We start from the raw sequence: 54,538 nt of genomic DNA, 5'->3' as shown, positions 1-54,538 counted from the left end.
CGACTGGCTCGACGGGCCGGAGATCGCCGCGCTGATCGAGGAGGAGCATCCTCAGGTCGCTGCCCTCATCATCGCAAACCTGGACCCCGGCGTCGCCGCGCAGGTGCTCGAAATCCTGCCCGAGGCGATCCAGCCCGACATCCTCCATCGCATCGCCAAGCTTGGTCCGATCACGCCCGAAGCGGTCGAGACGCTGAACGCCATGCTGTCGGCCCGCGCCGGCAAGGGCGGCGGCACCAGCACGGCTGCGGTTCAGCTGGGCGGGACGAAGGAAGCGGCCAAGATCATGCAGTCGGCGCGCAAGGCGACCGAAGCGCGCGTGATGCCCAAGCTGCACAAGATCGACAAGGACGTGGCCAAGGCGATCGAAGAGGCGATGTTCGTCTTCGACAATCTGCTCGACCTCGACGAGAAGAGTCTGGGCACCCTCATCCGCAACGTCGATTCGGATACGCTGGTCCGCAGCCTCAAGGGCGTCGACGATGCGGTCCGCAACCGTTTCCTCGGTTGCATGTCGAGCCGTGCCGCCGACGGCATCCGCGACGAGATGGAATCGCGCGGGCCGATGCGGCTCAGCGAAGTGCTCGACGCGCAGAAGGCGGTCATCGCCATCGCCCGCGGCCTCGCCAAGGACGGCACGATCGTCATGGGCGCCGGCGACGACGATTATGTCTGATGCCATGCGCCGCCGCATTATGCTCAACGCTTCGTTAAGGCCTCGAAACGATAGTCGCGGCGAAACTCTCGCCAGAGGATATGCGGCATGACCGATTTTCAGGCCGGCTTCGTCAGCCGCCACGATGCCGCTGCCGCCGCCCTCAGCGCCGCCTTCGCGGTGCCCGGCGGGTTCGAGCCGCGTGATCTGGCCGGCACCCATTCGCGCGGACGCCCCAGGAGCTTTTCGCCGCAGGGCGAAGGCGGGCCACGCCACTTCACGCCGTTCGACCCCGACAACCGTTCCACCGATGGGTGGGACATGTTGAACCCGGACGACACCAACGGCTTTTCCGATCCGGTCGCCGCCGCTCGTGATGCGGCGCACGCCGAAGGCTTCGCCGCCGGCCTGGCGCACGCAGCCGCCGAGGCAGGGCGCGACCGGGCACTGGCCGATGCGCTGGGCGCGGCGCTTGGCGCCGGCGTCGCCTTCGACCGCGATCGCCTCGCCCTCCAGTTGCGCCAGACCGTGTTACTGCTCGTCAGCCGCGTCGTCGGCGACGTCGGTGTCTCCGCCGATTTGCTCACGCAACGGATCGAGACCGCGGTCGAGGCACTGGCCGATTCGGCCGAAAGCGCGCTGCTGCGCCTGAACCCGTCCGACGTCGGTCTTGTCGAGGGCCGCCTGCCCGCGACGCTGTTCGCCGTCGGCGACCCGCATGTCACACGCGGTAGCTTCGTCCTCGAAAGCGCCTCGACCATCGTCGAGGACGGCCCCGACCGCTGGCTCGAGCAGCTGACCGCGGCGATCGACAAGGTGGCTACGCCGTCGTGCTGAACGATTTCGCCGGCCGTTATCTCGCCGATCTGGGCGCAAGCGACTTCACGCCGCGCCCGTCGATCTCCGGGCGGCTCGCCTCGTACGACGGCCTGCTGATGGAAGCGGTCGGCCTGGCGTTGCCGGTCGGCACCGTCTGCATGATCGGCGGCGGCGAGCATGGCGCGGTCGAGGCCGAAGTCATCGGCTTCCGCTCGGGCCGCACCATCCTGATGAATCTCGGCGGTCCCGCCGCCCTGTTGCCCAACGCCCCCGTCCGGCCGATCGGCCCGCCGGGCGAGGCGGAGGTCGGCGCCGCCCTGCTCGGCCGCGTGGTCGACGGGTCGGGCAAGCCGATCGACGGCAAGGGACCGATCCGCGGTGCCCAACGCTGGCCGCTGGCCGGCCGGCTCCAGTCCCCGCTCGATCGCGGGCGCGTGCTCCAGCCGATGGACGTCGGCGTCCGCGCGATCAACGGCCTGCTCACCATCGGCCAGGGTCAGCGCGTCGGCATCATGGCCGGATCGGGGGTCGGCAAGTCGGTGCTGCTCGGCATGATGGTCCGGGCGGCCAAGGCCGATGTCGTCGTCGTCGGCCTGATCGGCGAGCGCAGCCGCGAAGTCGCCGACTTCCTGGAAACCAAGGTTCACGGCGAAGCCCGCGCGCGCTCGGTCGTCGTCGCCGTGCCCGCCAACCATTCTCCCGTGCTCCGCATCCGCGGCGCCCTGCGCGCCACCGCGATCGCCGAAGCGTTCCGCGCCGAGGGCAAGCGCGTCCTGCTCATCATGGATTCGCTCACCCGCGTCGCGCACGCCGGTCGCGAGATCGGGCTGGCACTCGGCGAACCGGCATCGGCGCGCGGCTATCCGCCCTCGGCCATCGCGATGCTGCCCAACCTGATCGAGCGCGCCGGCACCTGCGCGCTGACCGGCGGGTCGATCACCGCTATCTACACGGTGCTGGCGGACGGCGATGACGGCAATGATCCGGTCGTCGATTCGGCGCGATCGATCCTCGATGGCCATATCGTGCTCAACCGCGCGCTCGCCGAACGCGGCGTCTATCCCGCGATCGACGTCGGTCCTTCGGTCAGCCGCGTGATGACCGACATCACGTCGAAACCGCATCAGCATGCCGCACGCGTGCTGCGCCGGCACCTCGCGACCTATGAAGAGAACCGCGACCTCGTACTGATGGGCGCATATCGTGCCGGTGCCGATCCGCAGATCGACGCCGCCATCGCCTATCATCCCGCCGTCATGGACTATGTCCGTCAGGATTCGGACGCCGTCGTGCCGCTGGACGAAGCGATCGCCGAACTGACCGGCGTCTTCGGCGATGGCTGACAAGCACAAGCAGAAGCTCGACCGCCTGCTGCGCGTCCGCACGCTCCAGCTGAACCTGGTCCGCGCGGGCGAGGCGGCGGCAAACGCGAAGCTCGACAGCGAGACCGCGCTTCAGACGCGCATCCGCAAGCTGGCGGACAACGTCGCGCCGCGGGTGAATGACGATGGCTATGCCTCGAACATGGCGGCTGCCGCCTATTACCGCGACCGGCTCCACGCTTCCGCTGTCGCCGCCGACGCGCGACGCGCGATGGCGGAAGCGGGGGTCGAGCGCGCGCGCGCCGCGACGCAGGAGGCGCGCCGCGACCAGTCCGCGATCGAGAAGCTGATCGTTCGTGCCGAGGCTCAGATCGCGCTGAAGGAACTGCGCGCGATGGAGGATGCGCCATCGTTCAAGAGAAAACGGCACGATCCTTGCTGATCTGGTGACGACATCTCGTCACAGGACCTGATCCGACCCATGATCGAACTGACCGCCCTGCCGCTGTCGCCTGCGCTTTCCCCCTCGCGGCCGGCCGGGCTCGCCCTGTCCACCACCAGCGACTTCGCGCTTGCGCTCGCCGATCTGGCGGGCGGTGGCGCATCGCCGATGCTGTCGGATGCAGGGATCATGAAGACATCGATCGCGGTGGCGGCGGGGCAAACCGCTGCCGCACCCGGCAACATCTTGCCGATCGCGACGCCCACCACCCTGCCCGCGCCCGCAAGACCAGCCGTCACCGTAGCTACGTCAGAGGCCGTCGCCACCGAGGCCTCGACACCCAAGTCTTCGTCGGGCGAGACGGTGTTGCCCCCCGATCCGGCGACGACGAAGCTCGCAAGGGCGCGCGCCCGTCGCGTGCTCGCAGCGGTACCGGACCCAAGGATTGCCGCCGCCAGCGCCGGTCGATCGGCCGATCCGGCGGACATCGCCCATGTCGACCGGCCAAGCGACGACGACACGGCCACATCCGGACAGAAGGACGGCTCCGCCCAGAACCTTCCACAGCCCGAAGCGCTTGCCGCGACACCCCCGCCCCCTGCCCCGATCATTGTCGATTCGCCGGCACCATTGCCCGCGACCGCGAAAATTCGTGCTGCGACACCGATCACAGTCGCGGATGTGCCTGTCGCGCCGGGCGTAGCGCGGGGGACCTCGGCTGGCGCTCCAAACCCGCAGGTCATGCCCGCCCAGACCGCTGTAGCTGATGCCGGAGTCCGATCGTCTCCGGCGGTCGCAGCCGCCGCACCGGGTGTCGACGCCCCGACGGACCGCGCGACGGTTCGCCTCGCAGCTGCAATCGTCGCTGCGCCGGGTGTCGCCGCATCGCAGCCCCGGCCGGTCGAGGCATCTGCGCACGGTCCCAGTACCGGCGCTGCCGCCTCGATGACATTGCCGCCCGATCGTTCGCAGGCCCTGAGATTTACCACGTCCGCCCCCACCGCATCCGATCAACTGTCACGCCTTGGCGCCGACACGGTGCGACCGGCGACGGTTGCAGTGGAACGGCCGGCTCCGGCTGTCCCAATCGCGTCCGCTACATCGCCGATCGTGCAGGCCGTCGATCCGGCGTCGCAGCCTCAAGCCGGGTCACAGAGCGAGATAGCTATCGCGGCTCCCGCAACCGGCACGCGCGCCGAATCGCACCACCGGACGGCGACGCCCGAACAGCCCGCCCCGGCTATCCAGATGCCGGCGATCGCGCCGCGCGATATCCAGCCGGCCGCGCGGATGTTCGCGCAGGCGATGTTCGCCGCCGCGCCGCCGGTCGATCGCGACGAGCCGTCGAGCGAAGCGCTGCCGATCGCACTGCTGGGCGGAACCGCGCCGACACAGCTCGCCACGACCCCGCTCGCCGTCCACGCGAGCGCCGCCGCCGACCAGGCCGCGCTCGACATGAGCCGTGCCGACTGGATGACGTCGATGATCGACCGGATCGAAACGATCCGCGACGAATCGGGCGGTGTCGCCGAGACGCGGATGAAGCTCTCACCCGATGCACTGGGGAACATCGACGTCGCGCTGCGGCGTGACGACGCCGGCCAGATCCGCGTCGATATCACCGCCGATACGACGCAGGCCCGCACCATCCTGAACGACGCCGCGCCGCGGCTGGCCGACATGGCGGAGGCACGCGGGCTGAAGCTCGGCGGCGCGACCGTCGATACCGGTGGCAGCTTCGCCGATTCGGGCCGCCGCGACGCGCAGCAGGCACCGACCGCGACTCCGCGCCGTCCCGCTTCCGCCGCGACCGACACGTCCGCCGCGACATCCGACTCAACCGAAACACGACTTGCCTGACACGAAAGGACTGACACATGAGCGACAAGGCGGAGGCTCCCGAAGGCGGGGCCAAGAAGAAGAAGGGCAAGCTCGGCAAGCTGCTGGTGGTCGGCGTCGGCCTGATTGCGCTGGTCGGCGGCGGCGTGGGTGCCGGCCTTTATGCGGCCAACAGCGGCCTGATCGGCGGCGGTGGCCATGCCGAGAAGGAAGAGGACAAGAACACCCCCCACCTCGTCCCCAAGTCCGAGGAAAAGCGCGCATCGGCCGCCGGCGGCGAGGGTGGTGAGGGCGGCCACGGCGGTGGCGGCGAAGGCGAATCGGAGGGCGGCAGCGAAAAGGCCGAGGGCCTGCCGACTCCGGCCGGCGAAGGCGGCGACAAATATGCCTCCAACTACTTCACGTTGGAAAAGGAGTTCACCTCCAACCTGAAGGAAAGCGTGCACTTCATCCAGGTCGGCATCGCGGTCTCCACGCCCTACGACGACCGGGTCATCGACAATCTGAAAACTCACGAGATCGCGGTGCGCTCCGCCATCCTGATGACGCTGAGCAACACCGACGAGGAATCGGTCTTTACCCAGGAAGGCAAGGAGCAGCTGCAGCGCAAACTGACCCAGGCGATCAACGGCGTCCTCAAACAAAAAGAGGGATTCGGCGGCATTGGTAACGTCTACTTTACCAATTTCGTTGTTCAGTGAACGTGCATGGTTAACAGCGCGGCAACGGACACGAACGAGCGACGCGGACGGTCGAGGGGAACGGCGGATCACGCCGCCTCCCTGGGCGTCGCGAATCTCAATCCGTTCGGGGACCTCCACACGCTGCAACATCTCTCCGCGCGTCTCGCCCGGAGTTTTCGCGGCGTGTTCGAGCCCGTGCTGCGCCGGAACATCCGGACCTGGGCCGAGCCGCTGGTCGTCCAGCGCTTCGCCGACTATTCGGCCGAGCGTGACGGCCTGCTGACCGCCTGGCTGCCGCTGGCTATGACGCCGGGCGACATGCGTGCCTTCGTCATGTTCGACGGCGGCTTCGTCATGGAGACGCTCGACCTGTTCTTCGGCGGTCCCGGCGACCGCCCGCGCAATCTGCCGAGCGAATTCACGCCCGCGGGAGAGGCGATGATCGGCCGGTTGGGCCGAATGATCGTCGCGCCGCTCAGCAACGCCTGGACGCCGCTCGCCCGCATCGAATTCGACTGCGGCAATCCGGAAGGTTCGCCCGCGCTGCTCCAGGGCTTCGACGGCGACGATGCGATGATCGTCACCCGTTTCGGCCTGTCGGGCACGGATACCGATCCGATCTTCATCGACATCGTCTACCCGGTCGCCGCGCTGAAGCCGTTCGCGCCGACGCTGACCGGCAAGGTGCTGGGTCGCTCCGCGCCCGAGCCCAAGTGGCGCAGCGGCCTGACCCGCGCGGCGATGAACGTCCGCTTCCCGGTCCGCTCGGTCCTGGCCGAACCCACCATCTCGCTCGCGCAGCTGATGGAGCTGAAGGTGGGCGACGTCGTCCCCGTCAGCTTCGGTGCCGAAGTGCCCGTCATGGTCGGTCGCGACCGGCTGGGCCAGGGCATCGTCGGCACGTCGAACGGCAAGGCCGCGATCCGCATCACCAAGCTCGATCGCGAAGGCGACGAAGACATCAACGCACACGACGCTTACGAAGAGGACGATCGATGAACGACATGGCCGGCGGATTTCCGCCAGTGTCCTCCCTTGGCGACGCATCGGTCGCGGCCAATTTCCGGCTGCTTCAGGATGTCGACGTCAAGCTGACGGTCGAGATCGGCTCGACCAGCCTGACGCTGCGCGAACTGCTCGCGCTGGGCGAGGCAAGCGTGATCGAGCTCGATCGCCATGCCAACGAACTGCTCGATGTTTTTGTCAACGGCACCCTCATCGGCCGCGGCGAAGTCGTGACCGTCGGCGAGAAGTTCGGCGTGCGGATGACCGAGCTGGTCAGCCCCGACAAGCGCGATCGCTGAGGAAGGTCTGACGTCATGATGTGGTCCTACATCCTGAAGCTGGTCGTGCTGCTGCCTTTGGTCTGCGGCCTGCTGGTCGGCTGCCTCTATCTGTGGCGGCGCCTGGAGGCCCGCCTGCCCCGCAACCAGGGCGAGCGGATGCTGAAGGTCAAGGAGACGATGATGATCTCCCCCGGCCTGCGCCTGGCGGTGCTCGATTTCGAAGGACGCCGGCTGCTGATCTCGGTCGGCCGCGGCGGTGTGACCCTGATCGACAAGGCGGGCATCGGGAGGGACGGTCAGTGACCCTCGCACAAGCCTTCCTGCCCGACATGCGCAGTAATTCCGGCCGGACGTTCCGCGGCCTGATCATCGTGTTCGCGATGATGACGGCGTTGCTGGTCGCCTTCCCGGCCTTCGCACAGACCGTGCCGCCGGTGCCTGCGCCTGCCGCGCCCGGTGTCGGCGATGCCGTCGACCGTGCGCTCGGCCAGCTGGGCGGCGGTCAGGCGCCGCTGTCGCTGTCGCTGCAAGTCCTCATCATCATGGGGCTGCTCACGGTCCTGCCGGGCATCCTGCTGATGATGACCAGCTTCACGCGGATCGTCATCGTGCTGGCGATCCTGCGCCAGGCGCTGGGCCTCCAGAACTCGCCGCCCAACCAGGTCATCATCGGCCTGTCGTTGTTCCTGTCGTTCTTCGTGATGGCGCCGGTCGTCTCTCAGGTGAACGAGAACGGCCTGAAGCCCTATGCCGCCGGCCAGATCAATGCGACCCAGTTGATCGAACGCGGCGGCGACAGCTTCCACGCCTTCATGCTGAAGCAGACGCGGGTGAAGGACGTCACCATGTTCGCCGGCATCGCCAAGGTCGGGCCGATCGCGAGCCCCAAGGACACACCCTTCTCGATCCTGCTGCCGGCCTTCGTCACGTCGGAACTGAAGACCGCGTTCCAGATCGGTTTTCTGATCTTCCTGCCCTTCATTGTCATCGATCTGGTGGTGGCGACCGTCCTCATGTCGCTGGGCATGATGATGCTCAGTCCACAGATCATCTCGCTGCCGTTCAAGCTGCTGCTGTTCGTCCTCGTCGACGGCTGGGCGCTGACGATGGGCAGCCTCGCCAACAGTTTCGTGAGTTAGGCCTTTGGCTGTCATCAGAACACCGTTCGCACTGAGCTTGTCGAAGTGCTGCCCTTTCTTCGGGCGGCAAGCGAACCGGCACGAAGACAAAGGGCAGGGCTTCGACAAGCTCAGCCCGAACGGACTGGTTTGAGATCATGGACGCCGACTACTTCCTGACCGTCGCGCGCGAAGCGATGTGGGTGCTCGCGCTCGCGTCCGCCCCGATCCTGATCCCCGCGCTCGTCTCCGGCCTCATCCTCGGCATGATCCAGGCTGCGACCTCGATCAACGAGCAGACCTTGTCGTTCGTGCCGAAGCTGATCGTCGTGGCGGTGAGCATCGTCGTGTTCGGGGCGATGATCCTCGGGCTGCTGGGCGACTTCACGACCAGCATCTTCGAGCGCATTCCGGAGCTCGTCAGGTGACCAATACCCCTCTCCCTGTGGGAGAGGGAGGGGCCTGCTCGGCGCAGCCGAGTGGGAGGGTGAGGGCAGCCGTAAGCGCCCTCGCCTGCCCTCACCCTTCCGCCGGCTTCGCCAGCTCCCTCCCTCTCCCGATGGGAGAGGGATAAGCGTGCTCGGCTTTGGTCTAAGCATAGAACCCCAGCTCTGGGCGCTCCTCTTCACGATGGTGCGCGTTGGAGCGGCATTCGTGGCGGCACCCGTCTTCGGCGCGGTCGCGGTGCCGCTGCCTGTGCGCATCACGCTGTCGGGCGCGATCGGCATCCTGGTCCTCAACAGCCAGAGCTACGCCGTCCCAACCGAAGTCTTCGCCCTCACCACCTTCGTCTCGATCGCCGCCGAGATCCTCGTCGGCCTGACGATCGGCTTCATCCTCCAGATCGCCTTTGCAGCGCCTTTGGTGGCGAGTGAATTGATCGGTACGTCGATGGGGATCGGCTTCGCACAAGCAGTCGATCCGCTGAACGGCACGTCGTCACCGGCGCTCGGCCAGTTCCTGTCGATCCTGCTGACCCTCCTGTTCCTGTCGGTCGACGGGCATCTGATCCTGGTCGACCTGATCGTGCGCTCCTATCAGGCGCTGCCGCCGGGCGCCGCCTGGATCGCGCCGGAGCGGTTGCGCAACATCGCCTTCTTCGGCGGTTATGCCTTCCTCGCCGGACTGCTCCTCGCGCTGCCGGTCGGCTTCCTGCTGCTCTGCCTCAACCTCGTTGTCGGGATGCTGTCGCGCTCGGCGCCGGCGATGAACCTGTTCGCGGTCGGCCTGCCCGCCAGCCTTGCGGTCGGCGTCGTAGCGCTGATGATCGCCCTGCCCGCGATGGGCGACTATATGCTCGTCATCGTCCATGAGACGATCGAGATGACCAGCACATTGGTGCTTGGCGGATGAGCGGAGGCGGCGAAAAGACAGAAGCCCCAACAGCCAGGCGCCGCCAAAAGGCGCTTGATGACGGGCAGATGCTGCGCAGCAAGGAGTTCGCCTCCGCGCTGGGCGTCCTCATCGGTTGCGCGTGGCTGGCGATGCTCGGCCCCGCGATGCTGTCCGCGCTGAAGGGCGTGATGGCCGCCGGCTTCACCTTCGGCCGCGCCGATATCGAGCATTTCGAACCCTTCCGCCCGTTGGCCCAGGCGGGTGCGAAGCTGATGCCCTCGCTGCTGATCCTCTTCGCCATCTCGATCGTCGGCGCGATCATCAGCCAGGCGGGGCTCGGCGCGTTGCATTTCAATCCCAAGCTGATGGCGCCCAAACCGTCGAAGCTGAACCCCGCCTCCGGCCTGAAGCGCATCTTCGGGATGAACGGCTGGGTCGAGCTCGCCAAGTCGCTGTTGAAGGTCGCGCTGCTCGGGTCGATCGGCGCCTATATGCTGTGGTCGATGCGCGCGCGGATGATCGGGCTCGCCACGTCCGACTTCCACCGCGCGATCGACCAGTTGGGCGGCACGTTCATGACGCTCTTGTTCGTCATGTCGGGCGGACTCGTGCTGATCGCGCTGATCGACGTGCCGATCCAGGCCATCCGCCTGCTCAACCAGCTGAAGATGACCAAGGACGAGGTCAAGGACGAGCATAAGGAGGCCGAGGGCAATCCGGAGAACAAGGCCAATCTGCGCGCCCGCCAGCGCGAGATCCTGAAGGGCGGTTTCCGCAAGGCGATGTCGGGCGCGCATGTCGTGCTGACCAACCCGACCCATTTCTCGGTCGTGCTGCGCTACGATCAGGGGCAGGATCAGGTGCCCGTCGTCGTCGCCAAGGGCCGCGGCGCGACCGCGCTCGCCATCCGCGAACTCGCCGCCGAGATGCGCCTGCCGGTGCTCGAATATCCGACGCTGGCCCGCGGTATCTACTACACCAGCAAGGAGGGCCAAGAGATCCGCGACGACCTGTATCTCGCGGTCGCGACCGTCCTCGCCTTCGTCTTCGGCGTCAATCAGGCGGCCGGCGGCCTGCAGCCGTTGGTTACCGTTCCGGCAACCGCAAGATTTGACGAAAACGGCGTCAAACAGGGCTAAATCTTATGCTCGTTCGGTCGATCTAACAGGCGAAGGGAACGCACGTGGTCGATTCGATTGCAAAGACGCTCGGCGTGGGATCGGGCATCGACATCGGGGCGCTGGTAACCGGTCTCGTGTCGGCCCAGTTCGACGTGAAGGGCAAGCAGCTCGACGCGCGGACCGAGACGCTCACCTCGCAGATCTCGTCGATCGGCGAATTGAAGAGCGGGATGACCACCTTCGCCTCGGCGCTGTCGACCCTGGTCAAGGGCGGCACGCTGGCGACGCAGGCGACCAGCAGCAACACGGCCATCGTCAAGGCGAGCGTGAAGAGCGGCAGCCAGGTCTCCACACTGTCCAACACCGTCGAGGTTCGTCAGCTCGCCGCTGCACAGGTCGCCGCTTCCGCGACCATCCCCTCGGGCACGCAGCTCGGCACCGGCAGCATCAAGATCCAGTTCGGCACCTACGACGAGAACGGCGCCTTCCAGCCCGACGCGACCGACATTCCCGCCATCGACATCGACGATGCCGCCAATTCAACCCCCAGCGCGATCGCGGCGAAGATCAACGCCGCCGCCAGCGGGCTGACCGCGTCGGTCATCACCGACGGCACCGGCGAGCGCCTGTTGCTCAAGAGCGAGAGCGGTGCCGCCCGCGCCTTCACCATCGCCACGACCGGCGGCTCGGCGGACTTCGTGAGCGCGCTCGACGTGACGGCCAATGATGCGAAGATCGCGACCCGCGCCGCGGATGCCAAGATCGCGGTCGACGGGGTCGAGGTTTCGCGCACGACCAACAGCATCACCGACCTGATCCCCGGCATCCGCCTGGACCTGCAATCGGCGGTTCCCGGTACGAAAGTCAGCTTGGGCGTGACGCCGGCCACCTCCGCGCTCAGCCAGGCGGTCAACGACGTCGTCACGACGTTCAACGAACTCTACAAACTGCTTCAGGCCGCGACCGACCCGATCAACGGCAAACTCGCCCGCGATCCGGCCGCGCAGCAGATGAAGCGCGAACTGCGGTCGCTGACGCTGACCAACCTGACCGGCGCGACCGACGGCAGCCCGACTTCGCTGGCCGAGATCGGCGTCGCCACCAACAAGGACGGCACGCTGAGCATCGACGCGCGCCGCCTCTCCGCATCGATCGCCGCCAATCCCCAGGCGGTCGAGGCGATGTTCACCGATCGCGGCGTCCGTTCGTCGCGCGATGGCCTGTCGGCGGCACTGAACGCGGTGTCGGCGACAGTCACCAGCGCGACCTTCGGCCTCGGCGCGTCGCAGACCAGCTACACCAAGGCCCAGGCGAAGATCACCAGCCAGAAGGCCGAGCTGGCCACCGCCCAGGAAAAGGCCAAGACCCGCCTGACCCAGCAATATGCGACGATGGATTCGCGGGTGGCCGCGTACAAGGCGACGCAGAGCTTCCTCACCAACCAGATCGCAGCGTGGAATTCGAACTGATGGCCCGTTATTCCACCGCCTTCGCCAGTCCCGAAGCGACCTACCGCTCGGTCGACATGGCGAGCCGCGTCGGCAGCGAGGATGCCGCCGGTCTCGTCGCGCTGCTCTACGCGGAATGTTCGCGTGCGCTGCGTTCGGCGGCGTGGGCGGCCGAAAATCATCGCTACGACGTGAAGAGCGAGCGGGTCACCCGCGCCATTGCGATCCTGTTCGCGCTGGAGGCAGGGCTCGACTTCGATGCCGGCGGCGACCTGTCCTACACGCTGGCCCGCATGTACCAGGGCGCGCGCAAGCAAGTTACCGACGCCAGCCTGGGGCTCGATCCCAAACCCTTCCTGATGGTCGCCGAGACACTCGACGAAATCGCCGGAGCCTGGAACAGCGTACGCCGCGCGTGACGGCGACGCATCGAGCCGCTAATCGGCGGACGATGATACAGTCGCAGACCGCCGCTCCGCATATCGTCGCCCTGGGTGGAACCGGTCGCGCGCAATCCTCGACCGGTGCGGCGCTGGCCCGTGCGCTCGCCATCGCCGAGAGCCGCGGTGCGCGCACGACCCTGCTGACCGGCGACGCGATCGCCTTTCCGAATTTCGAGCCCGGTCAGACCGCCACCGACCCGACGCTGGCCGCCTTCCTGGCGGCGTTGCGCTCGGCCGACGGGATCATCATCGGCTCGCCCGGTTATCACGGCACCTTTTCTGGCCTGGTCAAGAATGCGCTCGACCATGTCGAACTGATGTCGGGCGACGAGCGCCCCTATTTCCACGGCCTGCCCGTCGGCCATATCGCCACCGCCGCAGGATGGCAGGCCGCCGTCGCCACGCTGATCGGCCTGCGCAGCATCACCCACGCCCTGCGCGGCTGGCCGACACCGCTGGGCGTCGCGATCAACACCGCCGAGGGGCCAGACGCGATCGACCGCGCCGAATCACAACTGACGATCATGGTCGACCAGATGTTTGATTTCCTGCGACGTTAGCGCTGCCCGTTAGTCGGCAGGCGAACCTGGGACGGACGACATTCAAATTTCCTCCCCTGCAAGGGGAGGGGGACCGCGCGCGCAGCGCGTGGTGGAGGGGTGTCCCGCTATCGAAAGCGCGACACCCCTCCGTCAACGCTCCGCACTGCCACCTCCCCTTGCAGGGGAGGATCGATGTAAATGTCGATCCGGCCTACCGCGTCCAGTGTCGCCAGCTGAACCACCCGGTAATCGCCGCTGCGATCGCGGCGCACAGCCCCAGGATCGCATCGAACGCCCAGGGCTCCTTGGCATAGGGCAAGCCTTCGACGTTCATCCCGTATAGCCCGGTCAGGAACGTCAGCGGCAGGAAGATCATCGCCGCGATCGCGATCACGAGGCTGCGCTGGTCGATCAGTTCGCCGCGCAGGTCGGTCAGCGTCTCGTGCATCAGCCCGGCGCGTTCGCGGATCGCCTCCACTTCTTCCGCCATGCGCGCGGCGCGGTCGGCGGCGGAGGACAAATGGACGCGATCGTCGTCGTGCATCCAGTCGACCGGCAGCGCAGCCAGCTTTTCCAGCGCGGCCCGCTGGGGGGCCAGGAAGCGACGATAGCCGATCGCCTCAATCCGCACCCGGTTGACGCGCTGGCGCAGACGAAAGGCGCGGATCGCTTCGATCTGCGTCTCACAGACGTCCAGCCGGTCGCCAAGATCGGCGACGACCGGATCGAGCTCTTCGGTGATCGCTGACGAAAATTCCGCGATCAGGTCGCCTGGGTCGCCGATCCGCCCCGCGATCACGCCCTGCTTGACGGTCTCCAGCGCCTTCAGTTGCCGGCGCATGACGGTATAGACATGGCCCGCGCTGGCATAGATCCGCACCGAAGCGAGTAGGTCGGTGCCCATGTCCGCTTCGGTCATGCCGCGCAGGTTGACCAGTGCGCCGTCGTCCATCGGCGTGCAGCGCGGTCGCGTCTCGGCCGCGACCAGTCCCTCGATCACGTAATCCGGCAGCTTCGCCTCTTCGCTCAGCCATGCCCGTGCGCGGTCGTCCGACACGCACAGATGCACCCAGATCAGATCGCCCGTCGCCGCCGGGGCGGTCTTCAGGTCGATCTCCTCGGCGCGGCCGTCGCGGATGGCATAGGCGAAACCGCTCATCGTCGCCTCTCTACCCACAAGGTCAGGCCGGGTTCCGTCGTGGCCGGCAACGCTCGCGCGATCCGCACCGCATCGGCCCGGGCGCGATCGAGGATGGCCGTAGCCACGTCCGGCGCATGATGGATGCGATCGGCAAGCGCGAGCAGTCGCGCCGCGCGAAGGGTCAAGTCATCGGGATCGTCGGTCACGATCAGGGTTTCGGTGCGCGACGGAACGACAGCTGCGGACGCGAGCCAAGCATCGACCGTCATCGGATGACCCAGCGGATCAAGTGCTCCACCGGGTGCCAGCGCCGCGCCGATCGCGCGCCGCCGGTCGCCGCCATCGGGCCACCGCATCCGCATCGCGCCACGGGCCGCCTGCAATCCCTTCGCCAAGGCGCCCAGGCCGGCCGGCAACAAGGCCTCCAGCCGCTGACGTAGCGCCGCCGCCAGTCCGGCCGACACGCCGCCTGTTCCGACCGCGACGATCACATCACCACGTTCGACGATTGCCGGCACGGTGAAATCGCACAGGTCGGGCCGGTCGACGACGTTGACCAGCAGCCCTCGCGCCTTCAGTCGCGCAACCGCGGCGTCATCGTCGACCACGATCGCCAGGGCGGCGTCGGTCGCATTCTCGCCGACGATCCGCGCGCCGGCGCGTTCGAGCAACCTGCGCTTGGCCTCGGCCGCTTCGCCGTTCCCGACGAGGATGACCGCACGATCCGTCAACCGAACGAAGACGGGGAGACTATGCACCTGATTTCGTCATCCCCGCGAAGGAGGGGATACATTGTGGCTGACGTCGAAGGTAGAGCCGCAAGGTCAGCCAGAATTGACCCCCGCCTTCGCGGGGATGACGAGGGGAACCGAGCAGGGTCACAACCAATCCGGCACCCGCTCCGCGCCCATCACCGTCTCCGCCGCGATCCGGTCGGCGACCACCGCATAGCGATCGCCATCGACCAGCACTTCGGGCACCAGCGCGCGGCTGTTGTAGGTCGACGCCATCGTCGCGCCATAGGCGCCGGCGGTGCGGAAGATGGCGAGATCGCCGCTCTCCACCACGTCGATCTCGCGGTTCTTGGCAAAGGTATCGCCGCTCTCGCACACCGGGCCGGCGATGTTCGCCACCATCCGCTCCCCGGTCTGCTCGACCGCCACGAAGTCGTGGAAGGCGTCATACAGCGCCGGTCGAGCGAGATCGTTCATCGCAGCATCGACGATCACCCAGGGATCGCCGACCGCCGGCTTCACCCAGATCACCTTGGTCAGCAGCACGCCAGCATTGCCCGCGATGACACGGCCAGGCTCAAACATCAGCGTGACTCCCCAGTCCTTCGTCACGCGTGCGACCATCGCGCCGAGTTCCGCCGGTGAGGGGAACACATCGTCGGGGCGATAGGGCACGCCCAGGCCGCCGCCGAGATCGACATGGGTGATCCTATGTCCCCGCGCGCGCAGCTCGGCAACCAGCTCGCCGATACGGACATAGGCCTGCTCCAGCGGCGCCAGGCTCTGCAACTGGCTGCCGATGTGTATGGCGACGCCGCGCAGGTCCAACCCGTCGAGGGGGGCGAGACGATCGAAGATCGCCACCGCATCGCTGATCGCAACGCCGAACTTGTTTTCCGCCTTGCCGGTCGAGATCTTGGCATGGGTGCCCGCATCGACGTCCGGATTGACTCGCAGCACGGCCGGCGCGCGCTGTCCCCGCTTCGCGGCGAGGGCGGCGAGGACACTGCCCTCCTCCTCCAGCTCCAGGTTGAACTGGCCGATCCCGGCGTCGAGCCCGGCCTCCAGCTCCATGACCGTCTTGCCGACGCCGGAGAAGACGATGTCCGCGGGCTTCATCCCTGCCGCCAGCGCACGACGCATTTCGCCGACCGAGACGACGTCGGCGCCATAGCCCATGTTGGCCATGATGCGCAGAACCGCCAGATTGGGGTTTGCCTTGATCGCGTAGGCCAAATGGATTTTGCCGGCCTGTTCCATCCCCTCGCGAAAGGCGCGGGCGTGGCGCTCGAACGTGCGGCGCGAATAGACGTAGACGGGGGTGCCGACCTCTTCCGCAATGCGGGTCAGGGGCACGTCTTCGGCGTGGAGCACGCCGTTCTTGGGAGCAAAATCGTCCATCGTCTCACTTCGGCGGAAGGTCGAATTCATCGCGTTCGCGCCGTTCGCTCGAACGCTGAAGGTCGTCGCTGCGGCTCGGGCGCGCCTGCACCGATGGCTGCATCAGCGCATTAGCGTCGGGCGTCGCGACGGCGCCATAAGGTTTGACCGGCAGCGATTTACCCGCGGTCGGTTGCAGTTCGCCGCGCGATCCGCATGCGGCGAGGGCCACCAACCCCAGCGCGACAAGATACCTCATGCCTCCGCCTCCCGTGCGGCCCGCGCCGCCGCGATCGCCCCACGCACTCGGTCCGGCGCGGTACCGCCGAAGCTCCGGCGGCTCGCGACCGAGGCATCGACCGTCAGCACGCCGTAGACGCGCGCATCGATCCGCGCGTCGATCGCGGTCAGTTCTTCGATCGGCAAGGCATCGAGTTTCACGTGAAGCGCTTCCGCCCGAGCAACCGCCCGTCCGGTGACATGATGGGCCTCACGGAACGGCAGCCCTGCTTCGCGGACCAGCCAGTCGGCGAGGTCGGTCGCCGTCGCAAATCCTGCCTCGGCCACGCCGCGCATCCGATCGGTGCGGAAGGTCGCGCTTTCGACCATGCCGGTCATCGCCGCGATCGACAGGGCGAGCAGGCCGTGACACTCGAACACAGGCGGCTTGTCGTCCTGCATGTCCTTCGAATAGGCGAGCGGCAGGCCCTTCATCGTGATCATCAGGCCGGTCATCAACCCGACGATCCGCCCGCTATGACCCCGTACGAGCTCGGCGGCGTCGGGGTTGCGCTTCTGCGGCATGATCGAGCTGCCGGTCGACCATTGGTCGGACAGCGAGACGAAGCCGAACGGCTGCGACGCCCACAGCACGAATTCCTCGGCCAGCCGGCTCAGGTGCAGCGCACACTGGCTGGCGCTGGTCAGATATTCGATCGCGAAGTCGCGGTCGCTGACCGAATCGAGGCTGTTGGTCGTCGGCCCGTCGAAGCCCAGCGCCGCTGCGGTCATCTCGCGGTCGATCGGAAAGCCCGTACCCGCCAGCGCCGCTGCGCCCAGCGGACAGCGGTTGAGCCGCGCACGCGCATCGGCGAACCGCGAACGATCGCGCGCGACCATGTCGTGATAGGCCATCAGGTGATGGCCCAGCGTCACCGGCTGCGCACTCTGCAAATGGGTGAAGCCGGGCATCACCGCATCGGCATGCTCCTCGGCGCGGGCGATCAGCGCATCGAGCAGCGCGCCCAGCGCAACATTGGCCTCGTCGATCGCATCACGCACCCACAGGCGGAAGTCGGTCGCGACCTGGTCGTTGCGGCTGCGCGCGGTATGCAGGCGGCCGGCGGGCGTACCGATCGCCTCGGCCAGCCGCGCCTCGGTCAGCATATGGATGTCTTCGAGCGCCAGATCCTCCGACACGCCGTTCGCCGCATAATCGTCGGCGACCTTTTCGAGGCCCGCGGTAATCGCATCGGCGTCCTCGCGTGCGACGATGCCGGTTTCCGCCAGCATCGCAACATGCGCCTTGGAGCCGGCAATATCCTGCCGCCACATTTGCTTGTCGAACGGGATCGAGGCATTGATCGCGCGCATGACCGCGGAGGGCCCTTCGGCGAACCTGCCGCCCCACATGCTGTTGGAGGAACTCATGCGCGTATCGCTCTACCCTGTGATCCTGGCCGCCGTGCTGACCGCCGGCTGCGATAGGCAATCGAACGCCCCCGCACAAGAAAACGTCGCTAGCGTATCGCCAAGCCCCGACGAGGTCAGCCCGGACGAGGTCGCACCCGCCGCCGCTCCAAAGGCCGCCGCCGCGCGCGAGATCGATCGCAGCCACAAGGGCGAAGTCGCGCCAGCCAACTCTTTCGCACGGTTGGACGGCAAGCTCGGTTCGATGGCGGAGTTCAAGGGCAAGCCCGTGCTGGTGAACCTGTGGGCGACCTGGTGCGCGCCGTGCGTGAAGGAACTGCCGACACTGGAGGCGCTGGCGAAGCGCGAGGCTGGCAAGCTGGCGATCGTCGCGCTCAGTCAGGACATGGACGCCGCCAAGGTCGCGCCGTTCGTCAGCGCCAAGGGCCTGAGCGCGCTCGATGTGCGGACCGATGGCAAGATGGCGTGGATTCCGAAGGTTACGCCGACACTGCCGACGACGATTCTCTACGGCTCCGACGGGCGCGAGATCTGGCGGATGGTCGGCGATTACGACTGGACGGGTGCCGAAACGGCGAAGCTTCTGGCGGAGGCCCGCTAACTCCCCTCCCCGGCAAGGGAGGGGCGATTTAAGGGGCCACCCGGCGCACGGTCAGCACCTTGACCGGCGGCTCGAGCATCTCGCCCTTCATCACCCCCTCGCCTTTGGTCGGCGAGCGTGGCGAATTCCAAATCGTCTTCACCACATCCATCCCCTCGACCACGCGGCCGAACACCGCGAAACCAGGGTCGTCGGCCTTGGCATCCAGCCCGGTCATATCGCCGACGACGATAGAGAAATCCGCCGTCGCCGTCCCTGGCGCCAGCCGCGCCATCGAGATCGCGCCATCGGTGTGGGTCAGCCCGGTCTTCGACGTCGGCTCATGCGCGATCCCCGGATAACGCTTGGCCATGTCACGCTGCCCGGCCTGGATCAGCCCGGCGTTCCACGGCAGCTTCATCGATCGGTAGAAGGTGATGTTGTCCAGCCGCTTGGCGTCGACATATCGCAGGAAATTGGCGGTCGTGACCGGCGCGCGATCCTTTTCGAGCGCGATCGTGATCGGGCCAGCGGTGGTGGTCATGACGACCTTGACCGTCGCGGGGGTCGGGGCCGGGGGTAGCGTTGCTGCGGGAGCAGCAGGCGTCGCCTGCAAAAGGGCGGCGATCAAGCAAGCGAACATCGTCATCCTTTCAGTCAGCAAGCACGCAAACTGCCATAGTTCGTCATTCCGGCGAAAGCCGGAATCCAGGGTTACCTCGCACACGCCATGCTTCATGGCCCCGGATCCTGACTTTCGTCAGGATGACGTTGGCTAGATAAGCGCCAGATCGCTCAGCTTTCCGATCAACGCCGCCGGCATCACCGCCAGTCCCTCCACCCCGCCGCCCAGATCGGCCGGCGCGTCCGCATCCTCCAGATAGCGCCAGCCCTGATGCGCGCGCTTGCCCCGCGGCTGGACCGGGATCAGTTCCGTCCCCAACAGGATCGCGATCCGCCCGCCGTCCGCTTCGCCGAAACCGACGATCGGCGAGCGTGCGACCAGCTGATGCTTGATGATCCAGTAAAGCGATCCCTGCCCGACGATCTCCTCATGCCGCTTGGGCAGGTAGCGCGTCGTCAGCAGCAGGCCGGTGCCTTCCGCCGCACGCAAGCGCGCGCGCTCTTCCAGCGACGGCAGGGAATCATGTCCGAAGGCGACCTTGGTCAGATGGAGCGGCATGCCGCCCCGATGTGGGTCAGCCCCCCAGCCCCCACAAGGCGGCAAGGCCGAGGAAGGTGAAGAAGCCCAGCGAATCGGTACAGGTCGTCACGAACACCGATGAGGCGACCGCGGGGTCGACGTCCATCCGGTCGAGCGTCACCGGCACCAGCACGCCCGCCAACCCGGCGACGATGTTGTTGATGAACAGCGCGAGGCCAAAGACGATCGCGAGACTGGAATTCCCGAACCAGACATAGGCCCCCGCTCCCACCAGCAACCCCAGCGCCGTCCCGTTGCTCGCGGCGATGCGCAATTCGCGGAAGATCATGCGGGCCGTGTTGGAGCTGGTCAGCTGATTGGTCGCGATCGCGCGGACAACGACGGCCAGCGTCTGCGTCCCGGCGTTGCCCCCCATGCCGCTGACGATGCCCATCAGCTGGGCGAGCACCGCGAACTTCGCGATCCGCTCGTCGAACAGCCCGACGATGGTCGCCGCGATCATCGCGGTCGGCAGGTTGATGAGCAGCCACGTCAGGCGCGTGCGGACCGTCGAGCGGATCGGCTCGTTGATGTCGCCGTCGCCTGCGCCCGACAGCAATAGCGCGTCCTCGCCCGCCTCGGCCTGGACGATGTGGACGATGTCGTCGACGGTAATCATGCCGACCAGCCGCCCGCTGGTGTCCACTACTGCGGCGGAGATCAGCGCATATTTCTGGAAGCGCAGCGCGACCTCTTCCTGATCCATGTCGACCGGGATCAGCGTCTGTTCGCGCTTCATGACGTCGGCGATGGCGATGCCGCGCGGGGTGCGCAGCAGCCATGACAGCTGCAGCGTGCCGATCGGCTTGTGCCGCTGGTCGACGACGAAGATTTCCCAAAAGTCGGTCGTCAGGTCGTCGTTGCGCCGCAGATAGTCGATCGCGTCGCCGACCGTCCAATGCTCGGGAACCGCGATCAGCTCGCGCTGCATCAGGCGGCCGGCGGATTCCTCCGGATAGCTCAACGCCTCCTCGATCGCGGCGCGATCGTCGGGCTCCATCGCGCGGAGCACTTCGCGCTGGTCGTCGGCGTCGAGATCCTCGATGATCGCGACCGCGTCGTCGGTGTCCAGCTCGGCCGCCAGTTCGGCGACCTCCTGCGGCTCCAGCGCGTCGATCAGGTCCTCGCGGACGTAATCGTTCATCTCCGCAAACACGTCGGCGTCGACGAGATCGTGGAGCGCATGGGCCAGGCGCGGGCGGTTCTCGTGCCCGGTCAGCTCGAACAGGTCGGCGATGTCGGCCGGGTGCAGCGGCTCGACGAGTTCGCGCGCGCGCTCGACGTCGCCAACCTCAACCGCGTCGAGCACCGCGCGGACGAATTCGGGCTTCAGCCGGTCGTCCTCGTCCAGCTCCCCGGCATCTTCGGCCGTCATCTGGTCAAGTTCGGTGTCGCTCATCCCGCCCTCCTGACCGACGCAATCCTGGATCAGCGTGCGCTTACCCTTGCCGGACGGCGTTTGTCAGCGGAAATCGCCCGGACCGGACCGTCTCCGCGTTTGCCACCGACCGGCGAGACGCCTAGGAAAGCCCCAAATCCACCATTTTGGGAGTTCCCCGTGGCCGATACCCTGACGATGACGCTCGATACCGGCGAAGTGAAGATCCGCCTGCGCCCTGATCTGGCTCCCGGCCATGTCGAGCGGATCACCCAGCTTGCCAACGACGGCTTCTATGACGGCGTGGTCTTCCACCGCGTCATCGATGGCTTCATGGCTCAGGGCGGCGACCCGACCGGCCGCGGCACCGGCGGCTCGAAGCTGCCCGATCTGAAGGCGGAATTCAGCCGCGAACCGCACGTCCGCGGCGTCTGTTCGATGGCGCGCACCATGGACCCGAACAGCGCTAATTCGCAGTTCTTCATCTGCCTGGACGATGCGACCTTCCTCGACGGTCAGTACACTGTGTGGGGCGAAGTGGTCGACGGCATGGACGCGGTCGATGCGCTGCCCAAGGGCGAGCCGCCAGCGAAGCCGGGCAAGATCGTGTCGGCACGGGTTGCAGGCGAGTAACGCAGTTGATCGCCGGCTCGGCATCCCGTGCCGGCCGGCGTGCGTAGCAACGGCCGACGACGGCGTGGCTTTGCCACGCCGTTTTTCGTGGGGGCGGAGAAGTGCCGCGGTGCTGGGCGCGACGGCGATTAGCAGCGCTAGAGTCGGTTTCGATCGGCTTTGTTCCACCGTTCGTGCTGAGCGACGTCGAAGCACCTTGTGGAAGGCTGCCCTTCGACTTCGCTCAGGGCGAACGGGGCTGAACAAAGCTGATCGCTCCCGCCTCTAGCAGCGCTAATCTGCCGCCACCGTCTCCACCAACCAATCGTGGAACAGCCTGACCGGCCGCGTCTGCAACGCCCGCGGGCGGCACGCGAACCAGTAGCTGTAGTCGCTTTCCACGGTGATCCCGAACAGCTTCACCAGCCGGCTGTCGTGTGCGGCCTCATAGTGCGATTCGAGCATGAAGGCGACGCCCAGCCCCTGCGCGGCGGCCTCCAGCATCAGTGAGCCCGAATCGAAATAGTCGAACGCAAGCGGCTCCAGTCCCGGATAGCCTGCCGCCGCGCGCCATTCGCTGAACGTCTCGGGCATGTCGCGGTGGAGCAGGACGGTCAGCCGACTCATCTGCATCGGATCGATGACCGGATTGGCCCCTTCGAGCAGCGAGCGATGGCCGATGACATAGACGCGGTTCCGGTCGAGCCGCCGCGCGTAGAGCAGCGGGTCGATCTCGCGCGCGATGACGATCGCCGCATCCAGTCCGTCACCCAGCCGCGTCGTACCATGTCCGCCCGTATCGACGTCCAAGTGAAGCTCGGGATGCCGCCGCTTCAACTCGCCCAGCCGCGGCAACAGCCGCTGCGTCGCAAACAGAGGCAAAACGCCAAGACGCAGGCGCAACAGCTCGACGCCACTTGTCATCGCCTCGACCGCGTCGGACATGGTGTCGAGCGCGGGCGCGATGCCCTGGAGCAGCCGTTCGCCATCGGGATTGAGTTTCAGCGCCTGATGCCGGCGTTCGAACAACGGCTTGCCAACGAAACGTTCAAGCGCCTGCACGCGCCGGCTGAGCGCGGGCGAAGATAACGCCAGTTCCTCCGCCGCCGCCTTGATCGACCCAAGGCGTGCGACCTGAACGAACGCCTCGATCGCGGTCAGGGGCGGTAGCCTACGCATGTGCGGAATAGTGCATTGCGAGGGAACTCCTGTCAAAACTGCAATTGCAAACGTTGCCGCAGTTGCAAAAATTGCACTTCAAACGGTTTCTTTCGCACTTGCACAATGACGTGCTGCGGCGCACATAGAGCAGGCCTTTCAGGCATCCTCTCCTAAAACTTTCCGGCCGGTCCCAAGGGATCGGCCTTTTTTTTGGCCATCGAATCAGCGGCGTATGCTGGCGTAGCGCCGCTTCGCGACACTGATGTGACCGCGCCTCTCGCCCAGCCGGAACCGGCTTCCTATCTCGCGCGCTTTCGGACATTCACGCGAAGACTGGGAGGGGCCGCATGGCCGACGACGACGCACCGACCCGCAAGTTGCAGGTGGCCAATGCGCGACCGGAGGATTCGGGCCGGGGCCTGGCGCATATCCCGCGCTCGCTGATGGCGGCTCTGGGCATTGCGCAGGGCGACGTGATCGAGATCGTCGGCAAGCGCACCACGCCCGCCCGCGCCGTCCTGCCCTATGCCGAGGACGAGGGGCTAGAGATTCTGCGCATCGACGGTCTGCAACGCGCCAATGCCGGCGTCGGATCGGGTGATTTCGTGGAAGTTCGCAGGGGCGAATCGAAACCCGCGACCCGCGTCGTCTTCGCACCCGCCGCCAAGAATGTCCGGCTCCAGGGCCACCCCGCCGCGTTGAAGCGCAGCTTTATCGGCCGGCCGCTGTGCGCCGGCGACACGGTCGCGACGGTCGGCCAGCAGCGCGTGGCGGGCGGCGATTTGCCGCCGAACATCGCGCAGATGCTCAATGCTCCGGCCTATGCGCTTCAGGAAATCCGCATGGGCGTGGTGTCGACCACGCCCAAGGGCATCGTCCATGTCGACGAGAATACCGAGATCGAGCTGCGCGCCGATTATGAGGAGCCCAAGGAGTCGCGGCGCGCCGACGTGACCTATGACGACCTGGGCGGCATGGCCTCCACGATCGACCAGCTGCGCGAGATGGTCGAGCTTCCCCTGCGCTATCCCGAACTGTTCCAGCGGCTGGGCGTTGATCCGCCCAAGGGCGTGCTGCTCCACGGGCCGCCCGGCACCGGCAAGACCCGCCTTGCGCGTGCGGTCGCCAACGAATCGGATGCGAACTTCTTCCTGATCAACGGACCCGAGATCATGGGTTCGGCCTATGGCGAATCGGAAAAGAAGCTGCGCGAGGTGTTCGAGGAAGCGGCGGCCAACGCCCCCTCCATCGTCTTCATCGACGAGATCGATTCGATCGCGCCGAAGCGGGATCGCGTGCAGGGCGAGGCGGAAAAGCGGCTCGTCGCGCAGCTGCTGACCGTGATGGACGGGCTGGAGGCGCGCGCCAACATCGTCATCATCGCCGCGACGAATCGCCCGGAAGCGATCGACGAGGCGCTGCGCCGCCCAGGCCGGTTCGATCGCGAGATCGTCATCGGCGTGCCGGACCAACGCGGGCGCCGCGAGATCCTCGGCATCCACACCCGCGGCATGCCGCTGGGCGAGGGCGTAGATCTGGACGAGCTGGCACGCACGACGCACGGCTTCGTCGGCGCGGACATGGCCGCGCTGGTCCGCGAGGCGGCGATCGAGGCGGTGCGCCGCATCATGCCGCGCCTCAATCTGGAGGATCGCAGCATTCCAGCCGATGTGCTCGACACGCTGTCGGTCAGCCGCGACGATTTTATGGAGGCGCTGAAGCGCGTCCAGCCGTCTGCGATGCGTGAAGTGATGGTCCAGGCTCCGACCGTCCGTTGGGACGATGTCGGCGGCCTCGACGACGCGCAGGAGAAGCTGAAGGAAGGCGTCGAGCTGCCACTGAAGGATCCCGACGCCTTCCGCCGGCTCGGTATCCGTCCCGCCAAGGGCTTCCTGCTCTACGGCCCGCCCGGCACCGGCAAGACGCTGTTGGCGAAAGCGGTCGCGCGCGAGGCGGAGGCGAACTTCATCGCCGCCAAATCGTCCGACCTGCTGAGCAAATGGTATGGCGAGAGCGAGCAGCAGATCGCGCGCCTGTTCGCCCGCGCGCGTCAGGTCGCCCCGTGCATCGTCTTCATCGACGAGCTCGATTCGTTGGTCCCCGCGCGGGGCGGCGGGCTGGGTGAGCCGCAGGTGACTGAGCGGGTCGTCAATACGATACTGGCCGAGATGGACGGGCTGGAGGAACTGCAATCGGTCGTGCTGATTGGCGCGACCAACCGCCCGAACCTGATCGACCCCGCGCTGTTGCGCCCGGGCCGGTTCGACGAGCTGATCTACGTCGGCGTACCCGATGCCGCCGGGCGCGAGCGGATCCTGCGCATCCAGACGACCAAGATGCCGCTCGATCCGGACGTCGACCTGAGTGAAGTCGCGCGGCGGACCGATCACTTCACCGGCGCCGACCTGGAGGACGTCGTCCGCCGCGCCGGCCTGATCGCGATCCGCCGATCGCTGTCGGCGGCGCATGTGACGATGGCGGATTTCGACAAGGCGCTGTCCGAATCGCGGGCCTCGGTCACCCCGGAGATGGAGGAGGATTATCGCGCGATGTCGGCTCGGCTGAAGCAGGATGCTGTGGCGATCCAGCCGCTCGGCTTCATCGCGCCCGGCACGCTTAAAGGGCGCGGACCGAAGGGCGCAGACTGACGATAGCATAGGCGAAGAGCAGGACGAGGGCGGCCGCTGCGGCAAGATAGGGCAGCGGCCGCCAGAGTTCGTACAGCCCGACGCCGATCGATGGCCCGAGCACGAACGACGCGCCGTTGACCGAGGTGATCTTTCCCGCGACCGACCCTTGCGCCTCCGCCCCCACCGCCAGCGACGACCCTGCGGTGTAGCCCGGCCGGACGAACCCGAACCCCATCGCCGCCAGCGCATAGCCCGTCGCGATGCCATAGAGCGACGTCGCCGTCCCCGTCGCGACACAGCCGATTGCCGCGACGACCAGACCAATCGTTACCAGCGCGCGCGGGCGCAGGTCGAGCAGCGGGATCAGCCCCCACTGCACAAGCAGCGCAGCGCCGGCGCCCATCATCAACACCAGCCCGGTCGGTTGCAGCGCCTCGATCGGTGGCAAGCCAAGCCGGTCGATGACGAGAAAGCCGATCGCCTGCCCCGTCATCGCCTGGGCATGTCCCATAATGAGACCGACGATCACCCACACCCGGATGCGCGGGTCGAAATAGCCGACCCGCTCGCCGGGCGCGCTGGTGGCGGCGGTGACGCTCGCTCCCGTGGGTTGCCCGCCGATCGAGGGATAGGCCGATGCCGCGCCATGCCCGCCCAGGCTGTCGCGTGGCAGCATCACCGCGACCGCCGCCAGCATCGCCGCCCCGATCGCCACGGCGGCGAACGCCGGGCCTGCCAATCCGATCTCGACGGCGCCGATATGGCCGAGAACGAGATATGGCGCGACCGCCGGACCCAGGATCGTCCCCAGCCCGAAGGCCGAGGCAAGCAGCGCCAGCGCGCGCGTGCGCTCCTCGCGCGACGTCCGCCCAGCGACGATCGCCTGCACCGCGGGCGGCGCGGCCGAGCCGAAGATGCCGTACAGCATCCGCCCGACGACGAAAGCCGCGAACGCTGCCGTACCCCCGATCCAGCCGTTGATTCCGGCCAGCAGGAACAGCCCGCACACCGACAGCGAGGCGGTAAATCCGGCCATCCCCAGCAACACCATCGCCCGCCGGCCATGGCGGTCCGATCGGTTCGCCCACAGCGGCGCACACACGACCCAGGCAAGTGCGGACACCGAAAACGCTGCGGCAACTGCGCTGTCGGCGACGTCCAGTGAACGACCGAGCGCCGGCAGCACCGATTGCAGCGCCGTATTGCCCGCCGCGATCACCAGCATCACCGCAAACATCAAGGCAAAGGTGCGGTCGAGGGGCACGGGGCGCGGCATCGTCCCGCGAACTTGGCGCAGATGGCCGCGACCGCGCAACCTTTCCCCGTTCCGCGCGCTTCGATACGCTATGCATGTGCTTGCATGTTCGCGCCAAACTTGCGACGCACGCTGCCCGAAGACTGGTTGCTTACAGGGATTTCCATGAATTCATCGGCTACGAGCGCGGTGCGCTTACGAAAGCGCCATGCCGGCCGGCCCTCGCCATGGGGCATGTTCTTCCGCGGTTTTCTGAAGCACCCGGTCATGGTCGGGTCGGTCATGCCATCGTCCGACCGGCTGATCTCGCGCATGCTGGCCCCGGTCGATTGGGCGAACTGCAAGGTCTTCGTCGAATATGGTCCCGGTGTCGGCACCTTCTGCGGTCACATCCTCGACCGCATGGCGCCCGATGCGCAGCTGATCGCGATCGACACCAATCCCGATTTCGTCGGCTATCTGCGCGACGGCGTCCATGATTCCCGGTTCTCGGCCGTCCACGGTTCGGCCGCCGACGTCGAACAGATCGTCGCCGATCACGGCGCGGCCTCGGCCGATTTCGTCCTGTCGGGCCTGCCCTTCTCGACCCTGCCGCCGGGTGTTGGCGAGACGATTGCCGAGGCGACGCACCGCGTCATCCGCCCCGGCGGCGCGTTCCTGGTCTATCAGTTCAACCCGCGGGTTAAGAATTTCCTCACCCCCCATTTCGCACGCATCGACCAGGCCATGGAATGGTGGAACGTCCCGCCGGCCCAGCTCTGGTGGGCGTGGAAGGACTGATTGTACGCCAGCCACCGCGCACATCGCCGCGTTCGGAACCGCCGTTCCGAATCATGACATCCACCAAGCCTTCATCGACTGGGCCGCGCGGCGGCTGACCGACCCGCGGACCGCCGCAGTCTTCTCTCGCATGGCGGCGCGCTCGGGCATCGCGCATCGCTGGTCGGTCCTTCCGCAGACGGACGGCGGCGGGTCGCCTGTCGCCACGGGGGGCTTCTACGCCAACGATCTGCTGCCCGGCACTGCCGCGCGCATGACCGTCTATGCCGACGCCGCCCCGGCCCTTGCGCTCGACGCCATCGCCGACCTGTCGCAGCGCGCCGATCTGAACGGCATCACGCACCTCGTCGTCGCCAGTTGCACCGGCTTCGTCGCGCCCGGCATCGACCAGCGGATCGCGCGCGCACTGGGGGTCGACGCATCGGTCGAGCGGCTGCTGATCGGCTTCATGGGCTGCTACGCCGCGGTGACCGCGCTGCGCAGTGCCCGCCACATCGTCCGCTCGGAACCCACCGCCCGCGTCCTCGTCGTCACGGTCGAGCTTTCGACTCTTCATTTGCAAGCGGTCGACGACGTCGAGCCTTTGCTGGCGATGCTCCAGTTCGGCGACGGTGCCGCCGCCGCGCTCGTCACCGCCGAGCCGCGCGGGCTGGCCCTCGACGCGCCATTCGCGACGACGCTACCGGAATCGGACGCGCTGATCCGCTGGGACATCACCGATCGCGGCTTCGCGATGCATCTGTCGGGCGAAGTACCCGCCCGGATCGCCGCCGGCCTCGCCGATCCCGTCTTCGCCGCAGCAGCGACCGGCGGGCGCGATCCGGCGACCATCGACGGCTGGGCGGTCCATGCCGGCGGACGATCGATTCTCGATGCCGTCGCCCATGCGCTGCACCTGCCCGACGACGCGCTGGCAGATTCCCGCGCGGTGCTGCACGACAATGGCAACATGTCGTCGGCGACGCTGATGTTCGTCCTCGCCCGGATGTTCGCCCGGCGGGTCGAGCGCGGCGTCGCGCTCGCCTTCGGTCCCGGCCTCGCCGCCGAGGGACTGGGTTTCCACAGCGCATGACGCTCGCGGTCCGGTCGCATGCCGAGGAGCGGATGGACGCGCCCGACCTGCCGGCCGCCGACTATGCCGCGGTGCTGGGCGACCTCGCCCAGGTCAACGCTGTCACTCTCGCGGCCCGACCGACGCTGGCTTTCCTCGACGAAGTGTCGCGCGGCGCAACTTCGCTGCGCATCCTGGATGTCGGCTATGGCGACGGCGACATGCTTCGCCGCATCGCGCGCTGGGGGAAGCGCCGCGAAATCATGGTCGATCTGGTCGGGATCGACCTCAATCCTTCGAGCGCCCCCGCCGCGCGGGCCCACACGCCGGGCGAGCTGACCGTCGACTATCGCACCGGCGACTATGCCGGTCTGGCGGGCGAGGGATGGGACGTGATCCTCTCCAGTCTGGTCGCGCATCACATGACACATGATCAGTTGCTCGCTTTCCTGCGCTTCATGGAGGCGCAGGCGGCACGCGGCTGGCTGGTCAACGACCTGCATCGGCATCACGTCGCCTATGCCGCCTGGCCGTGGCTCGCCCGCGCCTTCCGCTGGCATCCGATCGTCCGCCACGACGGCCACCTCTCGATCGCCCGCAGCTATCGTCCGGCGGAGTGGGCGCCGATCCTGGCCGAGGCAGGCATCGCCGATGCGCGCGTCCGCCGTGTCTTTCCGTTCCGGCTATGCGTCGATCGCCGGCGCTGATCCTGGGCGGCGGGCCGGCCGGCGCCGCCGCCGCGATCGCGCTGGCCCGTCACGGCATCCGCGCGACCATCCTGGAACGCACGCGCGAGGTCGGCGACGCCCTGTGCGGCGGATTCCTCAGCTGGCGGACGCTGGCGGCAGTCGAGCGGCTGGGTATCGCGGCGGACGCGCTCAATCCGGCGACGATCACCCGCCTGCGCCTGTGCGTCGGGGATCGCATCGCCGAAGCCCCCCTCCCCGCCCCGGCCCGCGCCGTGTCGCGCGCGCGGCTCGACCAGTTGCTTCTCGACCGCGCGGCCGCACTTGGCGTCGGTATCGAGCGCGGCGTCGCGATTCGTGCGCTCGACGGTCGCACCGCCCGCCTGGCCGATGGCGCCGACCTGACCGGCGATGCGGTGCTGCTGGCGACCGGCAAGCACGACCTGCGCGGAACGCCGCGCGACGCGCCCGCCGCTGTCGACCCGATCCTCGGCCTGCGCGTCCGCCTGCCCGCCGTGCCGGCGATCGGTGATACGATCGAGCTGCACCTGTTCGACCGCGGCTATGCCGGGATCGCGGTGCAGGAGGACGGCGCTGCGAACGTCTGCATGGCCGTCGCGCGGTCGCGGTTGCACGAGGCGGGGTCGGCCCATGATCTGCTCCGGAGCCTCGCCGCCGAGAGCCCGCTGTTTGCCGATCGCCTCACAACGCTCGATTCTGCCGCGCCCGTCGATGCCGTCGCCAACGTCCCTTATGGCTGGCGTACCGCGACGACCCATGACGATGTCTATCGCCTCGGCGACCAGGCCGCCGTCATCCCCTCGCTCGCCGGCGAAGGGATTGGCATCGCGCTGGCAAGTGGCGTCATGGCAGCGGATATGATTGCGGCCGGCGGCTCGGCTGACGGCTATCAGCGCCGCTTCGCCGCCCGCTCCGCCCGCCCCCTGGCTGCGGCTGGTGTCGTCCGTGCGCTGGCGGACCGACCGCTCGGTATTCGCCTGCTGTTGGGGGCGGTGCCCCTGCCGGGTGTGTCCCAGCTTGTGGCAAGACTGACTCGGATTAGTTACCCAAGCCATTGACGAAGCTCGACCCGCCGCACACATCTCCAGCTATGGAGCACGTCAATCTGTCCGAGGCCGAATGGCGTCGCAAGCTCACGCCCGAGCAATATCATGTCCTGCGCGAAGCCGGCACCGAACGCGCGTTCGCGGGCAAGTACGACAATAACAAAGCGGACGGCGTCTACCGCTGCGCCGGTTGCGCAAATCCGCTGTTCGACAGCGACGACAAATATGACTCAGGCTCAGGCTGGCCCAGCTTCACCCAGCCGATGTCGCCGGATGCCGTCACCGAACACAGCGACGTCAGCCACGGCATGCGCCGGGTCGAGGTGCGCTGCGCCGCGTGCGACGGGCATCAGGGCCATGTCTTCCCCGACGGCCCGCCGCCAACGGGCCTGCGCTATTGCATCAATTCGGTCAGCCTGGACTTCCGCCCGCGCGAAAGCTGATAATTTTGCCGCCCTGGGGGCGCTTGTTCACCCTTCGCTAAGCGCGTAATCGCTTGGACGAAGACAATGGCCAATCGTCCCCGCACCCGCTCGCGCAGCGCGCCCAAGCCGCAGACGTCTCGCTGGCGCCGCATTCTCAAATGGACCGTCGCTATCGGCCTGACGACGGCGGTGATGGCGGCGCTCGCGCTGGTCATCGCGGTCTATACCGCGCGGTCCTCGCTCCCCAGCTTCGATACGCTGAAATCATCGCCCAACGGCCAGATGATCCGCGTCCATGCCGCCGACGGCACCGTCATCGTCTCGCTGGGGCCGAGCTATGGCGAATGGATCCCCTATTCGCAGATCCCCTCCGCCATGCGCGAGGCGATGGTCGCGGTAGAGGATCGCCGCTTCTACAGCCATATCGGCGTCGATCCGGTCGGCATTGCTCGCGGGCTCCAGGTCAGCTTTCAGCGGGACAAGCGCGTCGCCGGCGTGTCGACGATCACGCAGCAGTTGGCGCGCAACGTCTTTCTGACCAGCAATCGCTCCTACGGCCGCAAGGTGCGCGAAGGCATTCTGGCGCTGGCGATCGAGCGCAAGTTCACCAAGGACCAGATCCTCGAACTCTATCTGAACAAGGCGTATTTCGGCGGCGGTGCTTACGGTATCGACGCTGCCAGCCGTAAATTCTTCGGCCATCCCGCAACCAACCTGACCCTGCCCGAAGCCGCGATCATCGCCGGGCTGGTCAAGGCGCCGAGCAACTATTCGCCGACCGCCGACGCCGCCGCGGCGGTGGACCGCGGACGTGTCGTATTGCGACTGATGCAGCAGCAGGGCGTGCCCGGCGCGTCCGAAGTCGGCCCCGACGACGTCCGCGCGGTCAAGCTCGCGCCCGAACCGATGCAGAATTCGGTGCGCTATTTCACCGACTGGGCGCTGCCGCAGCTGGAAATGCTGATCGACGAGACGGTCGAGCCGCTGGAGGTATGGACGACGCTGGACCTGTCCATGCAGCGCTCCGCCGACGCCGCGATTCGCGCGAATACGCCCGGCGGCGCGCAAGGGGCTCTCGTCGCGCTCGACCGCGGCGGCGAAGTCCGCGCGATGGTCGGCGGCAAGGATTATGTCGCCTCGATCTACAACCGCGCGACCCAGGCGACGCGCCAGCCCGGCTCCGCATTCAAGCTGTTCGTCTATCTCGCCGCGCTGGAGGCGGGCCGCAAGCCGGACGACCAGGTCGTCGACGAACCCGTGACGATCGAGGGCTGGAGCCCCCGCAATTCCTCACGGCGCTTCTCGGGCACGATCGATCTGCGCACCGCCTTTGCCTATTCGATCAACACGATCGCGGCGAAGCTCGGGCTGGAGGTCGGCTTCGGCACCGTCGCCGACATGGCCAAACGCTTCGGCATCACCACACCCATCAACACCCAGCCGTCGATGGTGCTGGGGACCAGCGACGTCCGCCTGATCGACATGACCCGCGCGTTCGCCAGCATCTCGCAAAAGGGTGTGGCGGTGACGCCCTATGGCATCACCCGCGTCACCGCGAACAACCAGGTCATCTACCAGCATCAGGTCGACACCAGCCGCGTGCTCATCTCGCCGCAGGTCGCTGCCCAGATGACGGATCTACTTCAGACCGCAGTCAACACCGGCACCGCGCGCGCCGCGCAGATCGGCCGGCCGGTCGCGGGCAAGACGGGAACGACCAGTTCGAACAAGGACGGCTGGTTCCTTGGCTTCTCCAGCGGCATCACTACGGGCGTGTGGATGGGTCGCGACGATGCGAAGGCCATTCCCGGCCTGCAGGGCGGCACTGCGCCGGCCCGCGCCTTCGCCGCCTTCATGCGCAAAGCCGTCGCCAACCGTCCGGTCGAGCAGTTCGATACCGAAGTCACCCTGCCCGACTGGCAGCTCGAACCCGATGACGAGGCCTATTATGGCAACGCCGACGCGGGAGCCTTCGTCGATGCCGACGGCAATCCAGTCCCGCCCGAGCAACAGCAGTCGGATGCGCCCCGCGGCGACGACGACGTACCCCCGCCGCCGAACACCGGCGATCCGAATGCCGAGCAACAGCGGCTGGACGAGGAGTGGCTCGATCGCGTGACGGGCCGAGCCCCCCCGCGCGACGCTCGCGACGCCCGCGACCTGCCGCCGCAGCGTCGTCCCGATGGCCCGCGCGATCCCGCTTTCCGGCAGCTACCGCCGGGGCAGCGCGATCAGGACGCGCCGCGACCGAACCAGTGAAGCGTGGCGCCGTTGGTCTTCAGCCAGCGGCGCTCAGGCGTCGGATCGCGACCGTAAAGCTCGGCGACCAGCGCGTGGAAGGCCGGCGAGTGGTTCATGTGGACGCGGTGCGCGACCTCATGCGCGACGGTCGCCCGCCGGACGTCGGCCGGCGCCAGGATTAGCCGCCAGCTGTAGCGGATCGAACCCGATGATGCGCAGCTGCCCCAGCGCGATCGGGTATCGCCGACGCCGACCGCACTGACGCCGACGCCTGCCTTCGCGGCATAATGCGCGGTTTCCTCCGACAGCACGCGCAACGCCTCGCGCCGCAGCCAGCGCGCGATCCGCGCCTCGAAGCCATCCCGCGGGCCGCCCGCGCTGAGCACGCCATCGGCCAACCGCGGCGTACGCGGCCCCGATGGATGCCATGCCAGCATGACGTCATCGCCGCCGAGCGGGATCGTCGCGCCGGGCACGAACGGTCGTCCCTCAGGCAGCTTGGCCTGCTGCGCCGCGATCCAGCCGCGATGCTCCTCGACCCACGCCAGCCCAGCGGCCAATCTGGCACGCTGCGGCAGCACCAGTCGCACCCGACCGCTTGCCGGATCGAACGCCAGCTTCATCCGCCGCGCCCGCGGGTGGCGCACCACCTCGACGTCGGGGGCGGCGCTCACAATTCGCGCTCGACCATATGATGTTCGAGATCGCCGGCGTCATCCTCGCTGACTGTCCAGCCGCGGGTCGACTCGCCGGCTGCATGCACCGCCTCACGGTCGCCGCAGACGAGATAATGCCAGTCGGGCAAGGTCCGCCCTTCCCCGCGCAGTCGGTACGCGCAGGTCGACGGCAGCCAGTCGAGCTCGTCGACCAGCCGCGGCGTCAGGCGGACGCATTCGGCGACATAGGCGTGGCGATGCTTGTAATCCGAACACATGCCCATCCGCCGGTCGAGCAGGCGGCAGGCGACGTTGGTCGGTATCAGCTCGCCAGTGTCCTCGTCCTCCAGCTTGTGCAGGCAGCATTTGCCGCAGCCGTCGCACAACGCCTCCCACTGCGCGCGGTCGAGCTTCGCGAGCGGCGTGGTTTCCCAGAAACGGTCTTCGCTCACTTCACCCAGCGTTGCAGTTCGTCGGCGACCTTGTCCGCGCCGCCCTCGACCGGCAGCAGCGCGAGCGGCTTGCCGTCCGGGTCCATCAGATAGGCCTGCCGGCTATGATCCATCATATAGCCACCGCCCGGCGCGACCTTCCCCTTCTGGAAGAAGATGCCATATGCCTTGGCGATGGCCGTGACCTGTTGCGGCGTCCCCGTCAGCCCGACCATCCGCGGGTGGAAATTGGCGGCGAACGCCTTCACGACCGGTGCGGTGTCGCGCTCGGGATCGACGGTGATGAAGATCGGCAAGACCTTCGCGCCCTTCGCGGCGTCGCGCGCCTCGAACGCCTTCAACCCCGCGCCGATCGTCTGGACGTCGACCGGGCAAACGTCGGGGCAAAAGGTGTAGCCGAAATAGACGATCCGGTACTTGCCCGCAAAGTCGCGGTCGGTGACGGTCTTGCCATCGCCGTTGGCCAGCGTGAACGGCCCGCCGATCCGCGCGCCGGCCAACGGTGGCTCGGCCGGCTTCCCCATCGGCTGCGGGTTGCAGGCGGCAAGCGCCAGAGCAAGGCCGGCCGCGGCTGTCTTCAAGCTGTTCATGGCGCGGCCAGCCATGATCTGATAGGCGATCCTCTGCAACCCCAAGCCACTGACAAAGGCCCGTCTTGCCGATGATCCGTCCCCTCGCCCTGCTGCTCGCCGCGACCGTCGCCACCCTGCCCGCGACGGCACCCGCCCAGCGCATGTCTGACAGCTATGAGTTTCTGAAGGCGGTGAAGGACGCCGACGGGACGAAGGTGACGCAGATGCTCGACAAGCCGGGCTCGACGATCATCAATACGAAGGACACGACGACCGGCGACACCGCGCTGCACATCGTCACCCGGCGCAACGACGCGACCTATATCCGTTTCCTGCTGAGCCGTGGGGCGGCGATCAACGCGCAGGACGCGCGCGGCAACACGCCGCTGCTGATCGCGATCAACGCCAATTGCGACGACTGCGTCGAGACGTTGCTGGCGCGCAAGGCGAACGTGAACCTCGGCAACACGTCGGGCGAAACGCCGCTGATCCGTGCGGTGCAGCTGCGCAACGTCGACCTGGCCGACAAGCTGCTGAAGGCCGGCGCCAATCCCGACCAGGCCGACCGCGTCGCCGGCATGACCGCGCGCGACTATGCGAAGCAGGACGCTCGCTCGCCGCAGTTGACCAAGCTGCTGACCGATGCACCGAAGGCGAGCGCGCGGGCGGTGTCGGGGCCGAAACTCTGAGTGCTTTCACGCTGGCGGGAACCCCGTACCCTCGACGTGATCCATAGCCGTGCTCCGGCGAAGGCCGGGGCGTTGGCGGTCGTCAGCGCTACGAATGCCGACGCTCCGGCCTCCGCCGGAGCACCGGTTGGTTGGCTGGATACGAAACAGCGGTGCTCAGCTATCCGCGCGGGAAAGCCCCAAAAGCCTCGGGATCGACCAGTCCCATGACCCGCCGCGCCGCACGCCGCGCCAGTGCCGTCGTGCACTTGCGTCGCGCGGTCGCCGGCATCGCGACCACCGCCGCCTCGCGCACGATCGCGGCGTCGTAGCGATCGGCGACGATCACCCCCGCCCGCTCGGGCAGGAATGCCTCGCCCTCCAGCGGCGATGCATTGAACCCGGCCGGCACCGCCCAGAAGAAACGGTCGCAGTGCGGCAGATAGTCGGTCCATTTGCCATCGCCCAGCAGGTCGGCGCGCGACACCTTGATCTCGACGATGATCAGTTCGCCCTTCGGCCCGATCGCCATCAAATCGGCGCGACGCCCGCCATCCAGCGGGACCTCCGCGATCGCGACGATATCGTGGCGCAACAGCATCCGGCACACACCCCGCGCGACATCGGCGGCGACGAGACGCTCGACGGCGTCGGGTGTAGATACGTCAAGGGGCGCGACGGAAGCCATCGCGCCCCTTTAGAACATCTAGCGAACGCTGAAAAGATCAGCGATAGAAGACGTGGTTGCCGATCGCGGCGATCTTCGTCGCGCGCCAGCTCGGGGCGACCCGGCGAGCGTGGAAATACAGCGCGTTGTCGGCAGTACCTTCCCACAGGTCGCGCGCGGCGACCTTGGCGACGGCGACAGCGGTCTGCCATCCGGCGCGTCCCTCGGCCGTCGGCACGGTGCCGCCGCGGACGAACGAGAACTGACCGGCCTGGGTCAGCACGGCGCAGATCGACTTGGGGAAGCGGCCCGACTTGGTGCGGTTGATGATGGTCTTCGCGACCGCCAGCTGGCCGGCAAGCGGCTCGCCCTTCGATTCGAAGAAGACGCCGGCGGCCAGGCACCGCATCTCGGCATCGTCGAGTGCGCCCGACTGGTCGGCGACGGCGTCGGCCAGCGTGTCGTAATCGTCGTCGTCCTGATCGTCAGCGACGGCGGGAGCGGATTGGGGAAGCGACTGGACCGTCTGGACCACGGCCGGCTGAATCTTGGTCTGGGTGGCTTCGCTATCCGGCGCGGTGGGCGTCATCGGAACCTGGGGAAGCGCCAGGGCATTGAGCGTCGAGACATGCGCGGAAGGCACTTCCTGCGCGAAACCCGGCGTCGTGGTGCCAAGCAGAAGGCCGGCACATAGAGTAACCGCCGCAAACGATGCGGCGCGAGCGAACAGAGACATTCAACTTCGATACTATGCGGTTGGCACGCGCGACGGCTGGAGGGAACGGCGTTCTTCGCCTGATCCATGGCCGTCGCGGGTCATCCCCCCGACTGCGTAACCGTGTGGGATCGCACCCCGCCCGATACAACGCGAATTTAGGAAGCCCGCGCGTCGGTCATCGGGCGTTCAGAGTCAATTCGTCGAGATCGTTTCAGCGGCGAACCGTTCGGCTGATGCGATATCCAGTTCGATCACCCACAGATCGGGGTCGTTCTGGCGACGGCGACGCCAGTAATTTTCCACATCTTGGGGTGCGGAGTCGCGCGGACCACAAGGGGTGAGTCCGACCCCCGACGGATCGCGTTCCCAACAGAACGGATCACGCCCGCGATTCAGCGCGACGACCAGGATCGCCCCCGACATCGCATCGCCCTTCGCCAGCACCATCGCCGATCCGCCGGCATCATGGACGCGGCGGATGAGCGCCTTCACCCGGAATTCGGACGTCAGCCGCGGCGTCACGCGGGCGTGCTGCGATAGCCGTCGAGGCCGGCAAGCGGGATACGCGATTTCATGAACGTGCCCGTTCCGCGCGCGACCTCTTCGCCCGATGCGTCGATCATCCGGGCATCGGCGATCAGCACGCGGCGATGCCCGCTGACCCACCGTCCTTCCGCGACCACAGGGCCGGGGCCGAGCGGCCGGGTGAACAGCAGGTTGAAGGCGGTCGTCAGCAGGAAGCGGTCGGTGACCAGGCTGTTAGCGGCATAGAAGGCCGCATCGTCGAGCATCTTGAAATAGGCGGTGCCGTGGATCGCCCCGGCGGCATGGAAATGACGTTCGTCGAGCATGAAGGCGATCCGGCTGACCCCGGCCGCGGGAATCGTCAGCTGTGATTCGAACAGACGGTTGATCGGCGCCGACGCATAGAGCGATTCGAGCGACCGATAATGCGCCTCCGCTCCCGAAGGCCCGCCGTCAGGCGGCGTCACGCGTCTCGGCCGCGGTCAGGAGCGCATAGAGGGCGTCGCGCGAACCGGCGCCGCGCAGCTTCTCGGCAAACGCCCGGTCGCGCAGCCGGCGAGACACGCGGGCCAGCGCCTTCAGATGATCAGCTCCGGCCTCCGGCGGCGACAGCATCATGAACACCAGATCGACGGGCAGCGAATCGACCGCGTCGAACTCGATCGCACGGGGGAGGCGGACGAACACGCCGCGCACCGCGTCCAGCCCCTCGATCCGGGCATGGGGTACCGCTACGCCGCCGCCGAAGCCGGTCGTACCCAGCTTCTCGCGAGCGGCGAGCGCGGCGGCGACGACGCCCTCATCCAGCGACCAGACCCTGGCCGCGGCGGCCCCGAGCGCCGCGAACAGCGCACGCTTGTTGCCTGCCGCGACATCGGCCAGCACCGCTTCGGGCGCCAGCAGGTCGCCGAGATCGGCCGTCGTCATCATGCCCCCTTCACCCGGTCGGATCGATCAACCGGCCGCCCGGTTGGGCTCGACCCAGCCGATCGTGCCGTCGTGGCGGCGATAGACCATGTTGAAGTTGCCCGTCCCGCTATTCTTGAACAGCAGCGCGTTGGTGTTGCGCAGGTCGAGCATCATCACCGCGTCCGACACGCTGGCGTCCGGCACATCGACGCGCGTCTCGGCGATGATCAGGGGCGCATCGGCGACCTCGACCTCTTCTTCCGCGCCGCCGTTGAACACGGTGTAGCCGGCATTGTCATAGCCATTGGCTTCCGCGAACTCCGCCGCCTGGCCGGCATTGCGGTCCTTCAGCCGGCGCATGTACCGACGCAGCTGCTTCTCGATCTTGTCGGCCGCACCGTCGAAGGCGAGGCGCGCTTCGTCACCGGCGGTCTCGTGATGGCCCTTCAGCACCAGGCCCTGCATGACATGGGCGACGATGTCGCATTTGAAGCCATGATCATGCGGCCCCTTGCCGAACGTCACCTGGGCAGAGATGGCGCGGCTGAAATATTTGTCGGCGATACCCTGGAGTCGTTCCTCGACGTGGCTCTTCAGCGCATCGCCGGTGTCGACCTGATGACCCGAAACCCGGATTTCCATGCGTATCTCCTTTTCTCGTTCTGGGGTGGGGGACCTAGGAATGGCTCCCCCGTCCGTCAACCGAACGCAGGCGCCCCCCACAGCGGTTCCTTCACCCCCTTCATAAACTCTGCATGAGCCGCCAGTTCCTGGGGGGTCGCGGCATGGGGGCGGGGCGGGCGCATTTCGGCGCGGACGGTGGCGACGGCAGCGGGAGCAGCGACGACCGTATCGACCGCGAGGCCGAGTCCGATCTGACGCCCGCCGGTCAGCTCGACATAGACCTGGGCGAGCAGCTGCGCGTCGAGCAATGCGCCGTGGACGATACGGTGGGACCGGTCGATGCCATAGCGGACGCACAGCGCGTCGAGCGTATGCTTGGCACCCGGATGCCGGGTCCGCGCGATCTGCAGCGTGTCGACCATCCGGCTGCGGCAGATCTCGGCCCGGCCGTGCTTGGTCAGTTCGCCGTTGAGGAAGGAAAAGTCGAACCCGGCGTTATGCGCGATCAGCGGCGCGTCGCCCAGAAACTCCAGCATGTCCTCGACGACGTGCGCGAATAAAGGCTTGTCGGACAGGAACTTGGCGGACAGGCCATGCACCCGCTCGGCTTCCTCGGGCATGTCGCGCTGGGGATTGAGATAGGCGTGATAGGTCCGCCCGGTCTCGACCCGGTTGACCAGTTCAACGCAGCCGATTTCCACCAGCCGGTCGCCACCGGCGAAACTGAGGCCGGTGGTTTCGGTATCGAATACGATTTCGCGCATGCGCGATATTATCGTCCCGCTGCGCGCCCTGCGCAAGCGATCACACGACCCACTTCGGCGCGCGTCGCATCCAGCGAACAATCCGTCGGAATGACGAAATCGGCCCGCGCCCGCTTTTCCGCATCGGGCAATTGCTTGGCCAGGATTGCCGCGAACCGCGCCTCGGTCATGCCGGACCGAGCAAGCACACGCGCGCGTTGTATCTCAGGCGCCGCGGAGACGACGACGATCTTGTCCACCGCCTGCCAGCCTCCGGCTTCGAACAGCAATGGCACGTCGAGCACGACCAGCGGCGCATCGGCATGGGCGGCTAGAAACGCCTCCCTCTCTTCGGCCACCGCGGGATGGACGATCGCTTCCAGCGCCGCGAAATCCTCCGGTTTGCCGATCACCGCCTCGCCGAGTGCGGTGCGGTTCACACCTTCCTGCCCGGTCGTATCGGGAAACCGCGCCTCGATCGCCGCGACGATGCGTCCGCCGGGGCCTTGCAGCGCATGGACGGCCGCGTCGGCGTCGAAGACGGGCACGCCGGCATCGGCGAACATCGCGGCGACCGTGGATTTGCCCATGCCGATCGAACCAGTGAGGCCGAGAATAACGGGGCGGTCGCCCTCACCCTTCCGCGGCTGCGCCGCTCCCTCCCTCTCCCGATGGGAGAGGGAAGCGGCCCGCTCGCGCAGGGAGTGGGAAGGGTGAGGGTGAGGGGGACTCGTCACGCCGTCAGCAAATCCCGCAACTCGCCATCACGCTCACGCGGCGGCTCCGCCCCGAAGAACAGCGCAAACGCCAAGGCAGCCTGCCCGATCAGCATCTCCAGCCCGTCGACCGTCGCCAGCCCCCGTGCCCGCGCCTGTGCCAGCAGCGGCGTCTCCAGCGGCGCGTAGACGATGTCATACACCACCGCCTCTGCCCCGAGCGGCGTCAGGTCCAGATCGAGCGGCGGCTGTCCTGTCATCCCCAGCGCACTGGTGTTCACCACCAGCGCCGCGTCCGAGGGCATCGGCGCGCCAAACGCAACGCTATCTCCCGGCACGCCGACACGATCGAGCAACGCCGCAGCGTTGAGCGCAGAGCGATTGACGATCGTCACGCGACCGATCCCCAGCCCCTTCAGCGCAAACAGCACCGCCCGTGCGGCACCGCCTGCGCCGACGACCACCGCATGCCGTCCCGCGAGGTCGACCCCGGCCAGGGGCGCGGCAAATCCGCCCGCGTCGGTGTTCGTTCCGACCAGCGCGCCGTCCGGTCGGCGAACCACCGTATTCATCGCTCCGATCGTGCCGCGCACGCCATCGAAATCATCGACCAGGTCCATCACCGCGATCTTGTGCGGAATCGTCACGTTGCAGCCACGCCAACTCGGATCATGCCGACGCCGTTCGATGTAGTCGGTCAGCACCTCCGGCGTCACATGGACGCGGCGGTAATCGCCGGCGATCCCCAGGGCATCGAGCCAGAACTTATGGATCAGCGGCGATTTCGATTGCGCGATCGGGTCGCCGATCACCTCGGCATATGGCGTCATGACATCAAGACGCCGCGAACCCGCAGATAATCGAGCACTGGCAGCAGCGGCAGGCCGAGCACGGTGAACTGGCTGCCGTCGATCCGCGAAAAGAGCTGTGCGCCCGGCCCCTCGATCCGGAAGCAGCCGACGCAGCCGGAAATCGCCGGCCATTCGACATCGAGATAGGCGTCGACGAACGCATCCGACAGCGGGCGGACGAACAATTGCGCGGTATCGACCTCGCGCCACACCGGGCGACCGCCCTCCGCGATCACCGCGGCGCTATGCAGGCGGCTGCGCTTGCCCGACAGGCGGCGGAGGTGGTCGGCAGCCTCCTCGCGGCTGGTCGGTTTGTCCAGCATCGTCCCGTCGGCCAGCTCGACCACCGAATCCGATCCGAGCACCAGCGCAGCCGGCTCGCGTGCCGACACCTTCACCGCCTTCAGCTGGGCGAGCGCATCCGCCACGTCGCGGGGAGACGTATCGGCCGACAGCAGCGACGCCTTCGCCGCATCCTCGTCGACGTTCGGCCGCGCGATCTCGAACGCCACGCCGGCCGCCTCCAGCATCGCCCGGCGCGACGCGCTGCCCGACGCCAAAATGACTCTCATCGTTCCACCTTCGGCAAATTGCGCTCGCTGACCAGCGCGATGATCGCCGCGGCGGTTTCCTCGATCGAGCGGCGGGTCACGTCGATCACCGGCCAGCCGTTGTCGGCGAACAGGCGGCGCGCATAGGCGACCTCGCGCGCGACCGATTCCTGTTCGACATAGGCGGTTTCGGTCTTCTGGTTGAGCGACAGCAAGCGGTTGCGACGAATCTGGACCAGCCGGTCGGCGCTCGTCGTCAGCCCGACGACCAGCGGCTTCCTCAGGCTGTAGAGGATCGGGGGCGGGGGGCTTTCCACCACGATCGGGATGTTCGCCGCCTTGTATCCGCGATTGGCGAGGTAGATCGACGTCGGCGTCTTCGACGAGCGGCTGACCCCGGCCAGCACGATATCGGCCTCTTCCCAATCGTCCGAAGCGATGCCGTCGTCATGCGCGATCGTCCACTGGATCGCCTCGACCCGCGCGAAATAGGCCGCGTCGAGCATATGCTGCCGCCCCGGCCGCGCCTTCGCCTCCTGTCCCAGCAGACCGGACAGCGCATCGTTCACGCCGTCGAGCGGCGCAACCGCGGGCAGGCCCATCGCCCGGCACCGGTCCTCCAGCATCATGCGGATGTTCGGATTGACCAGCGTGAACAACACCAGCCCCGGATGCTGCCCGATTTCGGCGAGCACGCGCTCCAGATGCGCTTCGTTGCGGATCATCGGCCAGAAGTGCCGCTGGGTATCGACGTCGTCGAACTGCGCCAGCGCCGCCTTGGCGATATTCTCCAGCGTCTCGCCGGTCGAATCCGACAGGAGATGGAGGTGTAATCTCATCGTCTGGACGAAACTGTGGACAACATGGGGGCGGCACGTAGCGCAAACCGCCTTGCCGGCCAAACCGGCAAATTCCGGCCGGTTCATCCACGCTAATCCACAACGCACATCACAATTCGCCATTCTATCCACAGGCTGTTGATGCCGGGGATAGTGGAATCGAATCGCGCAGGGATGGCGGCTTTTCGAGCGTCAATCTGTGGGCAGAGTCTGGACGCCGCAAGAAACCCCGCTACCCACGCACCAACAACCTTCAACAACCCTTATATCTCTTTTCTTCTTTTTAAGTTGGGACGCGACGTGACCGGAATTGCGCCTTCGAAACCGCTCTTGCGGGTGCTCCGTGGGGATATGCCGTCGGTGCCGCCGATGTGGCTCATGCGCCAGGCGGGACGCTATCTGCCGGAGTATCGGGCGTTGCGGGCGGAGAAGGGCGGCTTCCTGGCGCTCGCGACCGATCCCGAAGCAGCGACCGAGATCACGCTCCAGCCGATCCGCCGGTTCGGCTTCGACGGAGCGATCCTGTTCAGCGATATCCTGATGGTGCCGTGGGCGCTGGGGCAGGATCTGTGGTTCGAAGCGGGGGAGGGACCGCGGCTCGCCCCCAAGCTGACGACCCATGCGGCGATCGAGGCTTTGGGTGAACCGGACACGGCCAAGCTCCAGCCGATCTACGACACCTGCGCGCGGGTATCCGCGGCCCTGCCGCCTGAGGTTACCTTTCTTGGCTTCGCAGGATCGCCGTGGACAGTCGCGACGTACATGATCGCGGGGCAGGGGTCGAAGGACCAGGCGGAGGCGCGGACGCTTGCCTATGTCGATCGCGGCGCAATGTCGGCGCTGGTCGATCGCATCGTCGACCTGACCGTAGACTATCTCGCGCAGCAGATCGCGAACGGCGTGGAAGCGGTGCAGCTGTTCGATAGCTGGGCGGGCAGTCTGTCGCCGACGCAATATGAGGATTGGGTGATCGCCCCCAACGCGCGCATCGTCGAGCGGCTGCACGAACGTTGCCCCGGCACGCCGGTGATCGGCTTTCCCAAGGGATCGGGCGCCAAGCTGGTCGACTATGTCGCGGGCGTGAAGCCGGACGCGGTCGGGCTCGACGAGACGGTCGATCCCACCTGGGCGAACGCGGTGCTGCCGACCGGCCTGCCGGTTCAGGGCAACCTCGATCCGATCGCGCTGTTCGCCGGCGGCGTAGCGTTAGACAGCGGCATCGACCGCATCCTCGACGCCTTCGCCGATCGCCCGCATATCTTCAATCTGGGCCACGGTATCGGGCAATTCACGCCGATCGAGCATGTCCAGCGGCTGATCGATCGGGTACGGGGCCGAGCATGACCAACCTCCTCGGGGCATCCTATCTGTGGGTGAAGGCGGTGCACATCGTCTTCGTGATATTCTGGATGGCCGGGCTGTTCATGCTGCCGCGCTATCTCGTCTATCATCAGGAAGGATTGGGCGACTCTGCCGAGGAAGCGCGCTGGACGAAACGCGAGGGCGTGCTGCGCCGCATAATCCTGACGCCGTCGCTCGTGATCGTCTGGGGACTCGGGCTGCTGCTGGCGGTCAATGCCGGGCTGTTCGACGGGGTGCCAGGGCTCGGCTGGCTCCACGCCAAGCTGCTGCTGGTCGTTGTGCTGAGCGGCTATCACGGCTGGGCGATCGGCTATACCCGAAAGCTTGCACGCGGTCACGCGACGCTCACCGGCCGCCAGCTGCGGCTGATCAATGAAGTCCCGGCGCTGGCGGCGATCCTGATCGTCGTTCTGGTGGTCGTGAAGCCTTTCTGATCGCCCAATTTCCCGTTCGTGCTAAGCTTGGCGAAGCACCGTTCTGCGATACGCCCGCACATCGCTCGCGGCACAAAGTACGGTGCTTCGACAAGCTCAGCACGAACGGGGGAATTTGGGACATGCCTCTGACGCGGGTTGACTTGGGTCGAGCCGACTCTTAACTCGCCTCAGGAGCGCGAACCGCAGCCTTGTGGGCGCGTTCTCCCTCCTCTCTCGTTCGCGCCACCGTCGATCCTCGACCACGCAGCGCCCGAAAATCCCCCGACAGCCTCCCATCCGGACGCCACAGATGCATTTCAAAGACCTGAAGAAGAAGAGCCCCGCCGAGCTGGTCAGCATGGCCGAAGAGCTGGGCGTCGAGAGCGCATCGACCCTGCGCAAGCAGGACCTGATGTTCGCGATCCTGAAGGTGCTGGCGGAAAACGGCGACCAGATCATGGGTCTGGGCACGATCGAGGTGCTGCCGGACGGCTTCGGCTTCCTGCGCAGCCCGGAAGCGAATTATCTGGCCGGGCCGGACGACATCTACATCTCGCCCAACCAAGTTCGGAAGTACGGCCTGCGCACCGGCGACACGGTTGAGGGCGAAATCCGCGGGCCGAAGGACGGCGAACGCTATTTTGCGCTAACCAAGTTGCTGAAGGTCAATTTCGACGACCCCGACGCGGTCCGCCACCGCGTCAACTTCGACAACCTCACGCCGCTGTACCCGGAATCGAAGCTGATCCTCGACCAGCTCGACCCGACGCAGAAGGACAAGTCGGCGCGCGTCATCGACATCGTCTCGCCGCAGGGCAAGGGCCAGCGTACCCTCATCGTCGCACCCCCGCGTGTGGGTAAGACGGTGATGCTGCAGAACATCGCCAAGGCAATTACCGACAACCACCCGGAAGTTTTCCTGCTCGTCCTGCTGATCGACGAGCGTCCGGAAGAAGTCACCGATATGCAGCGCAGCGTGAAAGGCGAAGTCGTCAGCTCGACCTTCGACGAACCCGCCACGCGTCACGTGCAAGTCGCTGAAATGGTTATCGAAAAGGCCAAGCGCCTGGTCGAGCACAAGAAGGATGTCGTCATCCTGCTCGACTCGATCACCCGTCTGGGCCGCGCCTACAACACCGTCGTGCCGTCGTCGGGTAAGGTCCTGACCGGCGGTGTCGACGCGAACGCGCTCCAGCGGCCCAAGCGCTTTTTCGGTGCCGCGCGCAACATCGAGGAGGGCGGTTCGCTTTCGATCATCGCCACCGCGCTGATCGACACCGGCAGCCGCATGGACGAAGTCATCTTCGAAGAGTTCAAGGGCACCGGCAACTCGGAAATCGTCCTCGACCGCAAGGTGGCGGACAAGCGCATCTTCCCGGCGCTCGACGTCGGCAAGTCGGGCACCCGCAAGGAAGAGCTGCTGGTCGAGAAGGACAAGCTCACCAAGATGTGGGTGTTGCGCCGCATCCTCATGCAGATGGGCACCGTCGATGCGATGGAGTTCCTGCTCGACAAGATGAAGAATTCGAAAACCAACGACGATTTCTTCGACAGCATGAATCAGTGACGGCTGCGGCCCGGCGCACGCTGCGCCGGGACCCGCAACCGGCACGGCCGACCGGCGCAGACCGGGTCGACGGCGTGGCTTTGCCACGCCATTTCCGTTTGACCCTCGGCACGTACCAAATTCCGGGACGCCGTTTACCCTCCGTTAGCCGTCCTGCCGCTACTTAGCACTCATGGACCAGCCGATCCGCCCCCTGCGCGCCAATCGTACCAGCGTCATGCTGTCGGGCATCCTGCATCGGCACAACCGTCCTGCGCCGACCACACACCGCGTCGTCAACCTGTCGGCGACGGGCGCACGCCTGACCGGCGTCGAGGGCATGAAGGTCGGGGAGGTCGTGGCGATCACGATCGGCATGGTCGACAACGCGTTGGCGGAGGTCGTGCGGGTCGAGGATAATTCGGTCGCGATCCGCTTCGGCGACCCGATCGATGTCGACCAGGCGCGCATCCGCCGCACGACCGGTACGTCGGTCATTCCCAAGGCGGGCTGGCTCGCGGATATGCAGAACGCCTATCATCGGTAATGCCGTGGTCGTGGCGTCTTTCGCGGACGCCCGAACCCCGCTATCGCTCGTCCCATGACCGAGCTTTGGCAACACATCGTCGCTGATTTCAGCAACATCACCTCACCGGCGGCGCTCAGTGCGTTCCTGCAGGTGCTGATGATCGACGTCATGCTCGCGGGCGACAATGCGATCGTCGTCGGCGCGCTGGCCGCGGGCCTTCCGGCCGACCAGCGCAAGAAGGTCATCCTGATCGGCATCATCGCCGCGCTGGTGCTGCGTATCGTCTTCGCGCTGGCGGTGACCCAGCTGATGCAGGTCGTCGGATTGATCTTCGCCGGTGGCCTGCTGTTGCTGTGGGTGTCGTGGAAGATGTGGCGCGAACTGCGCCAGGATGCCGGCCACGCCGACGAACTGGGCAATCTGAAGCCCGCCAAGAGCTTCATGGGCGCCGCCTGGGCGGTCGCCGTCGCCGACGTGTCGATGAGCCTCGACAACGTCCTGGCGGTCGCCGGCGCGGCGCGTGATCACCCCGGTATCCTGGTGATCGGCCTGCTGCTGTCGGTGGCGCTGATGGGGATCGCGGCCAATCTGATCGCCCGCTATATCGAGCGGTACAAGTGGATCGCCTATATCGGCCTGCTCGTGATCCTCTATGTCGCCAGCAAGATGATCTACGAAGGCTATGTCGACCCACAGGTCGGGTTGGGCACACTCTTCGCCTGACGCAAAGCGGGGCGGTCCGGACGGGCCGCCCCTTTTCGTATCAGCCCAAATGCTCGGCGAAGAATGCCGCGGTCGCGGCATCGGCGCGGTCGGCGGCTTCGGGAGAGCGGCGGTCGCCCATCTCGGTCGCGAAACCATGGTCTTCGCCCGGATAGTCGAGCAGCGTCACCTTCGGATGATCGTCGAGCCCCTCATGCATCTTCGCCTGGGTCGCGGCATCGACGAAGTGATCGGCACCGGCGATATGCAGCAGGAGCGGGTGCGCAATTCCGTGAGCCTCGCGCAGCAGGTCGGGGACGCCGACCGCATAATAGCCGACGCTGGCGTCCACATCGGTCCGCGCCGCCGTCATATAAGCGAGCCGCCCGCCCAGGCAGTAGCCCACGCAGCCGACCTTGCCGCCTGCGACCTCGCTGCGCGCCCAGCGGATCGTCGCCTCGATATCGCGGATGCCGGCATCCTGATCGAACGCGCCGAACAGTTCGAGACCCCGGTTCAGTTCGTCCGGGACATCGGGGTTGAGCTGAATACCCGGCTCGATCCGCCAGAACAGGTCGGGCGCCACCGCCAGATAGCCCTCGGCGGCCAGACGATCGCACTTCTGCCGGATGCCGGGGTTCACACCGAACACTTCCTGGATGACGACGATCGCGGCGGTCGGCGTTCCGCTTGGTCGGGCGACATAGGCCGAGAAGCTGTCGTCACTGTCCAGAGTAGGGATCGTCGTATCGGTCATTCGGGCATGCTCCTGATCGGTATAATATGTGATAGGCGACGGATGGCGCCTCGGTGGTGCCAGAACGCTAACACGGGGGAAACGGCCCATGAAGATCAACGTCACGATCGATTGCACGCCTGAGGAAGCGCGTGCGGCGATGGGCCTGCCCGACCTCAGCCCGATTCACGACCGCTATGTCGCCATGCTGCTCGACACGATGAAGGGCGGGGTGCCGCCGGAAATGATCGAGACGATGATGAAGAGCTGGGCGCCGATGGGGGAGGCGGGGCTCAACTTCTGGCGCCGGATGTTCGAGGCGGGGACCAAGTCCGACGGATGACCGACACGATCTTCGCACTGTCGAGCGGCGCGCCGCCGGCAGCACTGGCGGTCATCCGGATCAGCGGTCCCGCCGCGTTTGACGCGGTCGCTGCGATCGCCGGCGGTCTGCCTGACGCGCGCCGGGCGAGCCTGCGCCGGTTGCGCGATCCGGCCAGCGGCGAGACGATCGACCGTGCGCTGGTCCTGATCTTTCCTGGCCCGGCGACTGCGACAGGGGAGGATCTCGCTGAACTCCACCTCCACGGCGGACGCGCCGTGGTGCGGCGGATGGAGGCGGTGCTGGGAGCGATGCAGGGGCTGCGCGGCGCAGAGCCGGGGGAATTTACGCGGCGCGCACTGGAAGCCGGGCGGATCGACCTGACCGAGGCGGAAGGGCTCGCCGACCTGCTGGCCGCCGAGACCGAAGGCCAGCGTCGGACCGCAATGCGTGCGGCCGAAGGACATTTGCGCCAGACCATCGGTCTGTGGAACGATCGCCTGCTGATGCTGTCCGCAGCGATCGAAGCGGCGATCGACCATAGCGACGAAGCCGACGCAGCCGATGATGACGCGATCCTGGCCGAAGTCCGCGCGGGGGCGTCTGGTCTGGCCAATGTGATTGCGGACGTGCTGGCCCAGCCACCGGTCGAGCGCTTGCGCGACGGTATCCGTGTCGTCCTGGCCGGCCCGCCGAACAGCGGCAAGTCGACGCTTTTCAATGCGATGGTGGGACGCGATGCCGCGATCGTCTCGCCGATCGCCGGTACGACGCGGGATCGAATCGAGGCACCCGTCGTCCGCAACGGCATTGCCTGGACGATCACCGACACCGCTGGGTTGGCCGAGGCAACCGATGATCCAATCGAGGCGATCGGGATCGCACGAGCGCGGGACAGCATCGGCGCCGCGGATATCCTGCTGTGGCTGGGTGACGATACCCCGCCGACTCCGGACGGCGTCGATGTGATCGCGGTTCATCCGCGAGCCGACCTGGCCGAACGAGCATCGGTGCCCGCCGGTCGCTTGGCCGTATCGACGCACGATACCGATAGTGTTGCGACTCTATGGTCGAGGATGGAGCATATCGCCGCGACATTGCTGCCCTCCGGCGACGTCCCGGCGCTCAACGTTCGACAGCGCGATCTCTGCGGCAGTGCACGCGCAGGTTTGTGCAGCGCAGCGCAGTTGGCTGATCCGTTGATTATAGCGGAGGAGTTGCGAGCAGCGGGTCAGGCTTTCGATGCGATTACCGGCCAGTCCCACGTCGAGAATGTTCTGGATGCGCTTTTCGGCCGGTTCTGCATCGGCAAGTAGCGTTTCACGTGGAACGCCTTTGACGCCCTCGCCGTGAAGGCATAAATCGCTCTCATGACCATATTCGACGTCATCGTGATCGGCGGCGGCCACGCCGGGACCGAGGCTGCTGCTGCGGCCGCACGGCGTGGCGCGTCGGTCGCGCTGCTGACCTTTGATGCCGCGAAGATCGGCGCGATGTCGTGCAACCCCGCGATCGGCGGGATCGGCAAGGGCCATCTTGTTCGTGAAGTCGACGCGTTCGATGGCCTTATCGCTCGTGCGGCCGACGCTGCCGCTATTCATTATCGGATGCTCAATCGCAGCAAGGGCGTCGCTGTCCACGGCCCCCGTATCCAGGCCGACCGTCGCCTCTATGCCGCTGCAATTCAGCGCGTCATTGCAAACGAACAGACCATCAAGGTCATCGAAGGCGAGGCGGAGGCTCTTCGTCTAACGGATGGCGATCGCGTCGCCGGCGTCGCGTTGACCGACGGCTCGATACTGTCGGCGCCCGCCGTCGTCATCGCGAGCGGCACGTTTCTGGGCGGACGCATCTTCCGCGGAGAGGAGAGGGCGGAAGGCGGTCGGGTCCATGAACGCGCCGCCACCCGGCTTGGTGACCAGTTGCGCGGGATCGGACTGCCGCTCGGCCGTCTGAAGACCGGAACGCCGCCACGGCTCGATGGTCGGACGATCGATTGGGGGGGGCTTGCCGAGCAGCCCAGCGATGGCGACGTATGGACGATGTCGCCGATGACGACGACGCCCCGCCTTCCGCAGATTGCCTGTGCGATCACCCGAACCACGGCCGAAACGCACGATATCATCCGGAGCGGCCTCGATCGCTCGCCCTTGTTCAGTGGTGCGATCGAAGGCAATGGCCCGCGCTATTGCCCGTCGATCGAAGACAAGGTTCACCGCTTCGGTGACCGGGATGGCCATCAGATTTTTCTGGAACCGGAGGGATTGGACGACGCGCTCGTCTATCCCAACGGTATCTCCACGTCGTTGCCGGTCGATATCCAGGCGGCGTTGATCGCGTCGATCCCTGGCCTCGAGCGCTGTCGCATCGTTGAGCCGGGATACGCCGTCGAATATGATTATCTCGATCCGCGTTCGCTCGGCGACGATCTGCAATCGCGCGCGATCGGCGGTCTGTTCTGCGCCGGACAGATCAACGGAACGACTGGCTATGAAGAGGCGGCGGGGCAGGGGCTGGTCGCGGGATTGAACGCAGCTGCGGTCGCGCTCGACATCGCTCCTGTCGTTCTGGATCGATCGGACAGCTATCTCGGGGTGATGATCGACGACCTGACGTTGCAGGGCGTCACCGAACCCTATCGGATGCTCACGGCTCGGGCTGAGCATCGGCTGTGGCTTCGCGCCGACAACGCCGAGACCCGGCTCTCACCGGTCGCGAAGGCTGCGGGCTGTCTGTCCGCCGCCCGCCTCGAGCAGGTCCATCGGCGGGAAGATCAGCGGGCCGCAATCGATACCATGCTCATGAAAACCGCGACCTCTGATGAGATGTGTCACAGGGGCGCCCTGGTCGTGGCGGACGGAGCGCGGCGGACGTTGCGCGAATGGCTGCGCTTCCCCGGTGTCGACGTCGTTCATTGCGTCGACGATGACGTGCTGGCTGCAAGCGAGATCGTGGCAGAAGCGGTCGAGGATGCCCGCTACGCCCCATATCTAGAACGCCAGGCGAGGGATGTGGCGGAGCGCCAACGATCTGCTTTCACGAAGCTACCAGCCCATATCGATTACAACGGCATCCCGGGCTTATCGTCTGAGATGATCGAGCGGCTGACTTTGGCCTCACCGGCAACGTTGGACGCTGCTTCGCGTATCCGCGGCATCTCTCCAGCGGCGCTTTCCGCGATATTGCTTCACGTGAAACGACTGGCAGCATGACCGAGGATGAGGCTAAAGCTTGGCTGGCGAGTAGATTTGGTGACGCTCAAGTCGCAAATCTGCACTGCTATGTCGAAATGCTGCTGGCCGAGAGTGAGCGACAGAACCTTATTTCAAAGGCTACGATCCCGGTTCTATGGGCGCGGCACATCGTCGACTCTGCGCAACTGTTGCTGCACGCGGGACGCCATTGGTCGCACTGGGTCGATATCGGGTCGGGGGCAGGGCTTCCCGGTATTGTGATCGCGTGTCTCTCCGATTTGCGCGTGACCCTGATCGAGCCGCGCAAACTTCGCAGCGCGTTTTTGACCACATGCGCGAAAGACCTGAAATTGCGGGTGGACGTCATCCAGGCGAAGGCGGAGCAAGTCACGAAACTCGATGACGTCGCAGATGTCGTTTCAGCGCGTGCCGTCGCAAACTTGAGCGCCTTGCTGACGGCGGCGAAGGGCTTTTCCGATAGAAAGACGGTATTTGTCCTTCCAAAGGGCGAAGCGGCGCAATCGGAAGTGGCGATGGCGCGGAAGTCGTGGCAAGGACAGTTCCACGTGGAACAGAGCATCGTCGACCCCGCTTCCGGAATCGTCATCGCAACGCAGGTCGCGCCGCGATGAAGGTCATCGCCATCGCCAATCAGAAGGGCGGGGTGGGTAAGACCACGACCGCCATCAACGTCGGTACAGCGCTGGCCGCTACCGCGTCGCGCGTGTTGCTGATCGATCTCGATCCGCAGGGCAACGCCTCTACCGGTCTGGGCGTCAGCCGCGCCGACCGAGCGACGTCCAGCTACGATCTGCTGGTCGGTGATGCATCGCTGTCCGAGGCAGCCATTGCCACGCAGGTGCCCCGGCTCGACATCGTCCCCGCGACGGTCGATCTGTCAGGCGCCGAAATCGAATTGATCGAATTCGATGCCCGGACGCACCGCCTCGATCGTGCTGTGCAGCGCAGCGATGCGCGATGGGATGTCGTGCTGATCGACTGCCCGCCGTCGCTGGGCCTGCTGACGATCAACGCGATGGTCGCCGCGCACGCGCTGCTCGTTCCTCTGCAGTGCGAGTTCTTCGCGTTGGAGGGGCTGAGCCAACTGCTGAGTACGGTCGAGCGAATCCGGTCACGCTTTAACCCGGGCCTATCCATCCTCGGCGTCGTGCTGACCATGTTCGATCGGCGTAACCGCCTAACCGATCAGGTGTCCGACGATGTGCGCGCCGTTCTAGGCAAGGTCGTCTTCGACACCGTCATCCCGCGCAACGTGCGCCTGTCCGAAGCGCCGAGCCACGGTCTGCCGGCGCTCATCTACGATTATCGGTGCGTCGGGTCGCAGGCCTATATGGCGCTCGCACGCGAACTGATCCTCCGCCTTCCCAATGTCGCCAAGGCCGCCGCATGACCGACGATACGCCCACCGCCACTCGTTCGAAGCCCCGCTCGGGACTGGGTCGCGGCCTCAGCGCCTTGCTGGGCGACGCCGTGGTCGAAGCGCCGGTCGGTAGCGACGGCGCGCCGGTCCCGACCGGTGTCCGCACCTTGCCGGTCAGCGCGCTCACGCCTCATCCGGATCAGCCGCGCCGGCACTTTGACGAGGACAAGCTGGACGAACTTGCCCGCTCGATCGCGGCGCGCGGGCTGATCCAACCGATCGTCGTCCGGCCGCACGGCCACGACTATCAGATCGTCGCCGGCGAACGCCGCTGGCGCGCGGCGCAGCGGGCGCGGCTGCACGAGATCCCGGTCATCGTTCGCGAATTGAGCGACGCCGACACGATGGAAATCGCGCTGGTCGAGAATATCCAGCGCGCGGACCTGAACGCGATCGAAGAGGCCGAAGCGTACAAACGGCTGATCGATCAGTTCGGCCATACGCAGGAAGCGCTCGGCAAGCTGGTCGACAAGTCGCGCAGCCATGTGTCGAACCTGTTGCGCCTGCTCGACTTGCCCGACGGTGTCCGCAAGATGCTGGCCGATGGCGAGTTGGAGATGGGTCATGCCCGCGCGCTGATCGGCGCCCCCGACCCCGTCGCCCTCGCCCGCCGCGTGGTGGATGACGGACTGTCAGTGCGCGATACGGAAAAGCTCGCGCGCTCGGTGAAGCCCGACGCACGACGCGGTCGGACGGCTGCCGCACCCAGGCAAGATTCAGCCCCCAACGCCGATATCGCCGCATTGGAGCGGCAGCTTGGCGATCTGCTCGGGCTCGGCATTCGTATCGCCCATGGCGAGAAGGGTGGCACGCTGACGCTCACCTATTCGACGCTCGATCAGCTCGACATGGTCTGCCAGCGCCTGAGTGGCGAACGGATTTGACGCACGCGACTTGATCGATCTTGTCCGGTTCGTTCGGCACGGACCGGGGCGTTGCGGGTTTGACCTCTCGATAAAGGGGTTCGACCATGATTCATGCCGATGACGCCGCCGGCATCGCCGCGCGCTCGCCGTTCGAAGTGCCGAAGGAGGGGTGGCTTGCCATCCTGAAGCGGACCTGGGCGGAAAGCGGCGACGATAACATCGCGATCATCGCAGCCGGGGTCGCCTTCTACGCCTTTGCCGCGATCGTTCCGCTGCTCGCCGCCGTCGTGTTGAGCTACGGCCTGTTCGCCGAAGCGGAAACCGTCCAGCGCAACGTCACGTCGATCTTCTCCGTCATGCCGCGCGAAGCCGCGTCGATCGTCAGCGACCAACTGCTGACGGTCGTGGATTCGTCGAAAGGCAAGCAGGGGCTTGGCCTTGTCCTTGCACTTGTGATCGCCCTGTACGGCGCCACGAAAGGCGCGTCGGCGATCGTCACCGGCCTGAACGTCGCCTATGACACGAAGGAGACGCGCAGCTTCATCCGGACGAACATCCTCTATTTCCTGATCGTTCTCGGCGGCGTCGGTCTGGTCTTCCTGGCGATGCTGGCGGTTGCCCTGTTCGCGTTTCTCGAAAGCCTGATCCCTGGCGCCCCGACGTGGTTGCTGCTGATCCTGCGCGCGCTCGGCTATGTCGTGCTGGCGGGCATCGTCGTGACCGCGGCGGCCGTGCTGTTCCGGGTCGGGCCGGATCTCAAGCAGCCGCGATGGATCTGGCTGTCGCCGGGATCGATCGGCGCGACGGTCGCCTGGCTCGTCGGGACGGCGGGTTTCGGCATCTACGCGGCCAATTTCGGCAATTATGGCGCAACCTATGGCTCGCTGTCGGCTGTCATCGTGTTG

At 66.7% G+C, this 54,538-nt stretch carries 62 protein-coding genes and 1 pseudogene (2 of these 63 running past the window's edge); 38 read left to right on the top strand and 25 right to left on the bottom strand.

What is annotated here, in order from left to right; all coding sequences use genetic code 11:
• From fliG to ACFSC3_RS07655, 16 genes are all read left to right on the top strand, one after another.
• Positions 1–676, top strand: partial view of a flagellar motor switch protein FliG gene (gene fliG / locus ACFSC3_RS07730; protein ID WP_380939832.1) — the 3' portion only. 347 nt of this gene lie to the left of the window's left edge; only the last 676 of its 1,023 coding nucleotides appear in the window; the start codon falls outside the window, past its left edge; its stop codon occupies positions 674–676.
• Between the two features lie 87 nt (positions 677–763).
• Positions 764–1,492: a FliH/SctL family protein gene (locus ACFSC3_RS07725; protein ID WP_380939831.1), complete on the top strand. Its 729-nt coding sequence runs from the start codon at positions 764–766 to the stop codon at positions 1,490–1,492.
• Positions 1,486–2,817, top strand: a complete 1,332-nt coding sequence (locus ACFSC3_RS07720) for a FliI/YscN family ATPase (RefSeq protein WP_380939830.1) — start codon at positions 1,486–1,488, stop codon at positions 2,815–2,817. Before ACFSC3_RS07725 ends, ACFSC3_RS07720 begins: the two co-directional genes overlap by 7 nt.
• Positions 2,810–3,238 (top strand): hypothetical protein, encoded by a 429-nt coding sequence (locus tag ACFSC3_RS07715; RefSeq protein ID WP_380939829.1) that lies wholly within the window; start codon positions 2,810–2,812, stop codon positions 3,236–3,238. The genes ACFSC3_RS07720 and ACFSC3_RS07715 overlap by 8 nt, the downstream gene beginning before the upstream one ends.
• Before the next feature lie 39 nt (positions 3,239–3,277).
• Complete coding sequence (locus ACFSC3_RS07710) at positions 3,278–5,098, top strand: flagellar hook-length control protein FliK (RefSeq protein WP_380939828.1); 1,821 nt, start codon at positions 3,278–3,280, stop codon at positions 5,096–5,098.
• 17 nt (positions 5,099–5,115) lie between these two features.
• Positions 5,116–5,778, top strand: a complete 663-nt coding sequence (locus tag ACFSC3_RS07705) for a flagellar basal body-associated FliL family protein (RefSeq protein WP_380939827.1) — start codon at positions 5,116–5,118, stop codon at positions 5,776–5,778.
• Positions 5,779–5,784: 6 nt separating this feature from the next.
• A complete protein-coding gene (locus ACFSC3_RS07700) occupies positions 5,785–6,759 on the top strand; it encodes a flagellar motor switch protein FliM (protein WP_380939826.1) in 975 nt (324 codons plus the stop codon).
• Complete coding sequence (gene fliN / locus ACFSC3_RS07695) at positions 6,756–7,064, top strand: flagellar motor switch protein FliN (RefSeq protein WP_380939825.1); 309 nt, start codon at positions 6,756–6,758, stop codon at positions 7,062–7,064. The genes ACFSC3_RS07700 and fliN overlap by 4 nt, the downstream gene beginning before the upstream one ends.
• Positions 7,065–7,079: 15 nt before the next feature.
• Positions 7,080–7,349: a flagellar biosynthetic protein FliO gene (locus ACFSC3_RS07690; RefSeq protein ID WP_380939824.1), complete on the top strand. Its 270-nt coding sequence runs from the start codon at positions 7,080–7,082 to the stop codon at positions 7,347–7,349.
• 77 nt (positions 7,350–7,426) lie between these two features.
• Complete coding sequence (fliP, locus tag ACFSC3_RS07685) at positions 7,427–8,185, top strand: flagellar type III secretion system pore protein FliP (RefSeq protein WP_380940888.1); 759 nt, start codon at positions 7,427–7,429, stop codon at positions 8,183–8,185.
• 137 nt (positions 8,186–8,322) lie between these two features.
• The gene (gene fliQ / locus ACFSC3_RS07680; protein WP_380939823.1) at positions 8,323–8,592 is read left to right on the top strand and encodes a flagellar biosynthesis protein FliQ; all 270 of its coding nucleotides are present in this window, start codon (positions 8,323–8,325) and stop codon (positions 8,590–8,592) included.
• Between the two features lie 148 nt (positions 8,593–8,740).
• Entirely contained in the window at positions 8,741–9,517 is a 777-nt protein-coding gene (fliR, locus tag ACFSC3_RS07675) for a flagellar biosynthetic protein FliR (protein WP_380939822.1), read from the top strand.
• Positions 9,514–10,638, top strand: a complete 1,125-nt coding sequence (locus ACFSC3_RS07670) for an EscU/YscU/HrcU family type III secretion system export apparatus switch protein (RefSeq protein WP_380939821.1) — start codon at positions 9,514–9,516, stop codon at positions 10,636–10,638. The genes fliR and ACFSC3_RS07670 overlap by 4 nt, the downstream gene beginning before the upstream one ends.
• A gap of 44 nt (positions 10,639–10,682) precedes the next feature.
• Positions 10,683–12,089, top strand: coding sequence for a flagellar filament capping protein FliD (gene fliD / locus ACFSC3_RS07665; protein ID WP_380939820.1), 1,407 nt, complete (start codon positions 10,683–10,685; stop codon positions 12,087–12,089).
• Entirely contained in the window at positions 12,089–12,487 is a 399-nt protein-coding gene (locus ACFSC3_RS07660) for a flagellar export chaperone FliS (protein ID WP_380939819.1), read from the top strand. The genes fliD and ACFSC3_RS07660 overlap by 1 nt, the downstream gene beginning before the upstream one ends.
• Before the next feature lie 32 nt (positions 12,488–12,519).
• A complete protein-coding gene (locus ACFSC3_RS07655) occupies positions 12,520–13,071 on the top strand; it encodes an NADPH-dependent FMN reductase (RefSeq protein WP_380939818.1) in 552 nt (183 codons plus the stop codon).
• 193 nt (positions 13,072–13,264) lie between these two features.
• Here the strand turns inward: ACFSC3_RS07655 and ACFSC3_RS07650 are convergent, their stop codons facing one another.
• The 5 genes from ACFSC3_RS07650 to argH all read right to left on the bottom strand — a co-directional run bounded on the left by ACFSC3_RS07650 (position 13,265) and on the right by argH (position 17,940).
• On the bottom strand, positions 13,265–14,212 hold the full coding sequence (locus ACFSC3_RS07650; protein WP_380939817.1) for a CorA family divalent cation transporter: 948 nt from the start codon (positions 14,210–14,212) through the stop codon (positions 13,265–13,267).
• A complete protein-coding gene (locus ACFSC3_RS07645; protein ID WP_380939816.1) occupies positions 14,209–14,952 on the bottom strand; it encodes a precorrin-2 dehydrogenase/sirohydrochlorin ferrochelatase family protein in 744 nt (247 codons plus the stop codon). Before ACFSC3_RS07645 ends, ACFSC3_RS07650 begins: the two co-directional genes overlap by 4 nt.
• Positions 14,953–15,072: 120 nt before the next feature.
• Positions 15,073–16,329 carry a diaminopimelate decarboxylase gene (lysA, locus tag ACFSC3_RS07640; RefSeq protein WP_380940887.1) on the bottom strand — a complete coding sequence of 419 codons (1,257 nt, stop codon included), beginning with the start codon at positions 16,327–16,329 and terminating at the stop codon, positions 15,073–15,075.
• A 4-nt stretch (positions 16,330–16,333) separates the two neighbouring features.
• Complete coding sequence (locus tag ACFSC3_RS07635; protein WP_380939815.1) at positions 16,334–16,567, bottom strand: hypothetical protein; 234 nt, start codon at positions 16,565–16,567, stop codon at positions 16,334–16,336.
• Positions 16,564–17,940 (bottom strand): argininosuccinate lyase, encoded by a 1,377-nt coding sequence (argH, locus tag ACFSC3_RS07630; RefSeq protein WP_380940886.1) that lies wholly within the window; start codon positions 17,938–17,940, stop codon positions 16,564–16,566. Before argH ends, ACFSC3_RS07635 begins: the two co-directional genes overlap by 4 nt.
• Positions 17,941–17,956: 16 nt before the next feature.
• On the opposite strand from argH, the gene ACFSC3_RS07625 reads away from it, so the two are divergent.
• Entirely contained in the window at positions 17,957–18,559 is a 603-nt protein-coding gene (locus tag ACFSC3_RS07625; protein ID WP_380939814.1) for a TlpA family protein disulfide reductase, read from the top strand.
• Between the two features lie 28 nt (positions 18,560–18,587).
• On the opposite strand, the gene ACFSC3_RS07620 is transcribed toward ACFSC3_RS07625, so the two are convergent.
• The 3 genes from ACFSC3_RS07620 to mgtE form a co-directional block, all read right to left on the bottom strand.
• A complete protein-coding gene (locus ACFSC3_RS07620; RefSeq protein ID WP_380939813.1) occupies positions 18,588–19,082 on the bottom strand; it encodes a peptidylprolyl isomerase in 495 nt (164 codons plus the stop codon).
• Positions 19,083–19,313: 231 nt separating this feature from the next.
• Positions 19,314–19,721: a DUF1489 family protein gene (locus tag ACFSC3_RS07615; RefSeq protein WP_380939812.1), complete on the bottom strand. Its 408-nt coding sequence runs from the start codon at positions 19,719–19,721 to the stop codon at positions 19,314–19,316.
• 16 nt (positions 19,722–19,737) lie between these two features.
• Positions 19,738–21,141, bottom strand: coding sequence for a magnesium transporter (mgtE, locus tag ACFSC3_RS07610; RefSeq protein WP_380939811.1), 1,404 nt, complete (start codon positions 21,139–21,141; stop codon positions 19,738–19,740).
• Between the two features lie 177 nt (positions 21,142–21,318).
• Here mgtE and ACFSC3_RS07605 point away from each other — a divergent pair, with 177 nt between their 5' ends.
• Positions 21,319–21,753: a peptidylprolyl isomerase gene (locus ACFSC3_RS07605; RefSeq protein ID WP_380940885.1), complete on the top strand. Its 435-nt coding sequence runs from the start codon at positions 21,319–21,321 to the stop codon at positions 21,751–21,753.
• A gap of 273 nt (positions 21,754–22,026) precedes the next feature.
• Here ACFSC3_RS07605 and ACFSC3_RS07600 read toward each other — a convergent pair whose 3' ends face one another.
• Positions 22,027–22,911 (bottom strand): LysR substrate-binding domain-containing protein, encoded by an 885-nt coding sequence (locus ACFSC3_RS07600; protein WP_380939810.1) that lies wholly within the window; start codon positions 22,909–22,911, stop codon positions 22,027–22,029.
• A gap of 329 nt (positions 22,912–23,240) precedes the next feature.
• On the opposite strand from ACFSC3_RS07600, the gene ACFSC3_RS07595 reads away from it, so the two are divergent.
• Positions 23,241–25,541 carry a CDC48 family AAA ATPase gene (locus ACFSC3_RS07595; protein WP_380939809.1) on the top strand — a complete coding sequence of 767 codons (2,301 nt, stop codon included), beginning with the start codon at positions 23,241–23,243 and terminating at the stop codon, positions 25,539–25,541.
• Here the strand turns inward: ACFSC3_RS07595 and ACFSC3_RS07590 are convergent.
• The gene (locus ACFSC3_RS07590) at positions 25,510–26,799 is read right to left on the bottom strand and encodes an MFS transporter (protein ID WP_380939808.1); all 1,290 of its coding nucleotides are present in this window, start codon (positions 26,797–26,799) and stop codon (positions 25,510–25,512) included. The genes ACFSC3_RS07595 and ACFSC3_RS07590 overlap by 32 nt on opposite strands.
• A 144-nt stretch (positions 26,800–26,943) precedes the next feature.
• Here ACFSC3_RS07590 and ACFSC3_RS07585 point away from each other — a divergent pair, with 144 nt between their 5' ends.
• The 6 genes and pseudogenes from ACFSC3_RS07585 to ACFSC3_RS07560 all read left to right on the top strand — a co-directional run bounded on the left by ACFSC3_RS07585 (position 26,944) and on the right by ACFSC3_RS07560 (position 33,046).
• A complete protein-coding gene (locus ACFSC3_RS07585) occupies positions 26,944–27,558 on the top strand; it encodes a class I SAM-dependent methyltransferase (RefSeq protein WP_380939807.1) in 615 nt (204 codons plus the stop codon).
• Between the two features lie 10 nt (positions 27,559–27,568).
• Positions 27,569–28,630, top strand: a pseudogene (locus ACFSC3_RS07580) (type III polyketide synthase); the annotation flags it as partial.
• A complete protein-coding gene (locus tag ACFSC3_RS07575; protein ID WP_380939806.1) occupies positions 28,627–29,316 on the top strand; it encodes a methyltransferase domain-containing protein in 690 nt (229 codons plus the stop codon). The pseudogene ACFSC3_RS07580 and the gene ACFSC3_RS07575, both read left to right, overlap by 4 nt.
• Positions 29,295–30,374 (top strand): NAD(P)/FAD-dependent oxidoreductase, encoded by a 1,080-nt coding sequence (locus ACFSC3_RS07570; protein ID WP_380939805.1) that lies wholly within the window; start codon positions 29,295–29,297, stop codon positions 30,372–30,374. The genes ACFSC3_RS07575 and ACFSC3_RS07570 overlap by 22 nt, the downstream gene beginning before the upstream one ends.
• Positions 30,375–30,406: 32 nt before the next feature.
• Positions 30,407–30,805: a peptide-methionine (R)-S-oxide reductase MsrB gene (gene msrB, locus ACFSC3_RS07565; RefSeq protein WP_380939804.1), complete on the top strand. Its 399-nt coding sequence runs from the start codon at positions 30,407–30,409 to the stop codon at positions 30,803–30,805.
• 66 nt (positions 30,806–30,871) lie between these two features.
• Positions 30,872–33,046: a transglycosylase domain-containing protein gene (locus ACFSC3_RS07560; protein WP_380939803.1), complete on the top strand. Its 2,175-nt coding sequence runs from the start codon at positions 30,872–30,874 to the stop codon at positions 33,044–33,046.
• Here the strand turns inward: ACFSC3_RS07560 and ACFSC3_RS07555 are convergent.
• From ACFSC3_RS07555 to ACFSC3_RS07545, 3 genes are read right to left on the bottom strand one after another with little or no spacing between them, the layout of a single operon-like run.
• Entirely contained in the window at positions 33,019–33,651 is a 633-nt protein-coding gene (locus ACFSC3_RS07555; RefSeq protein WP_380940884.1) for a M48 family metallopeptidase, read from the bottom strand. The two genes, ACFSC3_RS07560 and ACFSC3_RS07555, sit on opposite strands and share 28 nt — an antisense overlap.
• Positions 33,652–33,698: 47 nt before the next feature.
• Positions 33,699–34,145, bottom strand: coding sequence for a YcgN family cysteine cluster protein (locus ACFSC3_RS07550; protein WP_380940883.1), 447 nt, complete (start codon positions 34,143–34,145; stop codon positions 33,699–33,701).
• The gene (locus tag ACFSC3_RS07545) at positions 34,133–34,741 is read right to left on the bottom strand and encodes an SCO family protein (protein WP_380939802.1); all 609 of its coding nucleotides are present in this window, start codon (positions 34,739–34,741) and stop codon (positions 34,133–34,135) included. Before ACFSC3_RS07545 ends, ACFSC3_RS07550 begins: the two co-directional genes overlap by 13 nt.
• A gap of 56 nt (positions 34,742–34,797) precedes the next feature.
• On the opposite strand from ACFSC3_RS07545, the gene ACFSC3_RS07540 reads away from it, so the two are divergent.
• A complete protein-coding gene (locus ACFSC3_RS07540) occupies positions 34,798–35,397 on the top strand; it encodes an ankyrin repeat domain-containing protein (protein ID WP_380939801.1) in 600 nt (199 codons plus the stop codon).
• 160 nt (positions 35,398–35,557) lie between these two features.
• Here ACFSC3_RS07540 and ACFSC3_RS07535 read toward each other — a convergent pair whose 3' ends face one another.
• The 11 genes from ACFSC3_RS07535 to ACFSC3_RS07485 all read right to left on the bottom strand — a co-directional run bounded on the left by ACFSC3_RS07535 (position 35,558) and on the right by ACFSC3_RS07485 (position 42,519).
• Complete coding sequence (locus ACFSC3_RS07535) at positions 35,558–36,064, bottom strand: MmcB family DNA repair protein (RefSeq protein WP_380939800.1); 507 nt, start codon at positions 36,062–36,064, stop codon at positions 35,558–35,560.
• A 37-nt stretch (positions 36,065–36,101) separates the two neighbouring features.
• Complete coding sequence (locus ACFSC3_RS07530; RefSeq protein ID WP_380939799.1) at positions 36,102–36,779, bottom strand: cell wall hydrolase; 678 nt, start codon at positions 36,777–36,779, stop codon at positions 36,102–36,104.
• Between the two features lie 174 nt (positions 36,780–36,953).
• The gene (locus ACFSC3_RS07525) at positions 36,954–37,283 is read right to left on the bottom strand and encodes a DUF1491 family protein (protein ID WP_380939798.1); all 330 of its coding nucleotides are present in this window, start codon (positions 37,281–37,283) and stop codon (positions 36,954–36,956) included.
• Complete coding sequence (locus ACFSC3_RS07520; RefSeq protein ID WP_380939797.1) at positions 37,280–37,753, bottom strand: PaaI family thioesterase; 474 nt, start codon at positions 37,751–37,753, stop codon at positions 37,280–37,282. Before ACFSC3_RS07520 ends, ACFSC3_RS07525 begins: the two co-directional genes overlap by 4 nt.
• Entirely contained in the window at positions 37,740–38,216 is a 477-nt protein-coding gene (locus ACFSC3_RS07515) for a PTS sugar transporter subunit IIA (RefSeq protein ID WP_380939796.1), read from the bottom strand. Before ACFSC3_RS07515 ends, ACFSC3_RS07520 begins: the two co-directional genes overlap by 14 nt.
• A 24-nt stretch (positions 38,217–38,240) precedes the next feature.
• The gene (gene hpf, locus ACFSC3_RS07510) at positions 38,241–38,837 is read right to left on the bottom strand and encodes a ribosome hibernation-promoting factor, HPF/YfiA family (RefSeq protein WP_380939795.1); all 597 of its coding nucleotides are present in this window, start codon (positions 38,835–38,837) and stop codon (positions 38,241–38,243) included.
• A gap of 56 nt (positions 38,838–38,893) precedes the next feature.
• Positions 38,894–39,583, bottom strand: a complete 690-nt coding sequence (gene dnaQ / locus ACFSC3_RS07505; RefSeq protein WP_380939794.1) for a DNA polymerase III subunit epsilon — start codon at positions 39,581–39,583, stop codon at positions 38,894–38,896.
• An 8-nt stretch (positions 39,584–39,591) separates the two neighbouring features.
• A complete protein-coding gene (coaE, locus tag ACFSC3_RS07500) occupies positions 39,592–40,179 on the bottom strand; it encodes a dephospho-CoA kinase (protein ID WP_380940882.1) in 588 nt (195 codons plus the stop codon).
• Between the two features lie 116 nt (positions 40,180–40,295).
• Positions 40,296–41,108: a shikimate dehydrogenase gene (gene aroE, locus ACFSC3_RS07495; RefSeq protein ID WP_380939793.1), complete on the bottom strand. Its 813-nt coding sequence runs from the start codon at positions 41,106–41,108 to the stop codon at positions 40,296–40,298.
• Positions 41,105–41,701, bottom strand: a complete 597-nt coding sequence (locus ACFSC3_RS07490) for a Maf family protein (protein ID WP_380939792.1) — start codon at positions 41,699–41,701, stop codon at positions 41,105–41,107. Before ACFSC3_RS07490 ends, aroE begins: the two co-directional genes overlap by 4 nt.
• Positions 41,698–42,519, bottom strand: coding sequence for a pyruvate, water dikinase regulatory protein (locus ACFSC3_RS07485; RefSeq protein WP_380939791.1), 822 nt, complete (start codon positions 42,517–42,519; stop codon positions 41,698–41,700). The genes ACFSC3_RS07490 and ACFSC3_RS07485 overlap by 4 nt, the downstream gene beginning before the upstream one ends.
• Positions 42,520–42,870: 351 nt before the next feature.
• Here ACFSC3_RS07485 and hemE point away from each other — a divergent pair, with 351 nt between their 5' ends.
• The 5 genes from hemE (at position 42,871) to ACFSC3_RS07460 (ending at position 47,095) form a co-directional block, all read left to right on the top strand.
• Positions 42,871–43,863, top strand: a complete 993-nt coding sequence (gene hemE / locus ACFSC3_RS07480) for a uroporphyrinogen decarboxylase (RefSeq protein WP_380940881.1) — start codon at positions 42,871–42,873, stop codon at positions 43,861–43,863.
• Positions 43,860–44,315: a CopD family protein gene (locus ACFSC3_RS07475; protein WP_380939790.1), complete on the top strand. Its 456-nt coding sequence runs from the start codon at positions 43,860–43,862 to the stop codon at positions 44,313–44,315. The genes hemE and ACFSC3_RS07475 overlap by 4 nt, the downstream gene beginning before the upstream one ends.
• Before the next feature lie 292 nt (positions 44,316–44,607).
• Positions 44,608–45,864, top strand: a complete 1,257-nt coding sequence (gene rho, locus ACFSC3_RS07470) for a transcription termination factor Rho (protein ID WP_380939789.1) — start codon at positions 44,608–44,610, stop codon at positions 45,862–45,864.
• Between the two features lie 172 nt (positions 45,865–46,036).
• On the top strand, positions 46,037–46,390 hold the full coding sequence (locus ACFSC3_RS07465) for a PilZ domain-containing protein (RefSeq protein ID WP_380939788.1): 354 nt from the start codon (positions 46,037–46,039) through the stop codon (positions 46,388–46,390).
• A 54-nt stretch (positions 46,391–46,444) separates the two neighbouring features.
• On the top strand, positions 46,445–47,095 hold the full coding sequence (locus ACFSC3_RS07460) for a TerC family protein (protein ID WP_380939787.1): 651 nt from the start codon (positions 46,445–46,447) through the stop codon (positions 47,093–47,095).
• Between the two features lie 40 nt (positions 47,096–47,135).
• On the opposite strand, the gene ACFSC3_RS07455 is transcribed toward ACFSC3_RS07460, so the two are convergent.
• Positions 47,136–47,831 carry a dienelactone hydrolase family protein gene (locus ACFSC3_RS07455; protein WP_380939786.1) on the bottom strand — a complete coding sequence of 232 codons (696 nt, stop codon included), beginning with the start codon at positions 47,829–47,831 and terminating at the stop codon, positions 47,136–47,138.
• Between the two features lie 88 nt (positions 47,832–47,919).
• Between ACFSC3_RS07455 and ACFSC3_RS07450 the strand changes: the two genes are divergently transcribed.
• From ACFSC3_RS07450 to ACFSC3_RS07420, 7 genes are all read left to right on the top strand, one after another.
• Positions 47,920–48,153: a DUF6489 family protein gene (locus tag ACFSC3_RS07450; RefSeq protein WP_380939785.1), complete on the top strand. Its 234-nt coding sequence runs from the start codon at positions 47,920–47,922 to the stop codon at positions 48,151–48,153.
• Complete coding sequence (gene mnmE / locus ACFSC3_RS07445) at positions 48,150–49,448, top strand: tRNA uridine-5-carboxymethylaminomethyl(34) synthesis GTPase MnmE (protein WP_380939784.1); 1,299 nt, start codon at positions 48,150–48,152, stop codon at positions 49,446–49,448. The genes ACFSC3_RS07450 and mnmE overlap by 4 nt, the downstream gene beginning before the upstream one ends.
• A gap of 54 nt (positions 49,449–49,502) precedes the next feature.
• Entirely contained in the window at positions 49,503–51,344 is a 1,842-nt protein-coding gene (gene mnmG / locus ACFSC3_RS07440; protein ID WP_380939783.1) for a tRNA uridine-5-carboxymethylaminomethyl(34) synthesis enzyme MnmG, read from the top strand.
• Positions 51,341–51,958: a 16S rRNA (guanine(527)-N(7))-methyltransferase RsmG gene (gene rsmG, locus ACFSC3_RS07435; protein WP_380939782.1), complete on the top strand. Its 618-nt coding sequence runs from the start codon at positions 51,341–51,343 to the stop codon at positions 51,956–51,958. The genes mnmG and rsmG overlap by 4 nt, the downstream gene beginning before the upstream one ends.
• The gene (locus tag ACFSC3_RS07430) at positions 51,955–52,737 is read left to right on the top strand and encodes a ParA family protein (protein WP_380939781.1); all 783 of its coding nucleotides are present in this window, start codon (positions 51,955–51,957) and stop codon (positions 52,735–52,737) included. Before rsmG ends, ACFSC3_RS07430 begins: the two co-directional genes overlap by 4 nt.
• Entirely contained in the window at positions 52,734–53,651 is a 918-nt protein-coding gene (locus ACFSC3_RS07425) for a ParB/RepB/Spo0J family partition protein (protein ID WP_380939780.1), read from the top strand. The genes ACFSC3_RS07430 and ACFSC3_RS07425 overlap by 4 nt, the downstream gene beginning before the upstream one ends.
• Before the next feature lie 86 nt (positions 53,652–53,737).
• Positions 53,738–54,538: the 5' portion of a YihY/virulence factor BrkB family protein gene (locus ACFSC3_RS07420; RefSeq protein WP_380939779.1), read on the top strand. It continues 264 nt past the right edge of the window; 801 of the gene's 1,065 nt are visible here — the first part of the coding sequence; it begins with the start codon at positions 53,738–53,740; the stop codon falls past the right edge of the window.

The organism is Sphingomonas floccifaciens (genome assembly GCF_042681125.1).
Lineage (GTDB): Bacteria > Pseudomonadota > Alphaproteobacteria > Sphingomonadales > Sphingomonadaceae > Sphingomonas > Sphingomonas floccifaciens.
This window is presented reverse-complemented; position numbering and strand designations above follow the sequence as displayed.

Excerpts from the sequence above, each read along its gene's own strand:
- ACFSC3_RS07725 (WP_380939831.1), top strand. The coding sequence starts at position 764 with ATGACCGATTTTCAGGCCGGCTTCGTCAGCCGCCACGATGCCGCTGCC.
- ACFSC3_RS07715 (WP_380939829.1), top strand. The coding sequence starts at position 2,810 with ATGGCTGACAAGCACAAGCAGAAGCTCGACCGCCTGCTGCGCGTCCGC.
- ACFSC3_RS07710 (WP_380939828.1), top strand. The coding sequence starts at position 3,278 with ATGATCGAACTGACCGCCCTGCCGCTGTCGCCTGCGCTTTCCCCCTCG.
- ACFSC3_RS07705 (WP_380939827.1), top strand. The coding sequence starts at position 5,116 with ATGAGCGACAAGGCGGAGGCTCCCGAAGGCGGGGCCAAGAAGAAGAAG.
- ACFSC3_RS07700 (WP_380939826.1), top strand. The coding sequence starts at position 5,785 with ATGGTTAACAGCGCGGCAACGGACACGAACGAGCGACGCGGACGGTCG.
- fliN (WP_380939825.1), top strand. The coding sequence starts at position 6,756 with ATGAACGACATGGCCGGCGGATTTCCGCCAGTGTCCTCCCTTGGCGAC.
- ACFSC3_RS07690 (WP_380939824.1), top strand. The coding sequence starts at position 7,080 with ATGATGTGGTCCTACATCCTGAAGCTGGTCGTGCTGCTGCCTTTGGTC.
- fliP (WP_380940888.1), top strand. The coding sequence starts at position 7,427 with ATGATGACGGCGTTGCTGGTCGCCTTCCCGGCCTTCGCACAGACCGTG.
- fliQ (WP_380939823.1), top strand. The coding sequence starts at position 8,323 with ATGGACGCCGACTACTTCCTGACCGTCGCGCGCGAAGCGATGTGGGTG.
- ACFSC3_RS07670 (WP_380939821.1), top strand. The coding sequence starts at position 9,514 with ATGAGCGGAGGCGGCGAAAAGACAGAAGCCCCAACAGCCAGGCGCCGC.
- ACFSC3_RS07660 (WP_380939819.1), top strand. The coding sequence starts at position 12,089 with ATGGCCCGTTATTCCACCGCCTTCGCCAGTCCCGAAGCGACCTACCGC.
- ACFSC3_RS07655 (WP_380939818.1), top strand. The coding sequence starts at position 12,520 with ATGATACAGTCGCAGACCGCCGCTCCGCATATCGTCGCCCTGGGTGGA.
- ACFSC3_RS07650 (WP_380939817.1), bottom strand. The coding sequence starts at position 14,212 with ATGAGCGGTTTCGCCTATGCCATCCGCGACGGCCGCGCCGAGGAGATC.
- lysA (WP_380940887.1), bottom strand. The coding sequence starts at position 16,329 with ATGGACGATTTTGCTCCCAAGAACGGCGTGCTCCACGCCGAAGACGTG.
- ACFSC3_RS07635 (WP_380939815.1), bottom strand. The coding sequence starts at position 16,567 with ATGAGGTATCTTGTCGCGCTGGGGTTGGTGGCCCTCGCCGCATGCGGA.
- argH (WP_380940886.1), bottom strand. The coding sequence starts at position 17,940 with ATGTGGGGCGGCAGGTTCGCCGAAGGGCCCTCCGCGGTCATGCGCGCG.
- ACFSC3_RS07625 (WP_380939814.1), top strand. The coding sequence starts at position 17,957 with ATGCGCGTATCGCTCTACCCTGTGATCCTGGCCGCCGTGCTGACCGCC.
- ACFSC3_RS07620 (WP_380939813.1), bottom strand. The coding sequence starts at position 19,082 with ATGACCACCACCGCTGGCCCGATCACGATCGCGCTCGAAAAGGATCGC.
- ACFSC3_RS07615 (WP_380939812.1), bottom strand. The coding sequence starts at position 19,721 with ATGCCGCTCCATCTGACCAAGGTCGCCTTCGGACATGATTCCCTGCCG.
- mgtE (WP_380939811.1), bottom strand. The coding sequence starts at position 21,141 with ATGAGCGACACCGAACTTGACCAGATGACGGCCGAAGATGCCGGGGAG.
- ACFSC3_RS07605 (WP_380940885.1), top strand. The coding sequence starts at position 21,319 with ATGACGCTCGATACCGGCGAAGTGAAGATCCGCCTGCGCCCTGATCTG.
- ACFSC3_RS07600 (WP_380939810.1), bottom strand. The coding sequence starts at position 22,911 with ATGCGTAGGCTACCGCCCCTGACCGCGATCGAGGCGTTCGTTCAGGTC.
- ACFSC3_RS07595 (WP_380939809.1), top strand. The coding sequence starts at position 23,241 with ATGGCCGACGACGACGCACCGACCCGCAAGTTGCAGGTGGCCAATGCG.
- ACFSC3_RS07590 (WP_380939808.1), bottom strand. The coding sequence starts at position 26,799 with ATGCCGCGCCCCGTGCCCCTCGACCGCACCTTTGCCTTGATGTTTGCG.
- ACFSC3_RS07585 (WP_380939807.1), top strand. The coding sequence starts at position 26,944 with ATGAATTCATCGGCTACGAGCGCGGTGCGCTTACGAAAGCGCCATGCC.
- ACFSC3_RS07575 (WP_380939806.1), top strand. The coding sequence starts at position 28,627 with ATGACGCTCGCGGTCCGGTCGCATGCCGAGGAGCGGATGGACGCGCCC.
- ACFSC3_RS07570 (WP_380939805.1), top strand. The coding sequence starts at position 29,295 with ATGCGTCGATCGCCGGCGCTGATCCTGGGCGGCGGGCCGGCCGGCGCC.
- msrB (WP_380939804.1), top strand. The coding sequence starts at position 30,407 with ATGGAGCACGTCAATCTGTCCGAGGCCGAATGGCGTCGCAAGCTCACG.
- ACFSC3_RS07560 (WP_380939803.1), top strand. The coding sequence starts at position 30,872 with ATGGCCAATCGTCCCCGCACCCGCTCGCGCAGCGCGCCCAAGCCGCAG.
- ACFSC3_RS07555 (WP_380940884.1), bottom strand. The coding sequence starts at position 33,651 with ATGAAGCTGGCGTTCGATCCGGCAAGCGGTCGGGTGCGACTGGTGCTG.
- ACFSC3_RS07545 (WP_380939802.1), bottom strand. The coding sequence starts at position 34,741 with ATGGCTGGCCGCGCCATGAACAGCTTGAAGACAGCCGCGGCCGGCCTT.
- ACFSC3_RS07540 (WP_380939801.1), top strand. The coding sequence starts at position 34,798 with ATGATCCGTCCCCTCGCCCTGCTGCTCGCCGCGACCGTCGCCACCCTG.
- ACFSC3_RS07535 (WP_380939800.1), bottom strand. The coding sequence starts at position 36,064 with ATGGCTTCCGTCGCGCCCCTTGACGTATCTACACCCGACGCCGTCGAG.
- ACFSC3_RS07530 (WP_380939799.1), bottom strand. The coding sequence starts at position 36,779 with ATGTCTCTGTTCGCTCGCGCCGCATCGTTTGCGGCGGTTACTCTATGT.
- ACFSC3_RS07515 (WP_380939796.1), bottom strand. The coding sequence starts at position 38,216 with ATGATGACGACGGCCGATCTCGGCGACCTGCTGGCGCCCGAAGCGGTG.
- hpf (WP_380939795.1), bottom strand. The coding sequence starts at position 38,837 with ATGGAAATCCGGGTTTCGGGTCATCAGGTCGACACCGGCGATGCGCTG.
- dnaQ (WP_380939794.1), bottom strand. The coding sequence starts at position 39,583 with ATGCGCGAAATCGTATTCGATACCGAAACCACCGGCCTCAGTTTCGCC.
- aroE (WP_380939793.1), bottom strand. The coding sequence starts at position 41,108 with ATGACGCCATATGCCGAGGTGATCGGCGACCCGATCGCGCAATCGAAA.
- ACFSC3_RS07490 (WP_380939792.1), bottom strand. The coding sequence starts at position 41,701 with ATGAGAGTCATTTTGGCGTCGGGCAGCGCGTCGCGCCGGGCGATGCTG.
- ACFSC3_RS07485 (WP_380939791.1), bottom strand. The coding sequence starts at position 42,519 with ATGAGATTACACCTCCATCTCCTGTCGGATTCGACCGGCGAGACGCTG.
- hemE (WP_380940881.1), top strand. The coding sequence starts at position 42,871 with ATGCCGTCGGTGCCGCCGATGTGGCTCATGCGCCAGGCGGGACGCTAT.
- ACFSC3_RS07475 (WP_380939790.1), top strand. The coding sequence starts at position 43,860 with ATGACCAACCTCCTCGGGGCATCCTATCTGTGGGTGAAGGCGGTGCAC.
- rho (WP_380939789.1), top strand. The coding sequence starts at position 44,608 with ATGCATTTCAAAGACCTGAAGAAGAAGAGCCCCGCCGAGCTGGTCAGC.
- ACFSC3_RS07465 (WP_380939788.1), top strand. The coding sequence starts at position 46,037 with ATGGACCAGCCGATCCGCCCCCTGCGCGCCAATCGTACCAGCGTCATG.
- ACFSC3_RS07460 (WP_380939787.1), top strand. The coding sequence starts at position 46,445 with ATGACCGAGCTTTGGCAACACATCGTCGCTGATTTCAGCAACATCACC.
- ACFSC3_RS07455 (WP_380939786.1), bottom strand. The coding sequence starts at position 47,831 with ATGACCGATACGACGATCCCTACTCTGGACAGTGACGACAGCTTCTCG.
- ACFSC3_RS07450 (WP_380939785.1), top strand. The coding sequence starts at position 47,920 with ATGAAGATCAACGTCACGATCGATTGCACGCCTGAGGAAGCGCGTGCG.
- mnmE (WP_380939784.1), top strand. The coding sequence starts at position 48,150 with ATGACCGACACGATCTTCGCACTGTCGAGCGGCGCGCCGCCGGCAGCA.
- mnmG (WP_380939783.1), top strand. The coding sequence starts at position 49,503 with ATGACCATATTCGACGTCATCGTGATCGGCGGCGGCCACGCCGGGACC.
- rsmG (WP_380939782.1), top strand. The coding sequence starts at position 51,341 with ATGACCGAGGATGAGGCTAAAGCTTGGCTGGCGAGTAGATTTGGTGAC.
- ACFSC3_RS07430 (WP_380939781.1), top strand. The coding sequence starts at position 51,955 with ATGAAGGTCATCGCCATCGCCAATCAGAAGGGCGGGGTGGGTAAGACC.
- ACFSC3_RS07425 (WP_380939780.1), top strand. The coding sequence starts at position 52,734 with ATGACCGACGATACGCCCACCGCCACTCGTTCGAAGCCCCGCTCGGGA.